General features: G+C 43.4%; 55 protein-coding genes, 1 rRNA gene, 1 pseudogene and 1 other annotated feature (1 of these 58 running past the window's edge). Of the genes and pseudogenes, 27 read left to right on the forward strand and 30 right to left on the reverse strand.

What is annotated here, in order from left to right; all coding sequences use genetic code 11:
• Positions 1–148: 148 nt before the first annotated feature.
• Positions 149–264, forward strand: a 5S ribosomal RNA gene (gene rrf, locus C7Y69_RS00005).
• A gap of 566 nt (positions 265–830) precedes the next feature.
• Here rrf and C7Y69_RS00010 read toward each other — a convergent pair.
• Positions 831–1,622, reverse strand: coding sequence for an EF-hand domain-containing protein (locus tag C7Y69_RS00010; RefSeq protein WP_013783391.1), 792 nt, complete (start codon positions 1,620–1,622; stop codon positions 831–833).
• Positions 1,623–2,114: 492 nt separating this feature from the next.
• Here C7Y69_RS00010 and C7Y69_RS00015 point away from each other — a divergent pair, with 492 nt between their 5' ends.
• Positions 2,115–3,071, forward strand: a complete 957-nt coding sequence (locus C7Y69_RS00015) for a sensor domain-containing diguanylate cyclase (RefSeq protein WP_232363183.1) — start codon at positions 2,115–2,117, stop codon at positions 3,069–3,071.
• A 35-nt stretch (positions 3,072–3,106) separates the two neighbouring features.
• On the opposite strand, the gene C7Y69_RS00020 is transcribed toward C7Y69_RS00015, so the two are convergent.
• From C7Y69_RS00020 to C7Y69_RS00030, 3 genes are all read right to left on the reverse strand, one after another.
• Positions 3,107–3,439, reverse strand: a complete 333-nt coding sequence (locus tag C7Y69_RS00020; RefSeq protein ID WP_013783393.1) for a hypothetical protein — start codon at positions 3,437–3,439, stop codon at positions 3,107–3,109.
• A gap of 339 nt (positions 3,440–3,778) precedes the next feature.
• Positions 3,779–4,144 (reverse strand): DP-EP family protein, encoded by a 366-nt coding sequence (locus C7Y69_RS00025; protein ID WP_013783395.1) that lies wholly within the window; start codon positions 4,142–4,144, stop codon positions 3,779–3,781.
• A gap of 12 nt (positions 4,145–4,156) precedes the next feature.
• Complete coding sequence (locus tag C7Y69_RS00030; RefSeq protein WP_126871407.1) at positions 4,157–7,426, reverse strand: winged helix-turn-helix domain-containing protein; 3,270 nt, start codon at positions 7,424–7,426, stop codon at positions 4,157–4,159.
• Between the two features lie 245 nt (positions 7,427–7,671).
• Between C7Y69_RS00030 and C7Y69_RS00035 the strand changes: the two genes are divergently transcribed.
• From C7Y69_RS00035 to C7Y69_RS00060, 6 genes are all read left to right on the forward strand, one after another.
• Entirely contained in the window at positions 7,672–8,208 is a 537-nt protein-coding gene (locus C7Y69_RS00035; protein WP_126871408.1) for a hypothetical protein, read from the forward strand.
• 70 nt (positions 8,209–8,278) lie between these two features.
• Positions 8,279–9,130 (forward strand): DUF692 domain-containing protein, encoded by an 852-nt coding sequence (locus tag C7Y69_RS00040; RefSeq protein ID WP_126871409.1) that lies wholly within the window; start codon positions 8,279–8,281, stop codon positions 9,128–9,130.
• Positions 9,127–9,876, forward strand: a complete 750-nt coding sequence (locus C7Y69_RS00045; RefSeq protein ID WP_126871410.1) for a DUF2063 domain-containing protein — start codon at positions 9,127–9,129, stop codon at positions 9,874–9,876. The genes C7Y69_RS00040 and C7Y69_RS00045 overlap by 4 nt, the downstream gene beginning before the upstream one ends.
• A gap of 345 nt (positions 9,877–10,221) precedes the next feature.
• Entirely contained in the window at positions 10,222–10,758 is a 537-nt protein-coding gene (apt, locus tag C7Y69_RS00050; protein ID WP_013783400.1) for an adenine phosphoribosyltransferase, read from the forward strand.
• 17 nt (positions 10,759–10,775) lie between these two features.
• Positions 10,776–13,715 carry a DNA polymerase III subunit gamma/tau gene (gene dnaX, locus C7Y69_RS00055; RefSeq protein ID WP_126871411.1) on the forward strand — a complete coding sequence of 980 codons (2,940 nt, stop codon included), beginning with the start codon at positions 10,776–10,778 and terminating at the stop codon, positions 13,713–13,715.
• A 38-nt stretch (positions 13,716–13,753) separates the two neighbouring features.
• The gene (locus C7Y69_RS00060) at positions 13,754–14,080 is read left to right on the forward strand and encodes a YbaB/EbfC family nucleoid-associated protein (protein ID WP_062087580.1); all 327 of its coding nucleotides are present in this window, start codon (positions 13,754–13,756) and stop codon (positions 14,078–14,080) included.
• Positions 14,081–14,348: 268 nt separating this feature from the next.
• On the opposite strand, the gene C7Y69_RS00065 is transcribed toward C7Y69_RS00060, so the two are convergent.
• The 3 genes from C7Y69_RS00065 to C7Y69_RS00075 all read right to left on the reverse strand — a co-directional run bounded on the left by C7Y69_RS00065 (position 14,349) and on the right by C7Y69_RS00075 (position 18,577).
• On the reverse strand, positions 14,349–16,115 hold the full coding sequence (locus C7Y69_RS00065; RefSeq protein ID WP_126871412.1) for a vanadium-dependent haloperoxidase: 1,767 nt from the start codon (positions 16,113–16,115) through the stop codon (positions 14,349–14,351).
• 343 nt (positions 16,116–16,458) lie between these two features.
• Positions 16,459–17,094 (reverse strand): peptidoglycan-binding domain-containing protein, encoded by a 636-nt coding sequence (locus C7Y69_RS00070; protein WP_049791746.1) that lies wholly within the window; start codon positions 17,092–17,094, stop codon positions 16,459–16,461.
• Between the two features lie 22 nt (positions 17,095–17,116).
• The gene (locus tag C7Y69_RS00075) at positions 17,117–18,577 is read right to left on the reverse strand and encodes a choice-of-anchor L family PEP-CTERM protein (RefSeq protein WP_126871413.1); all 1,461 of its coding nucleotides are present in this window, start codon (positions 18,575–18,577) and stop codon (positions 17,117–17,119) included.
• 473 nt (positions 18,578–19,050) lie between these two features.
• Here C7Y69_RS00075 and C7Y69_RS00080 point away from each other — a divergent pair, with 473 nt between their 5' ends.
• From C7Y69_RS00080 to C7Y69_RS00100, 5 genes are all read left to right on the forward strand, one after another.
• A complete protein-coding gene (locus C7Y69_RS00080) occupies positions 19,051–19,998 on the forward strand; it encodes a hypothetical protein (protein ID WP_013783406.1) in 948 nt (315 codons plus the stop codon).
• A 97-nt stretch (positions 19,999–20,095) separates the two neighbouring features.
• A complete protein-coding gene (gene recR / locus C7Y69_RS00085; RefSeq protein WP_013783407.1) occupies positions 20,096–20,695 on the forward strand; it encodes a recombination mediator RecR in 600 nt (199 codons plus the stop codon).
• A 109-nt stretch (positions 20,696–20,804) separates the two neighbouring features.
• Positions 20,805–22,727 carry a molecular chaperone HtpG gene (gene htpG / locus C7Y69_RS00090; protein ID WP_126871414.1) on the forward strand — a complete coding sequence of 641 codons (1,923 nt, stop codon included), beginning with the start codon at positions 20,805–20,807 and terminating at the stop codon, positions 22,725–22,727.
• 312 nt (positions 22,728–23,039) lie between these two features.
• Positions 23,040–23,684 (forward strand): adenylate kinase, encoded by a 645-nt coding sequence (gene adk / locus C7Y69_RS00095; protein ID WP_013783409.1) that lies wholly within the window; start codon positions 23,040–23,042, stop codon positions 23,682–23,684.
• 114 nt (positions 23,685–23,798) lie between these two features.
• Entirely contained in the window at positions 23,799–24,194 is a 396-nt protein-coding gene (locus C7Y69_RS00100) for an MAPEG family protein (protein WP_013783410.1), read from the forward strand.
• A 38-nt stretch (positions 24,195–24,232) separates the two neighbouring features.
• Here C7Y69_RS00100 and C7Y69_RS00105 read toward each other — a convergent pair whose 3' ends face one another.
• The 13 genes from C7Y69_RS00105 to hisG all read right to left on the reverse strand — a co-directional run bounded on the left by C7Y69_RS00105 (position 24,233) and on the right by hisG (position 36,960).
• Positions 24,233–26,821, reverse strand: coding sequence for a TonB-dependent receptor (locus C7Y69_RS00105; protein ID WP_126871415.1), 2,589 nt, complete (start codon positions 26,819–26,821; stop codon positions 24,233–24,235).
• A gap of 298 nt (positions 26,822–27,119) precedes the next feature.
• Complete coding sequence (gene lepB / locus C7Y69_RS00110) at positions 27,120–27,761, reverse strand: signal peptidase I (RefSeq protein ID WP_126871416.1); 642 nt, start codon at positions 27,759–27,761, stop codon at positions 27,120–27,122.
• Positions 27,762–28,166: 405 nt separating this feature from the next.
• On the reverse strand, positions 28,167–28,451 hold the full coding sequence (locus tag C7Y69_RS00115; RefSeq protein WP_013783416.1) for a helix-turn-helix domain-containing protein: 285 nt from the start codon (positions 28,449–28,451) through the stop codon (positions 28,167–28,169).
• Entirely contained in the window at positions 28,444–28,791 is a 348-nt protein-coding gene (locus C7Y69_RS00120; protein WP_013783417.1) for a type II toxin-antitoxin system RelE/ParE family toxin, read from the reverse strand. Before C7Y69_RS00120 ends, C7Y69_RS00115 begins: the two co-directional genes overlap by 8 nt.
• A 340-nt stretch (positions 28,792–29,131) precedes the next feature.
• The gene (locus C7Y69_RS00125; protein ID WP_013783418.1) at positions 29,132–29,581 is read right to left on the reverse strand and encodes a GNAT family N-acetyltransferase; all 450 of its coding nucleotides are present in this window, start codon (positions 29,579–29,581) and stop codon (positions 29,132–29,134) included.
• Between the two features lie 205 nt (positions 29,582–29,786).
• Entirely contained in the window at positions 29,787–30,404 is a 618-nt protein-coding gene (hisIE, locus tag C7Y69_RS00130; protein WP_013783419.1) for a bifunctional phosphoribosyl-AMP cyclohydrolase/phosphoribosyl-ATP diphosphatase HisIE, read from the reverse strand.
• Positions 30,401–31,210, reverse strand: coding sequence for an imidazole glycerol phosphate synthase subunit HisF (gene hisF, locus C7Y69_RS00135; protein ID WP_013783420.1), 810 nt, complete (start codon positions 31,208–31,210; stop codon positions 30,401–30,403). Before hisF ends, hisIE begins: the two co-directional genes overlap by 4 nt.
• Positions 31,192–31,929 carry a 1-(5-phosphoribosyl)-5-[(5-phosphoribosylamino)methylideneamino]imidazole-4-carboxamide isomerase gene (gene hisA, locus C7Y69_RS00140; protein WP_013783421.1) on the reverse strand — a complete coding sequence of 246 codons (738 nt, stop codon included), beginning with the start codon at positions 31,927–31,929 and terminating at the stop codon, positions 31,192–31,194. The genes hisF and hisA overlap by 19 nt, the downstream gene beginning before the upstream one ends.
• Complete coding sequence (gene hisH, locus C7Y69_RS00145) at positions 31,929–32,573, reverse strand: imidazole glycerol phosphate synthase subunit HisH (RefSeq protein WP_013783422.1); 645 nt, start codon at positions 32,571–32,573, stop codon at positions 31,929–31,931. The genes hisA and hisH overlap by 1 nt, the downstream gene beginning before the upstream one ends.
• Positions 32,573–33,643, reverse strand: coding sequence for a bifunctional histidinol-phosphatase/imidazoleglycerol-phosphate dehydratase HisB (gene hisB, locus C7Y69_RS00150; RefSeq protein WP_126871417.1), 1,071 nt, complete (start codon positions 33,641–33,643; stop codon positions 32,573–32,575). Before hisB ends, hisH begins: the two co-directional genes overlap by 1 nt.
• Complete coding sequence (gene hisC / locus C7Y69_RS00155; RefSeq protein WP_126871418.1) at positions 33,640–34,728, reverse strand: histidinol-phosphate transaminase; 1,089 nt, start codon at positions 34,726–34,728, stop codon at positions 33,640–33,642. Before hisC ends, hisB begins: the two co-directional genes overlap by 4 nt.
• Complete coding sequence (hisD, locus tag C7Y69_RS00160; protein WP_126871419.1) at positions 34,728–36,044, reverse strand: histidinol dehydrogenase; 1,317 nt, start codon at positions 36,042–36,044, stop codon at positions 34,728–34,730. Before hisD ends, hisC begins: the two co-directional genes overlap by 1 nt.
• Positions 36,045–36,057: 13 nt before the next feature.
• The gene (hisG, locus tag C7Y69_RS00165) at positions 36,058–36,960 is read right to left on the reverse strand and encodes an ATP phosphoribosyltransferase (protein ID WP_013783426.1); all 903 of its coding nucleotides are present in this window, start codon (positions 36,958–36,960) and stop codon (positions 36,058–36,060) included.
• 59 nt (positions 36,961–37,019) lie between these two features.
• Positions 37,020–37,138: a sequence feature (His leader region), on the reverse strand.
• 231 nt (positions 37,139–37,369) lie between these two features.
• Here hisG and C7Y69_RS00170 point away from each other — a divergent pair.
• The gene (locus C7Y69_RS00170) at positions 37,370–37,729 is read left to right on the forward strand and encodes a hypothetical protein (RefSeq protein WP_013783427.1); all 360 of its coding nucleotides are present in this window, start codon (positions 37,370–37,372) and stop codon (positions 37,727–37,729) included.
• Between the two features lie 94 nt (positions 37,730–37,823).
• Here the strand turns inward: C7Y69_RS00170 and C7Y69_RS21740 are convergent, their stop codons facing one another.
• The 7 genes from C7Y69_RS21740 to C7Y69_RS00200 all read right to left on the reverse strand — a co-directional run bounded on the left by C7Y69_RS21740 (position 37,824) and on the right by C7Y69_RS00200 (position 42,421).
• Positions 37,824–37,955 carry a hypothetical protein gene (locus tag C7Y69_RS21740; protein ID WP_013783428.1) on the reverse strand — a complete coding sequence of 44 codons (132 nt, stop codon included), beginning with the start codon at positions 37,953–37,955 and terminating at the stop codon, positions 37,824–37,826.
• Between the two features lie 163 nt (positions 37,956–38,118).
• Positions 38,119–38,718: a thiamine biosynthesis protein ThiC gene (locus C7Y69_RS00175; RefSeq protein ID WP_126871420.1), complete on the reverse strand. Its 600-nt coding sequence runs from the start codon at positions 38,716–38,718 to the stop codon at positions 38,119–38,121.
• A 151-nt stretch (positions 38,719–38,869) separates the two neighbouring features.
• On the reverse strand, positions 38,870–39,289 hold the full coding sequence (locus tag C7Y69_RS00180) for a GNAT family N-acetyltransferase (protein WP_013783430.1): 420 nt from the start codon (positions 39,287–39,289) through the stop codon (positions 38,870–38,872).
• A 423-nt stretch (positions 39,290–39,712) separates the two neighbouring features.
• Complete coding sequence (locus C7Y69_RS00185; protein ID WP_013783432.1) at positions 39,713–40,285, reverse strand: YSC84-related protein; 573 nt, start codon at positions 40,283–40,285, stop codon at positions 39,713–39,715.
• Positions 40,286–40,445: 160 nt separating this feature from the next.
• A complete protein-coding gene (locus C7Y69_RS00190; RefSeq protein WP_041452490.1) occupies positions 40,446–41,330 on the reverse strand; it encodes a TraB/GumN family protein in 885 nt (294 codons plus the stop codon).
• A gap of 215 nt (positions 41,331–41,545) precedes the next feature.
• Positions 41,546–41,797, reverse strand: coding sequence for a DUF6482 family protein (locus tag C7Y69_RS00195; protein ID WP_013783434.1), 252 nt, complete (start codon positions 41,795–41,797; stop codon positions 41,546–41,548).
• A gap of 138 nt (positions 41,798–41,935) precedes the next feature.
• A complete protein-coding gene (locus C7Y69_RS00200) occupies positions 41,936–42,421 on the reverse strand; it encodes a DUF2244 domain-containing protein (RefSeq protein WP_049791747.1) in 486 nt (161 codons plus the stop codon).
• 177 nt (positions 42,422–42,598) lie between these two features.
• On the opposite strand from C7Y69_RS00200, the gene C7Y69_RS00205 reads away from it, so the two are divergent.
• From C7Y69_RS00205 to C7Y69_RS00265, 13 genes are all read left to right on the forward strand, one after another.
• A complete protein-coding gene (locus C7Y69_RS00205; RefSeq protein ID WP_126871488.1) occupies positions 42,599–43,465 on the forward strand; it encodes a sulfite exporter TauE/SafE family protein in 867 nt (288 codons plus the stop codon).
• 45 nt (positions 43,466–43,510) lie between these two features.
• On the forward strand, positions 43,511–44,851 hold the full coding sequence (locus tag C7Y69_RS00210; protein ID WP_013783437.1) for an alpha-amylase family glycosyl hydrolase: 1,341 nt from the start codon (positions 43,511–43,513) through the stop codon (positions 44,849–44,851).
• A gap of 224 nt (positions 44,852–45,075) precedes the next feature.
• The gene (locus C7Y69_RS00215; RefSeq protein WP_126871421.1) at positions 45,076–46,995 is read left to right on the forward strand and encodes an ATP-dependent DNA helicase; all 1,920 of its coding nucleotides are present in this window, start codon (positions 45,076–45,078) and stop codon (positions 46,993–46,995) included.
• A 3-nt stretch (positions 46,996–46,998) separates the two neighbouring features.
• Positions 46,999–47,727, forward strand: coding sequence for a tRNA (adenosine(37)-N6)-threonylcarbamoyltransferase complex dimerization subunit type 1 TsaB (tsaB, locus tag C7Y69_RS00220; RefSeq protein ID WP_126871422.1), 729 nt, complete (start codon positions 46,999–47,001; stop codon positions 47,725–47,727).
• 353 nt (positions 47,728–48,080) lie between these two features.
• A complete protein-coding gene (locus C7Y69_RS00225; RefSeq protein WP_126871423.1) occupies positions 48,081–48,383 on the forward strand; it encodes a hypothetical protein in 303 nt (100 codons plus the stop codon).
• Between the two features lie 359 nt (positions 48,384–48,742).
• Positions 48,743–49,387, forward strand: a complete 645-nt coding sequence (locus C7Y69_RS00230; RefSeq protein WP_231882102.1) for a Slp family lipoprotein — start codon at positions 48,743–48,745, stop codon at positions 49,385–49,387.
• Between the two features lie 157 nt (positions 49,388–49,544).
• Positions 49,545–50,384, forward strand: a complete 840-nt coding sequence (locus C7Y69_RS00235; RefSeq protein WP_013783442.1) for an alpha/beta fold hydrolase — start codon at positions 49,545–49,547, stop codon at positions 50,382–50,384.
• A gap of 119 nt (positions 50,385–50,503) precedes the next feature.
• Positions 50,504–52,156, forward strand: coding sequence for a long-chain-fatty-acid--CoA ligase FadD (gene fadD / locus C7Y69_RS00240; protein ID WP_013783443.1), 1,653 nt, complete (start codon positions 50,504–50,506; stop codon positions 52,154–52,156).
• Between the two features lie 56 nt (positions 52,157–52,212).
• Positions 52,213–53,370 carry a ribonuclease D gene (gene rnd, locus C7Y69_RS00245; protein WP_013783444.1) on the forward strand — a complete coding sequence of 386 codons (1,158 nt, stop codon included), beginning with the start codon at positions 52,213–52,215 and terminating at the stop codon, positions 53,368–53,370.
• 21 nt (positions 53,371–53,391) lie between these two features.
• On the forward strand, positions 53,392–53,688 hold the full coding sequence (locus C7Y69_RS00250; RefSeq protein ID WP_126871489.1) for a YcgL domain-containing protein: 297 nt from the start codon (positions 53,392–53,394) through the stop codon (positions 53,686–53,688).
• 32 nt (positions 53,689–53,720) lie between these two features.
• On the forward strand, positions 53,721–54,680 hold the full coding sequence (locus C7Y69_RS00255; protein WP_409513408.1) for a lytic transglycosylase domain-containing protein: 960 nt from the start codon (positions 53,721–53,723) through the stop codon (positions 54,678–54,680).
• 1 nt (position 54,681) lies between these two features.
• Complete coding sequence (locus tag C7Y69_RS00260) at positions 54,682–55,344, forward strand: fumarylacetoacetate hydrolase family protein (protein ID WP_013783447.1); 663 nt, start codon at positions 54,682–54,684, stop codon at positions 55,342–55,344.
• Positions 55,344–55,838: a YcgN family cysteine cluster protein gene (locus C7Y69_RS00265; protein ID WP_013783448.1), complete on the forward strand. Its 495-nt coding sequence runs from the start codon at positions 55,344–55,346 to the stop codon at positions 55,836–55,838. The genes C7Y69_RS00260 and C7Y69_RS00265 overlap by 1 nt, the downstream gene beginning before the upstream one ends.
• A gap of 124 nt (positions 55,839–55,962) precedes the next feature.
• Here C7Y69_RS00265 and C7Y69_RS00270 read toward each other — a convergent pair.
• The 3 genes and pseudogenes from C7Y69_RS00270 to nhaB form a co-directional block, all read right to left on the reverse strand.
• A pseudogene (locus tag C7Y69_RS00270) lies at positions 55,963–56,322 on the reverse strand (GNAT family N-acetyltransferase); the annotation flags it as partial.
• A 56-nt stretch (positions 56,323–56,378) separates the two neighbouring features.
• Positions 56,379–56,906 (reverse strand): disulfide bond formation protein DsbB, encoded by a 528-nt coding sequence (dsbB, locus tag C7Y69_RS00275; protein ID WP_013783450.1) that lies wholly within the window; start codon positions 56,904–56,906, stop codon positions 56,379–56,381.
• Positions 56,907–56,915: 9 nt separating this feature from the next.
• Positions 56,916–57,671, reverse strand: the end of a protein-coding gene (gene nhaB, locus C7Y69_RS00280) for a sodium/proton antiporter NhaB (protein ID WP_013783451.1). It continues 828 nt past the right edge of the window; only the last 756 of its 1,584 coding nucleotides appear in the window; its start codon lies off the right edge, out of view; its stop codon occupies positions 56,916–56,918.

The raw sequence follows: 57,671 nt of genomic DNA on the forward strand, positions 1-57,671 counted from the left end.
GTGCTCAAAGATTGATTACGTAAATATCAGAATTCCTAAATTGTTAAGTTTTAAGCAACGATGATTAAATAGACTCATGAGAGTAATGTTGGTCCTCCTTGCGCAGAAGTCATGATAAAAAGCATCATGATTCTGCACTAAAGTTTTTCCTGGCAGCCATAGCGATACGGTACCACCTGATCCCATTCCGAACTCAGAAGTGAAACGTATTAGCGGCGATGGTAGTGTGGGGTTTCCCCATGTGAGAGTAGCACACTGCCAGGTCCCATTCGAAGAAAGCCCTTATCGTATGATAAGGGCTTTTTTTATGTCTAATAGAAAATAATATTAGCAGTTACGCCGTAGTAAAAAACTGAGCGTACTGCAGGTCCTCCTTGCGCGCTCATTCCAAAAAAGCATCATGATTCTGCACCCAGTGGTATATGAGCCACCGAACTCTGAAGTGAAACGTATTAGCGCATGCCGAGACTCGGCGGCCAGTAACTGGCGTGGGGATAGTGCGGGGTTCCGGTGACCGGCCCAGCCAGTGTGGCCCAGCTAGTGTGGCCCAGCCCCATGGGACAACGTGCAAGCCATGAAATGGTTGCCAGAGTTAGCACGGGGTGGCCCTCCACACTGCCATAGTTCGTTGTGAAGCAATCCCATTCGAAGAAATTGCTTCACAACGATTGCTTCACAACGATTGCTTCACAACGATTGCTTCACAACGATTGCTTCACAACGAAGCCTATCCTAACGGATAGCCTTTTTTTATGCTTGTAAGAAAGTGAACAGGCAATAAAAAGCCCCGCAGGGGCGGGGCTTAAACTAGGCGCTTATTAAGCTTAGTATTACTGGCCCATTGTCTTAATTTCTTCAAAATATCTACGGTATTCCATACGAGTAATAAGTTCGTTGCCATCTTTATCCATGGTCATGAAATCACCTTTAATACCTGCGTTTTCAATTTCACGTTTAGATAGTTCACCATCTTTATTAGCATCGGCTTCATCGAATCGCATATTCGCAGCATCCGTAACTTCTGTACGTAATGTGTTGTTCTTTTCACTGATCACAGCACCCGTTTCGTCGATGGCTTCACCATGTTTCATCGAGTGTTGTGTGTCGCTAGTTTTCATTTCAGAACGCATTTCTCTATTTTGTTCACTAATTACGTCGCCGTCTGCGCCCATGGATTCATGTTTAGCCATAGCGGATGTCTTGCTCATTGAATCATGGTTTGCATTGGTTTTCGTTTCAGAGCGGAGTTCTTTATTTGCTTCGCTAATTACATCGCCATCTGTGCCCATAGCCTCTTTCTTGTCCATGGGATGGTGTGCGCTATCGGCTTTACCATCGTGGTTTGTTTTTTCTTTAACCACTAATTCGTCAGTAAACCTTTCAGGTTTAGACTTTATGTAGGCAGTAAACTCAGAGTGGTTAATCATATCATCACTGTCTGAGTCTATTTTAGACATAGTCTCTTCAGTAATACTTCCCTTAACCTCTTCCTTGGAAAGCATGCCGTCGCCATTTGCATCTAGTGCCTCAAAGTCTGAGGTTATTCTAGATTCATGATGGGCAGCGAACGCGGAAGTAGACATTACTGCGCCAATAACCATTGCTAACGTTAGCTTTTTCATAATAAATTCCTTCTTTGCATGTGTAATGCTTTGGGTTAAATATGAGAAGTGAATGCCGAAACCGTTCACGGTATTGACGACAATCTAAAAGGCACGAAGGTATTTCCGTGCTTCTACTCCTACATATCTTTATTCCTGTTTAGTAAATCACACTGTTTCATTCCTGATTTATAATTCATACTTTGTGCCAAACGTTAATATATTGATTTAAATGCACTTTTATTTATTTGCCTGAACGACATAGGTAAATAAAGTGTTAAAAAGACACAAGCTGTGAAATATATGCACTGTGTTACATAGCCCAGATATTCCCGCTTAAAAGCTTCATGCCCTTCTTAATTGGTTCGAGATTTAACCTTCCTGACTCTGAAATTTGCAATTAAATCAGTGTGTTAATTCGTAAGGTAACCAGAAGGTTTAATTCGAAAATTTTCCGTAATCTTTGTTCCATCAATACAGCCCAAAGCTAGGGGATAAGGAATGTTTTCAACAATGCTTAGTAAAAATATTAGTAAAAAACCCACAGAAAAGCTTTTTAACTTTTACCAGGATTCTTCACTTTCGCGCATGATTAATTTTCTCAATGAAGCAGTTGTCGTTATAGATGTTAACGGCACTATTGAAATGCTTAACTCTACATCCGCCTCATTACTGGGAATAGAAAAAGACAAATTGCTAGGACATAATTTACTTGAGCTAGTTATAGATGATACGGGTAAGTCTCAAACTTATGTTATTGAGAGCTTAGATGCAGGCCAAAGAGGTTTAATTTCCGCCCCTCCTATGGAAGTTAACCTTCAAGCAGACAAAGACAACCAAACACATGTGTGTGTTGAAATGTCGATATCAACGTTACCAGAAGCATTCTCATCGGCTAATACACTGTATCTTTGTATACTCCGCGACCTTACGCTTCACAAGGCAGAGTATGGTTCGCTATTACACAAAGCTAATACCGACTATTTAACAGGGCTAGCTAACCGCCATAGGTTTGCCGAATACCTTGATAAACAGTGGGATGTTTGCGAGCAAGACGATGTACCTCTAAGTATTATATTTATTGATATCGACCACTTTAAAGACTTCAACGACCAATATGGCCATATAGCGGGGGATAGATGCTTAAAGAGAATAGGGGAAACTATTTCGTTAAGCCTTCCTAATCGCGATACCTTAGCCGCACGCTATGGCGGTGAGGAGTTTGCCTTGGTGTTGCCCCGATGTTCAGCACAGACCGCCCAATTATTAGCGATACGTATTAAGCGACATATATCGCAATTAAGTACCAGGCAGTTTGCGTTATCGCAAGAATCAGAGTTAACAGTAAGCATGGGTGTGGCAACGCAAATGGAGAATCGCTACAGTTCAAAAGAAGGTTTGTTGAACGCGGCTGATACATTGCTTTATCAGGCTAAGTCTCAGGGAAGAGATCAGATTTGTTTTTTGTGAAATAGAATGGGGCTTCCTCACGAAGCCCTAAATTTTTAAACTGGTTTTCTATTTATAATTTGTGGATCACACATGAACCGTTCGCCGGTTTGGGTATCAAGTACCCATACTTCTATGTAGATGTCGTCGGCAACATCGTCACCGTCATCAACACCAATGTGAATGCTGGCATCGGTTTTATCCTCTAAAGTTACATCACCAGGGCTGGTTGCGGTAACCCAACGAAAGGCGTAACGGTCATTTAAAGCGGGCGAAAATTCGATATTCAATTTACGATTGGTATTGCTATCAAATGCAATAGCTTCGGGTGTGTAGCGATAGTAGTAGCCTTCACCAATTTCCACATGTTTGGCATCGGAAGGCGGCACTTCATCTGGTGCCCAAAGCTGTAAGGTAAAGGTGGCCGTGTTAGTCGCTTCAGTTGAATTTATTGTTGATGTGGCTTCTTGTGCTAACGTTGAGAAAGAGAGTAGTACCGCTAAAAAAAAACAATGGTTTAAGCAATATTTTACTATTCTTATATATAGACTTCATTTTTATTCCCTTCAAAAATTGAATATTAAATACGCTACTTTTAGTAGCGCATAAAAACTATATCAGTATTGTTTGGTGTATAGAATAAAAACAGGGAGGCTTAAGTAAGTCCTCAGATATTAAAGCGCATTTTAAACCAGAATTGGCAGCTAACAGCCGCCAATTCTATAAAACTAATTTTTCTGTTTATTAATGATTTGTGGATCTTGACTGGTATAAACGCTCGACTTAGGTGCTGTAACTAGTTTCATGCAAATACTTTCTGTTGCTGAGTCTGAATCTACAAAGATAATGGTTTGCCCATCTTCAGTTATACTGTAAGTCAAGTCATTATCTAAATCACCAGATATGACTGGGCCCACGAATTGTAAATCGCTAGACTCTTTCTTCAAAGTATACATTATCATGCTACTGGACTCAGTTACTGTTACATTACCTGTTGCAGGGTTGCCTGAGGTATCATAAATAGCATATCGAGGTGGAGTTTCGTCCGTAAATACTGAAACCATAAACTGAAATATCGGTGTTGGATTAGACATATTTTATTCCTTTTATAAATAATCAAAGTAGAAAGGTTTGGTCAAAGTTTTTGCGTGAGCTTTCAAAGTACCATTTATTTTAGAAGTATTGTTAGTACATTGACTCGCAAAAAAATGCGGTAAAATTGCATCGGGGTGATAAGATTTTTCGACGATTTTCGATGTGGTAAGTTGAAGCTCATGACAAAGTAAACTTTTGCGCTCATCGGTAAAAATGTTTTCACTTCTAATAAATTGAGATAATATTTTTTTTGTTTTTAAACTATATTCTGTAAAGCTTGGCTCACGGGACTTTAATGAAGACTCAATAATTTCTGGGGTAATTGAGCGTATATATTTTTGAATTTGAGTAATAATTTCCCAGTGCGAATTCATTTGAAAGTATTCAATTAAGGGAAAAAGTATCCATTCTGCATTAGATGCAATTACCTTGGCTAATACCTGCTGAGCATCAATAGAGCTTTTAAAACTTGAATCACTTACTAGTAAAAGTGCTTCTATACGAAAAAAAGCCAATTGCCATTCACTGTTGTTAATATCTTGCGAGATCGCCTGTTTTACAATTATATAACTTTTCTCTAGTGTTGTGCCGTAGTTTTTTTTCAGCATTAACTTTTTAGCTAAGAGCGCTTTTTGAACAAGAACTGCAACATAAGGTTCAATGGCGGCAGCATTAGAACTATGAAGTATATATATATCTTCAAAAGCTTGTTCAGCATCCTCGTACAATCCATAAGCTTTTTCATATTCCCCAGTATGAACAGTAGCCGACGCTATCCACGACAGGGTATCGGCAGCATAAAGTTGAGCATCAAGATCATCAGGGTTTTGTTCAGCGATATATTGTTTGAGCTTTAGTGATGCACTGAAGTATTCAATCGACTTACTAAATTCGAAGTTTTCATATTCAAGAGAGCCCAAAGAGTTTTGTGCGTAGGCCACTTCTAGCATAGCGTCTGTATTGTCTGGGGCTATTGATAGCATACGTTCGCTATAAGCTAAGTAACGCTCGAATGCCGTTCTGGCTATGTCCATCAAGCCATCGTTATAAGCGATGTGGCCCAACCAAAATGCGTTTGCACCCGCGGCTTTAAGTAGCTCGAAGTGATTGGGTGCATCGCTCAACAGCGCCTTTATATGTACATCGGCTTCTTCGTAAGCTTCTTTCGCGGTGGCTACATCGTCTCTATAAAATCGTACTTCTGCCATAGCTTGCAGTGAAAGCGCATGTTGAAAACGCAGTTCGAAACTAGGTTTTGGCGGGCTAATGGTAAAAAATCCATATTCACTCGTTTGCTGAGCTTGTTCAACATAACTCAGTGCTTGTTCGCTGATACCTTCCAATAAGTCCATACGTTTTACGCTACGTAGTTTATTGGCAAAGTCACCTATCATATAGCCCATTAAATTTTCAGCTTCTAATCGCTTCCTTTCGGCCAGTTGTTGCGATTGCTGACTTTGTAGCATGGCACCAAATGAAACTACGGTTAAACAAGCAAGGGCTGCAAAGGTAACCCCGCGAATAACCCGTTTGCGTTGCACCGTTTTCTGTGACGCCCGAATGAGCGCTAATTCGTCATTCGTCAGTGTTAAGCTAGTGTCGGCTTTTAACGCCAAAGCATCAGTTAAGGGCTTACCTTGTGTAAGTAAAAACGCCTTACTTTTGTTATCTTGCAGCCATTGTTTGGTTTGTTGTTCTAATCTGCCTTTGCTTACCAGCGCGCTTTGGTGTTGTTGAATCCAACCTTGTACTCGCTGCCAGCGCCTAAGGACGGCTTCATGCGCCACTTTAAAGCAGGCTTTGTCTTGATAAAGGTGCGATACAAATAACCGATGCTCTACCATTAGCTCGACAAAGTTTTTCTCGTTATCGTTACTAAGCTCACTCCACAATGCGGTGCGGCTGGTTAAGTTACTGCCATCTTGGGTAAGCGTTACAATTAGAGGAAGCACGCGGTCGAGTGCCGTTTTCACTAACACCGGCATCTGTTGGTAAAGCTGTTCAGCTTTGTGGCCAATTGCGCCTTCTATACCGCCCAACTGTTTGTAGGTACTAACTTGCAGCAAGTTGGCTGTTCGCTGCAAGTACAGTTCTTGTAAGGTGTATTGTAATAATGGAAGACAGTTGGGTTCTGCCGCGGCATCGGTAAGTATAATGTCGTCTAACGTAACATCGGTATGGTTATCTTCTTCCCACTCTAGCCCTGCGGCAATAGCTGGAAGGCGTATCATTTGGCTTAATTCACTGGCCGAAGGGGGCGTAAGGTCGAAATGTGCTCCACGCTCTTTATTTTTCATTAGGGTGGGGTAGGCAGCTAAGTGATGGTAAAAATCATTCCGACATACTAAAAGCATTAAAATGAAGCCACTTTCTGCTAATGCTTCAAGCAGCGTAAACACCGCTTCCTTTTGGGTACTATCAACATGGTTAGTGGCCAAATAGGCTTCAAGGCGATCGAGTACTATTACATAGCAAGGGAAAGCGACGTTATTGTACTGGCTTGCAGTTGTAAGTTTAGTTTTCGCTAAATGAATAACCGGCTTAGGGTCGCGTTTCAGTTTTGCCGCTAATGAATCGGCACTTTCCCCTTCAAACAACGGGGCATCGTTGATATCCCAATCTAACATACAGGCGGCAAGTTCTTCCACAATCTGTGCCGTCTGAATATCTGCAATATCAATACTGGCGTAATCGATGGCATGAACACCATTGGCGCCCTTGTTGTTTAATAACCTAGGTAATAAACCTGCGTGCACTAACGAGCTTTTACCTGAACCGCTAGGGCCGATAATAAGGGTAAAAGGACGTTTTTTGGTAAATTGATCCGAAAGCCTCGCCAGTAAATTTTTTACTGCCGCATTTCTACCGTAATACACTTGGCTTTCTTGTTGCGTAAACGCGGTTAAACCAGGGAACGGTGATTGACCTTGCCAATCGGTTTCTGCAGCACGTGTTTGTTCATCTTCTAAAAACTGAACATCGGCAATAACCCGATATCCCCGCTTTCGAATGGTCTCTATAAATGAAGGGGTACTGGCTTTATCACCTAATGCTTTACGTAATTGGGTGATGGTTTTATGAATAGGGTTATCGCCAACGGGCGCGTCTGGCCAGCACTGGGTAATAATGTCGTCGGCGCTAACCACTTCACCCGCTTGCTGACACAATAGCAATAGAACGTCCATTGCTTTGGGTTCAATAGCGCGTTTGGTTTTGCCTAATATAAGGGTGTTTGAGGCTGGTTCAACTTGCCAGTCGCCCAAATAAAATTGCTTCAACATGTATTAAATTTGCTCAAAAGAAACCAATCAGAACAAACCTAACCTACTTTAGTTGTAAGGTAAACGAGTTACGCTGAGTTAACACTACATTGGAACTATAAAAGTTAACTAAAAATACCTTTAAATTTTAATAATATAAAAAATATTAACAAAAAGTGAAATTTGATCCTCACCCCCTAGGTCTATACTACTACACGTGCTTACCGCACGTTAAAACCAGACTTATACTTTTGAGGGTAGATAAAATGAAACAAATTAAAAAATCTTCTGTTGCTACGGCACTCGGTGCGGTTGTTATTGGCTCGTTAGCATCTACGGTTGCTATGGCTGAAGTTAACCCATTTTCAATGCAGTCATTAGAATCTGGCTATAGCCAATTCGCTGCTGAAGGTAAATGCGGCGAAGGCAAGTGCGGTGGTGATAAAGCTGCCAAATCTGCAGATGGCAAAGCAGCTGAAGGTAAGTGCGGCGAAGGTAAGTGTGGTGGCGACAAAGCGGCGAAAGCAACCGAAGGTAAATGTGGTGAAGGCAAGTGCGGCGGCGATAAAGCAGCTAGCATGGCTGAAGGTAAAATGGAAAAAGCCAAAGAAGGCAAGTGTGGTGAAGGCAAGTGTGGTGGCGATAAAGCAGCTAGTATGGCTGAAGGTAAAATGGAAAAAGCCAAAGAAGGCAAGTGTGGTGAAGGCAAGTGCGGTGGCGATAAAGCAACTAGCATGGCTGAAGGTAAAATGGAAAAAGCTAAAGAAGGAAAATGTGGTGAAGGTAAATGCGGTAGCATGTAACGCTATGGCAAGTGCAGTATAAAAAGGCCGTCATTCGATGGCCTTTTTAGTGTGAAATTGGGGTGGAATAATGAAGCATATTCAAGGTGCAGGTTTAGGTTTTCGTCGCGAGATGTTAGATGAAGTGTTACCAACACTGCCTAGCGAGGTCGACTTTTGGGAAGTTGCGCCCGAAAACTGGATCCCTTTAGGGGGAACATACGAACGCCAGTTTGCCCAAAGTATTCAACAAGCGCCTTTCACCACTCACGGGTTGTCCCTTTCTATTGGTAGTAGTGATAAGCTTGATGTCGAATTCGTTAAAACCGTAAAGCACTTTTTAGACACCCACAATATCGATTTATACAGCGAGCACTTAAGTTACTGTTCTGGTAACGGGCATATGTACGATCTCATGCCAATACCGTTCACAGAAGATGCAGTTAAACATGTGGTAGGCCGCATAAAGCAGGTTCAAGACATTATCGAGCGGCCATTGGTGCTAGAAAATGTGTCTTATTACTTGGCGCCTGGGCAAGAAATGTCTGAACTAGATTTTACCAATGCGGTACTAGCGGAGTCAGGTTGCTTGTTACTGCTTGATGTAAACAACGTTTATGTAAATAGCATTAATCACAAGTATGATGCTTACGATTTTATAAACCGCTTACCTAGCGATAAAATTGTGTATGGTCATATTGCAGGGCACTTTGATGAAGCCCCAGATTTAAAAGTAGATACCCATGGGGCTGATGTTATTGAACCAGTGTGGGATTTACTAAAGCACGCTTATGAAACTCATGGCGTATTCCCTACATTATTAGAACGTGATTTTAATATTCCCGCGATGGAAGTATTAGTAGAAGAAGTGCAGCGTATTAAAGCAATACAAGCCCAGTGTATTGCAAATCACCAAACCGTTTTCGCAGGGCAGTCTGCATGAGCGAGAATTTTAAAACCGTCCAGCAACAGTTTGTTAACGCAATTAAAGATCCAGATTCGTTTGAAACAAACAATGCTGACATTAAACGCCGCATGGATATTTATCAGTCCCTTTTTTTTAATAACATTATGGGTTTTATAAGCACAGGTTTTCCGGTGTTAAAGTCATTGCTAAGTGAAGAAAATTGGAATGATTTGGTGCGCGCCTTTTTTATTCATCACGAAAGCCGTTCACCGTATTTTTCAGACATTAGCAAAGAATTCGTAGAGTATTTGTCAGCAAACCCAGAACTCGCATTTCAATTACCTGAGTTCGCCGCTGAACTTGCCCACTATGAATGGCTAGAATTAGATGTCAGTATTCGAAAAACTCCTCATAAGGTGGTGTATTTTAAAGCTTACGAACAGGTAACAAAGGTGAGCGTTTCCCCGCTGGCCACCATTGCATCATATGCATACCCAGTTCACTTAATTGGTATGGACTATATTCCCGATACCCCCGCACCCGAGCAACAGTTCTACGTGGTGTATAGAAATGAAGAACAGCACGTAGAATTTGTGCATTTAAATCCGCTTACTGCAGTTTTATTGCATACCATTGAACAGCACGAACAAGGCATAGAAATAGAGGCCTTATGCGAGCAGCTTTGTAAGCAATTAAACCACCTACCAGAACACACTGTGCTTCAAGGTATGCAGCAAATAGTAAGCGATATGCTGCAAAAAGGTATTTTGATACCTAGCTGAGCAGTTTGCTGAACACTAAATCACCAGTTTTTAACTGGCACTCAAGTGCAGAAAGGCTAAAGTTGTACGCGAGTGTATAGCTTTGGCTGTTAAATGTTGGGAAAGTAGGCAATTGACTACAATAGCGCTGTCAATCCGGTCTGCTTTCGATTAACATTTACGACCATTTTTTTGTTAGTTAAATTGTTTAGGTAGTGCATATGGCAGACAATTCAGATTTCAAAGAAGTCTACAATAAGTGGTACTTTCTAGCTTCTATCGTAACTTTACTCGCGTTTCCGCTGATGCATATCATCTGCGGCTGGTTTACCTTCTGGTTATAACGCAGACATTCAAGGCATAATTGTGACTGCACAGTATATAAAATCAGTTGTTAAAACCGTTCCTGACTATCCAAAGCCAGGTATTTTATTTAGAGATGTTACTAGCGTACTAGAAGACCATAAGGCTTTCAGTAGTTGTATCGCATTGTTGCTTGAAGAATTCCAAGATATGGGATTCAACAAAGTAGCAGGAACCGAAGCGCGCGGATTTTTATTCGGCGCACCATTGGCCATCGAGATGGGCATTGGTTTTGTTCCAGTAAGAAAACCCAACAAATTACCCCGTGAAGTGGTGAGTGAAACCTACGACCTTGAATACGGTACTGATACGTTGGAAATCCACAAAGATGCTATCCAGCCTGGCGATAAAGTTTTACTTATCGACGACTTGTTAGCAACTGGCGGTACCATCGAAGCATCAGCAAAGCTAATCCGAACATTAGGCGGCACCATTGAGCATGCTGGCTTTGTTATCGGCTTACCTGAACTAGGTGGTCGTGAAAAGCTAACCGCGATGGGTATCAAAAGCTTCACGCTTTGTGAGTTCGACGGCGAATAAGGATAAAAATACAAGCAATGAGTTATCAGGTATTAGCACGTAAATGGCGCCCGGGTAAGTTTAGTGAACTCGTAGGGCAGGAACATGTTGTTTCAGCTATTTCGAATGCGTTAGATAACGACCGCTTGCACCACGCGTACCTATTTACCGGTACGCGAGGGGTAGGTAAAACCACCATTGCTCGTATATTTTCCAAGAGTTTAAACTGCGAAGAAGGGCAGGGGTCTAACCCTTGTGGTCAATGTAATACCTGTAAAGAAATAGAGCAGGGTAATTATGTTGATTTGCTTGAAATTGATGCGGCATCACGCACAAAGGTAGAAGATACCCGAGAGCTACTTGATAACGTACAATACAAGCCTACCCGCGGCCGGTATAAAGTGTATCTTATTGATGAAGTACACATGCTGTCTAAGCATAGCTTTAATGCGTTGTTAAAAACGTTAGAAGAGCCACCACCTCACGTTAAGTTTTTACTGGCCACGACCGATCCACAAAAGCTTCCTATTACTATTTTATCTCGTTGCTTGCAGTTCAATTTAAAAGCATTGTCGCGAGAGCAAATAGTTGGGCAGCTTAATCATATTCTAGAGCAAGAAACCTTACCCTTTGAGCCGCAAGCGCTAGCGTTGTTAGCCCGCGCTGCACAGGGGAGTATGCGTGATGCCTTAAGCTTAACCGACCAAGCTATTGCACAAGGTGGTAATGCGGTTAACGCCTCAGTCGTTACCGACATGCTAGGCTTGATGGATAAAAATCAGCTTGTGAAGTTATTGCATGCGGTGGTGAGTAAAACGCCAGCCGATGTTATGCAATTGGTTCAGGATATGTCGGAACAAGCACCAGATTACGATCATGTGCTTGCCGAATTAGGCAGTACGCTACATCAAATAGCGTTAACCCAATGGGTGCCTGAAGCCTGTAAATTAGAAACAACTTCAGCCAAAGCTATTTACCAACTTGCTAAATCAATTTCTGCTGAACAAGTGCAGTTGTTGTATCAAATTGCGCTGCAAGGAAGGAAGGACTTACCATTCTCATCAGACGGCAGGAGCGCATTAGAAATGACGTTAATGCGTATGATGACATTTGCACCCAGTACGCCTTTAGCTGATGCGCCATCTGAGATAGCCAGCGGAACGGTTGATAGTTCGTTGCCTATTGCATCGGCGGAAAAAAAAACACTAATTTCTGAGCAAGACGCGCAAAGCACGACTTCTACCGCCAACTCTCTTAGTGCTAAAAGCACAGACGCTGGGTCATCGTCAGCCGGTGAAGAGGCTTTCAGCAATGAACAAGATGCTCACAGTGCAAATGTTCAAGATGCAGAAACTGCTACTGATGAAACCGACAGCGCACGAACTCACGAGATTTCATCTTCTTCTGACATAGCAGATTTAGCCACTTCACAGAATACCGCCCCTGAACCAGGAGCTTCGGCTCATGAAAAAGAGTCGTATGGCGAAGCCGCTTCGCAACAGGTAGCGTCTTTTGAACAGGCAGAGCCTTCGCAACAGGTAAAGCCTTCCCAGCCGGTAGCGCAATCAAAAGATGGCCAGCCTTCAGATGCCAATCAGTCTGTAATAAATAATCAGCCTACAGATAGTGATCATTCTACAGGTAGTGATCATTTTACAGGCAACGATCAGCCTACGGGTAGCAATCAACATGCAGGTGAGTATGGCAAGCCAGTCAGAAGTTTGGCGTCAGAGCATACTCCTTCAGATTCGGCCCCGTTTAATGATATGCCGCCAGCAGATGCATACATGGACGATATGCCACCGCCTTACGATGATGATGAGTCGTCATTTATGCCGCCTGATTTCGCCGATGCTCAGCGGACAAATGCACCGCTATCTGATGAAGGCCCTGACACGCAATCTACACATTTTGCTTCGCAGCAAGCTGTTGATTCTGTGCCAGCCGCTACACCCACACCCACACCAGAGGCACAGCTAACATCCACTGCTGATATGCTCGCGCTACGACAGCGATTAAAGCAAAAACGTGATGAAAGCGCAGAACAAGCGGCGAAAAAGCCTGAAGCGACGAACGAAACTACTAGCTTTGTAGATAGAATGAGTAAGGCTTCAAGCCAAAGCTCTCTTGACCCTTCTAGTGAAGGCCGAGATAATAGGCAATCTAAAGGCACGGCTGACGACAGCAGTGCTCAACAAGAATCAACTACTGCACCGGCAACTGCGTCATCAAGCTCTGATACTTTTAATGCAAATTTAGATGTTGGCTCTAACACGCCTTCTAACGCTAGCATGCAAAACCAAACCGATATGCCCCCGTGGGATACTGGTATGCAGCATAATGACGAGCCGTTTACTGCCAACGAGCAAGATACCCACTTTGATTCACCAATGCCTGGCGCGGCGCAGTATGGCGGCAATAGCGAAACAGCTCGTAATGAGCCTCAGACTTTAGAATCAGAGCCTTTAGAACCTCAACCTTTAGAATCAGAGCCAAGCGATACCCGTAATGAATTTAGTGCTGAGCCAGTAAATCAGTTCAAAAGTCAGTATCAAGGTAAGCTAGCTGCGTATTTGGATGATGGTAGTAAGCTTGTTCATGCGAGCCAAATTGATAAGTGGAGCAATGACGTAGAGCAAATGCCTATTGCAGGTTTGCTTAAACAATTGGTGCTTCATGCCTCTTTTTTGCGAAATGATCAGGGTATAACGCTTGAAATTGATAACAGTCAGGCGCATCTACTAAAAGACAGTGCAAAACAACAGTTGCTTGATGTATTGCATCATAGTTTTGGCGAAGGGGAGAATATTACCATCACCCTTGGCTCGCCAAAACAAACGCCCTATGCGTTGCAACAAGACATTATTGCTATGCGCCAAGCGCATGCACAATCGGTAGTACATACCGACGAAACAATACAAGCGTTGTTATCAGCGTTCGACGCATCAATAGTGACCGACTCGGTTAAAGCGCGATAGCAATATTAACTAACACTAAGACAAAGTGAGAAAAGAATATGTTTAAAGGTGGAATGGGCAACATGATGAAGCAGGCTCAGCAAATGCAAGATCGTATGCAGAAAGTGCAAGACGATTTGGCTAAGCTGGAAGTCACAGGTGAAGCCGGTGCAGGCATGGTTAAGGTAACCATGACATGTAATCATAACGTTCGCCGCGTAGACATTGACGACTCGTTAATGGAAGACGATAAAGACATGATTGAAGACTTGGTTGCCGCTGCATTTAACGATGCCGTTCGCCGCGTTCAAGAAACCAGTAAAGAAAAAATGGGTGACGTTACTGGCGGAATGTCACTTCCACCAGGCTTCAAAATGCCGTTTTAATGTGAATGTTTTAGTAACGCTTACCGTAAGTTAAGCATTACGTTGTAATAAAAAGCCCCGGTGAAACCGGGGCTTTTTGTTCGTCAGTATTCAAATAATACTAAGGGCGTCCGTATTACCACTGGTGTGATTAGACAGTGATTTACGTATAAGGTTAATGCCAAGTATTCGAATATATAGTTATTGCAACTTCGTTTTCGCCATCGCTACAAAACGAAACAGTAAATCAAAAACGCCTTTCATGTTTGCTTATACATGTCTCAACTGTTTAAGAGCGTGTAATTAATTTTTCATCGCCATCAAACGTTTTAACCGATAAGGTAAATGCATCGTAAGGGTAACTTTCAGCTTGGTCTTTAAGTATTCCCAACGCAATTTCTTCGCCCATTCTCAAACTATCGTAGTAGTCACTGAAAAAATGCACTCCACCCATATTTCTTCCAATCGATATATTAGCGGCGAGTTTGTTAAGCTCAGCTTCTAAGGTAATCACTTCATCAGAATCTTCAATAGTTAAGGTATCGTCGTTGTCAGTTGCTACAATCTTAACGGGTTGCCAATTATCCCGTTCAGCAATTTCTGGTTTTACGAAGCAAACAGATTCTCCTTTTCGGGCTAACTGCGCATTAGTATCGAAAAATGCTTTAAGTACGGTCACGCACGCTCCTGCAACAGTTGCGTGCCCTGCACCGTAAGAAGGGTGCATGGGGGACCCTTCAGCAAAGGCCATCGGTAGTAAATCTTCCGTGTGAAAAAGTTCATTGATCTTAGCCAATGTGTCCGATAAATCGGCTTTCATGTTCTCGAAGTTTGTACTGGCCGCGCCTCCCACAGCGGCTTTGAACGCCTCATTTTTAGATTTGGCTATTCTTGCTGCTAGCACTTCAGGGCGCAGGCGTCTATGCACTTGAAATTTTTGATACCTGACCGCTTTCAGCGCTCGAGTTGCCACTTCTGTTACCAACGATAGAATATGTGGCCCACCAAACAAAGCAAAACCTCCCGCTCGCGAGTTAGGAAATTCCCCAGAAAGGTTTACGAAGTTACTATCAAAAGGAGCAAAGTCTTGGCTCTCTTTTTGGCTTAGTAGTATTAGGCAGGCATTTAAATAGGCTTGATAGAGGGCGTCGAAATGAACGTATGTCGCTAAATCTCTTGGGGTTTTAATAAAAGTGAGTTTTAACTCTCCACTGTTTTCTTCATAGTTCCCCGTTCCTGTCTTTGGAGTGTTATTCCGGCTGTAACCGTTTTGAACCGCTACCCACTCGTCAAATTCCAACATGAAATTCTTATCACTTGCTTTTGGTACTTTTTGATTGATGGTTTGCGCGCCGTAATTAATAAGGCCGGATTCAACACTACTTTTGGTATTCCCTCCCCCCATCAACATGAAGCAAGAGAGGTAGGGACCGATACCTACGCCTGGCGAGGACCCCCTGAAAACTGTTCCGGGCGTAAGCACTTTGTCACCACAGGCGTTTTTTGCAGTGAGTCTGGGGCGTCCACAGAAGCCGCGCATTGCATAACTTAGCTTATTTAGTCTTTCGCATGGGCCTGCAATCTCATCTGACAATTCGCTGAACTTATTGAGAGCGGTGTCTCGTAAAACCGCTAGTTCATAAACTTCGGCCATTTCAAAGGTTAGCTCACTTGAGCCAAGCCCTGGCGGTGGCGCCATTGTCACTTCTTGTGCATCAGGGCCTTGAACATCAAATACAAAGCCCGCAGTTGGCGCTTCCCAAAGCCGGCGTTTGCCCTCGGCTGTAGGTACATCTATCGCGTGGAAAGGCGATATTTCCCCTCCATTAATTGCATCTATTAATGCCTCACAGGTTTCTGCATTTTGAACAAGGCCAGTTTCGGGATTGTGTTCTAATCCTTTGGTAAAGCTCATGGCGTAGTTGATACTCGACTTTTCATCGCCATTATTTATATGCATCACTTGAGAATGGATGGACTGATGCCTATTTAGCGAAGCGATACGAATACGGTAGTCTAGTGAGTCTTTTGAACGTTGATTTTGAGTTTCATTCATTGAAGTATTCCTTTTCGTTGAATAGTAGTGGTTATTCACTACTCCAGTTGTAGCTAACTGATGACGGGGATACATCATTGAACAACAACTGCCAGCCCTCCCTGTCTAGCGGCCTAGAATTAAACACTATTGGTTAAAATTTGTACACTGCGTTATTCTGTTAAATTGAGTTTTAAGTCTTGTTAAAGTTTAAGTCTCAGATTTGTAGTTAAAAAAATTTGCAGTTTTTTTAGATTAAAAGTGGAAGATGGGTATTAATTGAAGCGAAATAGAGGGGGGAGCAGAGTACTTCGCTTAATAAGGAAAGTGGTTGTAAAGCATTTCTGCAATACAACCAAACTAATTAGCGTTTTATTTGGGGCTTTATCAACAGCAAATTTACTAGCGTTTGCTGGTCGGGGAAGCCTGTAACTGCAATACCTTTTGCCCGTTGATATTGGGTAATAGCCTCCACGTATGACTTGTTAAAAGCGATGTCAGACGATTCGGTATCAATGTTATACCCACTTGATTCTAACGCCTCAACAGTCATATCAAGCACCGTTTGATAAATATAAATAGTACTGTCGTTAATCGACATCTCGATAATATCGGAACGTGTAGACATGCGTGTTGGCAAAAACGCTTGCAGCATAATATTAGTGGCATCTAGAAATTTTTGATCTGGATTATCGGTGCAATGCTTATTTAGCATCAATAACATCAGTTCAGTAGTCTGCCATGGCGTTATATCAAACGTTTTTTGCTGCAACGCATTGAACGCCGTGATGTAACCTTCTAGCCAGCCGCCGTATAAATATGTTTTTGAACCTTGCTCAGAATACGTACTTGCAAATTCAGAGCAGCTGCGTTTCGCTGCCCCTTTTGTGTTGAACGCGCCTTCTTCATCTGCCGCTACGGCACAAAATGAGAATAAAATAACTACTAAGGTTACGACATACTTCTTCATCTTTACTAAATACGGGGGCGGGTTTAGCACCCCCTCTCCATTACTTTTACGTTTACTTGCGTTTGCGAACTAGCGAAATGCCAACAAGTGAAAGTAAGAATATTGCAATCGTTGAAGGTGCTGGCACGCTGGTGGTAGATGTCACAATAGCAGCTTGGGTTATTGTATACGAACCTGGGTCAGCAAAAGAAACACCGGTAACGAATGCTGTTGGATCTGTAGGGTCTAACATAAGGTCTTCATTAATACCTGTCAGGGTGAACGTTGAGACAGGAAAAGGGAAGTCGAAGGTTTGTCCCGCCATTAAAGCTTCTGTGTACTCATCTCCTAACGAATTGCTAAAGGTGATTAGGTACCCATCGTCATCATTTACGCTGAGTAAAGTCGGTGCGGTAACACTGGCAAATTGACCACTGTTCCCAGCGGTGTACGTGTAGCCGGTCGATACATCTGGATCGAACCAAATGGTTTCGCCTGCATCAACCTCCGGTAGCGTGAATACAAATTCGCTCTCTTCACCTACTTCAACATCTTCATCCGGCATTAACGGTGTAAATTCCGACTCACCATTTTCTACGGCAAAATTACCAAAGCTGCTTAAATATACTGTTGTGTCTAATGCATCGTCTGATGCATCAGCTAGCAACATAGTAAACGTATTTCCAGTACTGCCTGGCTCTACGGGAATATCGAATTGTAAAAGCGGAATGCCATTTGGTGCTAATAAACCGTTCAATTCTGTGCCTTCAATGGCCTCGAAGTCAGGGTGGTCGATTGAGATAGGGGCAAATACACCGTCTACGGCAAGCTCAGCCACAGGTGCAAAAGCTACATTAGCACCGTTAAATAATAGGGCAAAGCCGTCGGTATATTCACTATCAACATAGCCTGGAAATTCTTCTGAGCCGAACGCCGCAATAAATGACACAGTACTCACATCATCAGATACATCAAAAGTAATATCTAATTGCACAGCATCGAAATGTTCAGCTTGCCCGGTAATTGGGGTTAAAATTGTGTTTTGTGCCGCTGAGGCTGGGTTTTGAGACACATATTCCTCGCCGCCACCATCTTCTAGCCCAGGCTGCTCATTTCCACCTTCATTCGTTTCACTTTGCTCAAAAATCTCTACAGGGTTGTTAGAAAACTCTGCTTCTGCCAGGTTGCCGTCATTGGCCGAGGGAAGAGGGTTTTCGACTACTTCAGAACCAGTATCGATATATTCATTCGGCCCATCGACATAATCGCTTACTTGACCTGTACTAAAGACAATACCGCCAGCACTTGGAAGACCGTAGGTTACTGAGTTATTAGTATAAAAGCCAGCTTGACCAAATTGGCCCGACAGCGATTGCTCGGTAATTGTTAAGCCCGAATTATTAATAAATAGCGCATCGGTTAAAAATTCGGCTGAGTCACTGCTTTGAATAACAATTGCATTGGCATATTGAGCAGAAAATAAAAGGCTAAAGGAGAAAGTACTAATTTTTATGATTTTTTTAAAGGTAGGCATTTACTACATCCCTGATGTTCTAAAATTTTTATTTTTTTGAGTGATCAATTTATGAAGTTCGAAAATGCCTCAGCAAGAAATTGGCCAGTTTTTAATTTATTGAATTTATTGGTTATTTTTAATTTCTAATCTTGCTGTGTAAAAATTATTGACGGTTTAGGGCTGTTTGGAAAGTGTGTTATTTCTATCACTTAAATTTATATCTATCTATAAATGGTTGAAAATGAAGTTTATGTTAACTAAGTCTATGTATTTTAGTGGGTTCTATTTTATTGATAGCACGTTAGTGCTGTGTATGTGGAGTCTTTACATAGCCTAGTTTCAGCTTTTTATTAAACGAAGGCTTTACCTATAATTTCGGATTGGTTTGCTTCAACTGATTGGTCAGTAAGTTCGGCATAAAACGCTTTAGTTATGGTAGACCATCAGTAATAATACGTTCCATCTTAATCTTCAGAAATATCAACATTTTCATGCTGAAAAAAAGTATTATCCTGTCGGTGACAGTAGTCGCTGTTGTAGCCATTACCTTATTTGGCATTTCAACTCACAGGCTATATAGCAAAAAACAGTTATCCGTAGACCCTAAGTTGAATGAAATTTCTGGTATCGAATACGATAAAAAAGGGTTTCTTTGGGCTATTAATGACAGTGGGGATGATCCCAAATTATATCGTTTAGATGATAACGGCGACATTACCAAAGAAGTCATGGTAGCCAATGCTAAAAACATTGATTGGGAAGATATTACCCAAAACGACTTCGGGCACTTTTTCCTAGGCGATTTTGGTAATAATGATAACGACAGAAAATGGCTGACTATTTACAAGATAGAAAACCCTATCGATATTAAAACCGAGTCGACGAACGCCGAAATTATTAAGTTTACCTACCCTGAAATGGACGGGAAAACACCGGTTAAACCGAATGATCGTAACTTTGATTTAGAAGCCTTTGTTGCGCTAGGGCGCCACCTTTATTTATTCACCAAAAATAGAACTGAGCCCTTTGATGGTATTACTAATGTATATAAAGTGGGTGATCATGCGGCTAACTTTGATGCCGAATTAATCGACTCTTTTAAAACCTGTACTACCATGGAGAAACTGTGCTGGATAACGTCGGCGGCATTAAGCCCCGACAGAACTAAGCTAGCGCTATTGGATTCCACTAGTATTTGGTTATTCGAAAACTTCAAAGGGGATAAGTTTTTCTCCGGCGATGTTTACCGCATTGATTTAGGGTTGATTACGCAAAAAGAGGCGGTCACTTTTAAAGACGACAACACCATTATATTTACCGACGAGAAATTTAAAGGTATTTTCGGCGGAAATGCGTATGTGATTAAACTCGATGAAGTGCATAAAAAATTGATTCGAAAGGCAGCAAAGCCAAAAGAAAAAATAATTGAGCCAAACTAGCCTATAGCAAACTTTTATTGAGAGTGTGCAACAAGCACTTTTAGTGAGTAACATGCGTAGTTGTTTCGTAACCGATTTAACATGATAAGTAGTTTGTATGAAGTTTAGCCCGTTACTGAATGAATTAATTCAAGCGTTAACTTGCCTTCCTGGGGTAGGTAATAAGAGTGCCCAGCGAATGGCGTTTCATCTTTTGGAACGTAATCGCAAAGGGGCAATAGATTTAAGTAATGTGCTGCACAACGCCATGGAGCATATTCACCACTGTCAGCGCTGCAGAACGTTTACAGAAGATGAGCTGTGCGAGATTTGCCGACATCCCGAGCGCGAGGCCAGTGGCTTATTATGCATTGTTGAAAGCCCGCAAGATGTATTGGCAATCGAGCAAACGCTTAGTTATAAAGGCCAGTACTTTGTATTGATGGGGCATTTGTCGCCTATCGACGGAGTAGGGCCTGAAGAAATTGGCCTCAATGAATTAGAAACCCGTTTTAGTGCAGGTGGCATTAACGAAGTTATTCTAGCCACCAACCCCACGGTGGAAGGTGAAGCCACTGCGCATTACATAGCCCAGCTTTGCGCGGCACATAATGTTGAAGCGTCTCGTATTGCTCACGGTGTGCCCGTTGGTGGCGAGCTTGAATATATAGACGGAAATACCCTTACTCACGCCTTTTCTGGTCGCCGCAAACTCTAAATTGCGGCGCTTCCCCAATAATATTTTTTCGCTTTGCTGTTGAAAACTGCGAGTTCGGCCTTACCTGTTTGAAAGTAACGTGATCCATTCAACGAGGAGATATTGGATTATGGCTGAAGCAGCCCATAAAGAAACCCACGGTTTTCAGACGGAAGTAAAACAACTTCTACATCTGATGATTCATTCTTTGTATTCAAATAAAGAAATCTTCCTACGTGAGCTTGTATCTAACGCTGCCGATGCAGCAGACAAGCTACGTTTCCGCGCACTAGAAAACGACAGCCTTTATGAAAATGATGGCGACCTAAACGTAAAAATTAGTGTTGATAAAGAAGCGGGCACGGTAACTATTGCTGATAACGGCATTGGTATGAACCGCGATGAAGTGATAGCCAACTTAGGTACTATCGCAAAGTCGGGTACAAAAGATTTCTTCAGTAAGCTTTCTGGCGACAATGCAAAAGACTCACAACTGATTGGTCAGTTCGGTGTTGGCTTTTACTCAGCATTTATCGTTGCTGACAAAGTGACTGTTCGCACTCGTGCCGCTGGCGCAGATGCTTCACAAGGCGTTGAGTGGATTTCTGAAGGCGAGGGTGAATTCACCTTAGCAGAAATCAACAAACCAACTCGCGGTACTGAAATTGTATTGCACCTTCGTGAAGACGAAAAAGAATTCGCTGATGATTGGCGTTTACGTTCAATTGTTAGCAAATACTCAGACCACATTAGTATTCCGGTTAAAATGTGGAAAGAAGAAGTGCCTGAAAGCGAAGGCCCTGATGGCGAGAAGACCCCAGCACAGCCAGGTGAGTGGGAACTTGTCAATAAAGCTACTGCTTTGTGGACGCGTGAAAAGTCAGACATTTCTGATGAAGAATATAAAGAATTCTATAAGCACATTTCTCACGATTTTGCCGACCCATTTGCATGGGCGCATAACAAAGTTGAAGGTAAGACAGAATATACAAGTTTGTTGTACATTCCTTCTAAAGCCCCGTTTGATATGTGGAACCGCGACCAAGCGCACGGTTTAAAACTGTATGTTCAGCGCGTTTTCATCATGGATGACGCCGAGCAGTTTATGCCTAATTACTTGCGCTTCGTTAAAGGTCTTCTAGACAGCAACGACTTGCCACTTAATGTGTCTCGTGAAATTCTACAAGACAACAAGGTAACCCAAGCATTGCGTCAAGGTTGTACTAAACGCGTACTTCAAATGCTTGAGAAAATGGCCAAGAACGACGCCGATAAGTACCAGTCATTCTGGAACGAATTTGGTAACGTGCTGAAAGAAGGTCCTTCTGAAGACCATAACAATCGTGAAAAAATTGCTGGTTTACTTCGCTTCTCATCAACCAACGGTAACTCTGATGCACAAACCGTTTCGTTGGCAGACTACATTGAGCGCATGAAAGAAGGCCAAGATAAGATTTACTACGTAACGGCAGACAGCCTACAAGCTGCTAAATCTAGCCCGCACCTAGAAATCTTCCGTAAGAAAGGCATTGAGGTATTGCTAATGGGTGAGCGCATTGACGAATGGTTAATGTCGCATCTAAGTGATTTCAACGAAAAGCCGTTTGAATCTATTGCGAAAGCAAACTTAGATTTAGGCGACCTTGAAGATGAAGATACTAAGAAAGCCCAAGAAGAAGCAGAAAAAGAAGTAGAAGGTATTGTTGAGCGTGCTAAAGCAGCCCTTGGCGATAAAGTCGTAGACGTTAAGTTTACCCACCGTCTAACTGATTCTCCGGCGTGCATTGTTGCTGATGACAACGGCATGACTACACAGATGATGAAGTTGATGCAAGCTGCAGGTCAGCCTGTGCCTGACGTTAAGTACCTATTCGAACTTAACCCAGAACATGCTTTGGTTAAAACCTTAGCAGAAACGCAAGACGAAGATTTGTTTAAGCAATGGGTTGGTGTATTGTTTGACCAAGCGGCATTGTCTGAACAAGGTAGCTTAAAAGACCCTTCAGCATTTGTGCAAAACTTAAACACTTTATTAATGAAGTTAGCGAAATAAGCTTCATTATTAAAAGTTAATTAATATAAAACGGGCGTAATGCCCGTTTTTTGTTTCTAGGGTCTTTAAATCTATTTTGCACGTTAATTTATGCTATATTTTCCTCCTTTAGCTAACTTCATTCGGTACGTTTGAAAGTAAGCAGTGAGTTAAGACCAAAGTCGGATTTTATAACGGGCCATAAGTAGTATATATATTCATCATAAGTGTTTAGTTTCCCTCTACAGTAGGGCTTAGACTTGTCACTGTGGTGCTGAATGTGTAAAGTGCCCCAAGTAAAAAAGTTCAAAATCATAAGCGGAGAACGCACTCATGCGAATTATTCTTCTCGGCGCTCCTGGCGCGGGTAAGGGCACACAAGCTCAGTTTTTAATGGGCAAATATGGGATCCCCCAAATTTCTACCGGAGACATGCTTCGTGCTGCTATAAAAGCAGGTACGGAAATGGGCCTTGCAGCCAAGCGTGTAATGGATGAAGGTAAGTTGGTATCTGACGAAATCATTATCGGGCTGGTTAAAGAGCGTATTGCGCAAGACGATTGTAAAGATGGTTTCTTGTTAGATGGCTTCCCACGTACAATTCCTCAAGCTGATGCAATGAAAGAAGCGGGTGTTTCTGTCGACCATTGTATTGAGTTTGACGTACCGGATGATGTAATTGTTGAGCGTATGGGTGGCCGTCGTGTTCATCCTGCTTCAGGTCGTGTTTACCATGTTGTTTACAACCCACCTAAAGAGGAAGGGAAAGACAACGATACTGGTGAAGACCTTATTATCCGTGATGATGATAAAGAAGAAACAGTACGTAAACGTCTTGCGATTTACCATGAGCAAACTAAGCCGTTAGTTAATTACTATAGTGCTGAAGCTGATGCTGGCAACTGCGAATACCACAAGTTAGACGGCACACGCCCAGTAGATGAAGTAAGTGCAGAGCTTGCTGAACTTCTAGGTTAATTAAGCTTGTTGATTTGTAAAGGCCGCTACTGCGGCCTTTTTTGTTACTTGTATGTTATAAGCGAATAGCGTTTAATAATTGCAGAATAACTAATATAAACGTGGAGCTAACTCATGGTATTACCTATAACGGCGTTTTATGCCAGTCTGTTGGGGATTTGCTACCTATACTTGTCTTTTTTAGTAATAGGGGTTCGTAGAAAAAATCAAATTAGCTTGGGTGACGGTGGTAATGAAGACCTGAAAAGGCTCAGTCGCGCTCATGGAAATTTTAGTGAATATGTTCCTATTACCCTCATTATGGTCGCTTGCTTTGAAGCGAATACTGGGCAAGGTTGGGCGGTACATGCACTTGCATGTGCACTTTTATTCGGACGCATTTTCCATGCTTATGGATTAAGACATCATAGTGGAGCAAGCTGGCAGCGTATTGCAGGTATGATGCTGACATTTTTGGCCATGTTAGTCGCGGCCATTGCTAACTTAATGCTTATTCATTTTGGATTGTGATTGCCTGACATTCAGGCAATCACAGTGAGTGCTAACGTTTAGAACCTAAACGTTGCTTTGGTATATACGAAGCGGCCGCGTGGATTGTGGATACTACCCACATACCCATAAAGGTCGCTATCGCCATCGCCAATAGCAAAAGGTGGTTCTTCATCAAGTACGTTGTTTACGCCAAGTACAAGTCGGATAGTATCAGTCACGTTGTAGCCACCTTGAATATCCACTAGCACTTGTGAATCGACCATTCGGGATGTGTTTTCTTCAAAATCTAACACGCCGTCGAAGTCGATATCCGGTGTATCTTCAAATTCACCCACAAAACTAATATTCAAGTTAGCGTCAAACGCACCTTTGCTCCACGTTGTGCCAAACAACCAGCGGTGCTCAGGATACCCATACTCACCAGTGTAATCTAAACCATCCTTTTCAAACTCGGTAAGATAAGACCAATCAAGATTGAACTTCACGTCACCGTAGTCGTTTAGGGTAAGCATGTAGTTTGCACTTAAATCGATACCTGCAGCTTCTTGTGAAGACACGTTTTGGTAGGTATTAAATATCTTTTGGATAACCCCTAAGCTAGCGCTGCCTTGTGGATCTAAGCGTACGCAAATTTCGCTATCTTGGTTATTACACTCAGTGTCGTATACCAAACCAAATTGCTGCTCATCAATTTTGTTGTCTTGGGTGATACTCCAAATATCAACGCTTAGACCAAGTTCTTGTGTAGGTGCCCAAATAGCGCCCACATTCCACGATTCAGACTCTTCCGCTTCCAAATCTGGGTTACCCGCAAACTCAATATTATAATCTAATGATTCGCAGTCTAAACCTGTTGCTTCACAGCGGTATCTATCTACAAAGAACACACTCTTCTGCGAAGGGCCTAAACCTACTTGTGCCAATGATGGTGCTCTGAACCCTTGCGCCCACGAAGCACGAAGGGTAACTTCGTCGCTTGGCGCCCAGCGTAGCGCAACTTTCGGGTTGGTCGTGTTACCAAAGTCGCTGTAGTCGTCGTAACGACCCGCCAATTGAAGCTCTAGTTGATCAGAGAGCGGAATTGATAATTCTAAATAGGCGGCGTATTGGTCGCGCTCTGCGTTAGCAGAAACAGATTCAGTACCAAAAATGAGCCCTTGCTGGAATTGAATGTCTGGAATGTCTGATACTTGCTCTTCACGGTACTCTATACCCGCTGCCATCATGACCATTTCATCACCTAACGCAAACGCTTCGCCAGTAATGTGAGCATCGAAGCTAGTCATGCGTGATTCACCTCGGCGAACCAAGCTGGTGGTAATGGCATCAATAACCTCAGGTGAGTTAGTTACACCACCGAAAGGATTGTAGTTACCTAGGTCAATCTGTTCCTGTAGCCAATCTACGCGAACCCAACCTTGCGATTGATCGCCGCTTTGTTCAGAACTACTTCTGCCTTTTTGGACAGATGCTTCCCAATCGTAGTCAAAAATTTGGCCTCGTAAGCCTGCTACAAACCTAAGTGTATCGGTTTCAATATCCCAGCGTCTGGCGCCCGCATCCACAGGGCGGTAACGGCCAATATCAATATCTTGCCCGAAAGGGTTATCAGGATGGGTGCCAGGTACGGTTAAGCCCGCATCTTCATCAAGGGGCGTGGCTGCACCGCCAGCTTCAGAGGTATTGTGCTGTACGGCGACTTCCATAAACGCGGTAACATCTGACGAAATTTTATAATCGAATTGACCAATAAAGCCGACGCGCTCCGATGCAGGAATAGTGAGGCCGTATGGGCCATAGTCGAACAAACAACTACCAGATGCAGTGGCGCTATCGGCTGGGCAATCGGGATCGATAGTTTTAACGCCGTCAACATAGAAATAACCTGGATACCCGCGAGAAGAACGAAAATCCATACCGCCATAAGGCGATTGATTGGCAGTACCAAACCGGCCCATTTCGTCAGCGCCTAGCTGGCTGTTGTTAAAGTAATCGAGAATGACAGTAGCGCTGCTTTTTTCACTTTGGCTGCCCCACAGCATATTAGCCGTGGTTTCGCCGTAGCTTGGCCCTGTGGTACCGCCATAGCCTACGTTTACTTCTAAACCATCATAGTCTTTCTTCAAAATAACGTTTACTACACCGGCCACGGCATCTGAACCGTAAATAGCTGATGCACCGTCTTTTAAAATATCGATGCGTTCAATGGCCGATACGGGAATAGCATTAATATCAACAAATGAATTGGTAATGCTTTCTGCAAATGCACTGATGGCAACACGTCGGCCATTAATAAGTACTAAGGTGGCATCTGGACCCATACCTCTAAGGGACACAGAGGCCGCACCATTTGCGGTTGAGTCTTGGCTATTGTTACGGGTTGAGAAAGTACCCGCACCGGTGGCCGGCATGCGTTCTAGTAATTGTTGTAAGTTCTCATACCCCATGCCTTTTATCATGGTGGCATCTATCGATTGAATAGGAGAGGGGCCTTCAATATCGGTTCGTTTGATACGAGAGCCTGTTACTGCTATACGTTCTACTCCCTCAGCTTGTTCTTCTGCTTGTTGCGCTTGCGAGGAAGAGATTGAGGAGAGTCCAGCCAGTGCGAGTGTGAGCGCACTAAATTTAACACCATGTTTCATTGTGATTTCCTTATGGTTCCATTTAACTTGTTATTTTTTATCTCAGTAACGCGAATGGTTACTAATTAATCAATAGCATTAACGTGGGTAAAGTAGCAAGCTGGCAAGCTATTGTTTTTGAATAGACTTAGTTACAAATTGTGTACAAATGGAAAATGAGCAGAGACCAGAAGCGCTGAGGCTCATCGTTGACATAGAGTAACTGGCAAATGTAGGCAAATTTGTGGGAAGTTGGGTAAGGCAGTAATAAAAGAGAGGGAGGGCATACCCGTTTGAGGGCATGCCTGTAGAACTGATATTATTGAAGCGCTAGCAAAGAACGCTCTCCTCTTGGTAAGTAGTAATTTTCTTTGTCTAATGAAAAAGCCACACGGGTAGCACGTCCTTGGACCTCTTCAACAGGAATAAAGCCGTAATAACGTGAATCTACGCTGTTATTTCGGTTATCACCCATCACCAACACATGTTTATCAGGTACAACAACTTCATTAAATGACGAGCGCGCCCCTTGTACAGGTAATAGCTGAATACTGCGCTGACTATCGCCTATATTTTCTTGGAAAACATAGTGGTCGCGCCTCTGTATTACGGCGTGCTCATCATTTACGGTTAGCGTGTTGTTACTCAAGCTAACCGTGTCGCCAGCAATAGCGACAACGCGCTTAACTAACCGCGTATCGGCCGCGCTACTTTGAATAACCACAATGTCACCACGGGCGATATCTCCCGTTTGGCTAAGCACCACATTGGTAAAAGGCAGTTCAAGAGTGTATGCACTTTTATTTACCACAATGCGATCTCCCACCTGAATGGTGGGCTCCATAGAACCCGTAGGTACATGATAGTAATCTGCCACACTGCTTCTGAATGAAAACATCAGTACAACAAATAGTATGAAAGGTAAGTTTCTTTTAATAAACGAGCCAGTTTGTTGCTTCATTTTAATTCCTAACAATAGGTGGTTAATACGGCGTAATTGTAGTTCGTTGCCACGTACTAAATAGGTTATGGCGCTAATAGCCGTAAAGGAGCTAGAAGTATAGAGGGTTTAGATTGGGAACAGTTCATACTGAAAGTGTTTCAAGATGTGTGTTCTTTATTTCACGCTAGCCTTCAGTTTTCATGCTAGTGCTTGGTCGATTCTGACAGGCGGTTGAGTGTTATAAGCTTTACTATTGAAGTACTGCAATGTACGTTTTGCGGCCCCTGATGCCAAAATAAGCATGACGCTGTTTGAAGAAAAAATTCCTGAATTCAAATTTTAGTCGTGAATACGAACTTCAGCGCAATACCAGACGCTCGTGGTTACTGAATACCGCATACATTCCAACGCTTGATTAGCGTTTTACCCAAGCGCCCTCATAACAGCTTTAGGCTCTTTAGCTACGACATTTAATAAAGCAAGTGCTGGTCCTTGTGGATTGCGATCACCTCGTTCCCAGTGACGTAAAGTTGAAACGCTGATGCAAAGCTTTGAAGCGAACTCCATTTGGGTTAGACCAAGATTACGGCGTATTTCTACAACGTTGACTTCTGGTGCTCTATGGATTTTAGCTTCGACTTTTTTTCCTTCAGTAAAATCGATGGCTTCTTGCAAACCTTGAGCGATACTATTGAATGCATTAGTCATTATATTTCTCCAACGCTTTTGTAGTTAGCAGCTTGACTAGTTTAGATAAAGTATTTCTGTCTGCTTTGACTAAATTAGCTTTTTCGTTTTTGCCAAATATTGTTAATAGAAAAAGTGGAATACGTTCATCATGATAATAATAAATAACACGTACACCCCCACTCTTACCCTTATTACCTTTGCTCCAACGCAACTTTCTAATCCCACCAGTACCTTCCATAACATCGCCTGCTTTCGGATGTTCAGATAAGTAATCAATGACACCTTTTCGTTCAGATTCACTTAATAGCGCATCTGCTCGCTTTATAAATTCTGGTAGTTCGGCTATTGTCGTTCTCATAGCACCATAGTAATCCAATGGATTACTGTATTCAACTTAAAAAACTTAAACTGCACGTCTAACTATCAATTCCTTCAGATATCTCAAGGGCGTCCTCTACTTCGATGCTTTGTTAGTATTTATAAACCCTCAGCGCGAACAGCCCTTTATGGCACAACTCGGAAATTTAAAACCTAAACCCTGAGGGTCTACTGTTTGTTTATTTCCGACTGTCAGCAATACCGAGACTTTACATAACACCGGTTAGCACATAAAGAATACATCATAGGATGAGAATCAGCTTACACGATGCTTTGCTAAGCTAAACCTTAGCGAAAAAACTGTCCTAAGGCAGATTGCATTATTTAACTTCAAGCTCCATCACAACACCGTCTTCGTCATCTTCCTCGGTTACAACAAAGCCGAACTGTGAATAGAACTTTCGCATTGCATGGTGCCCTGGCATATAGAGTATTGTTATCTTTTTACAGGCAGGGATTACGCTCATTTCTTTAATAACTTGTTCGGTCGCAATTTTTCCAATGCCTTGCCCCTGATGTTTGACGTCAACCATAAATTGCGCAATATAAAACTCGTCGGGTAGGTTTTCTTCTAACTCCTGATAATATTGAATAAAACCTACAGCTTCATCACCTTGATAAATAGCTCTGTTAACATAATGAGGGTAGAAGCTTGATTCGGCGATAGATTCCGAATTTAACGCCACATAGTTTTCTTGCTCTTTTGTAATTTCTAGATGAATAATATCTAGCCAATTGTCTTTGGTGACTTCTCGTAAACTAATATCCATATAAATCCTCAATGCTTCCCAAAAGAGATAAAAATATTTAGGCATAGTGATAAAAAACAATGCTACAAGGAGAAATAAATAGAAAATCAGTGAGGCAATAAGATGAGAGGTTCATGAAAATAAAAAGGGAGCAAGTTACGCTAGTAACTTGCTCCCTACATGTTATGTGTTGTAATTTCGCTCAATGAACTTGGGCGATGAACACTTACTTTTGACGTTCACGCAATACAGATAGTGCATCATCAAGCGACATGTCGCTTGCTTGCAGCAATACGGTTAGGTGATACAGCAAATCAGCGGCTTCGTTTTTAAGCTCTTCTTTGTCGTGTACCGTAGCAGCAAGTGCGGTTTCAACACCTTCTTCACCCACTTTCTGTGCAATACGCTTAATGCCTTTATTGTACAAGCTAGCGGTGTAGCTGCTTTTCGGATCTGCGCCTTTACGGGCAGCCAATAAGCGCTCTAAATCAGCCAGAAAGGTAAAGCTAGGCGTATTGCCTTCAAACCAGCAGCTTTCAACGCCTGTATGGCACGTAGGGCCGTTAGGGTTGGCTAACACTAATAGCGAGTCGAAATCGCAATCGGCGGCTACGCTGACTAAATCTAAGGTATTGCCTGAGGTTTCGCCTTTTTGCCACAAACGCAGTTTTGAGCGACTAAAAAAAGTGACTTTACCGCTATCTAGTGTAGTGGCTAGTGCATCTTGGTTCATGTAACCCTGCATTAGTACTTTGCCTGAAAGGGCGTCTTGTACTATGGCTGGAAGCAGGTTGTCCATTTTTTCCCATGCTAGGGTATTACTGTTTTCGGAAGTTACAATCACGGCTTTATTCCTTGTGCGTTTGGTAGGGCGTGACGCTTACGCATAGGTACGCCATTAGCGGTTAAATCGGCCTTTAGGTCATCAATGTTAATAATGCCTTTATGGAATACGGAAGCGGCTAGCGCGCCATCAACATCGGCTTGTTGAAATACATCGTTGAAGTGAGAGATCTCACCGGCACCGCCAGAAGCAATAAGGGGTACTTCGCACACTTCACGTACTGCGCTAAGCTGGGCTATATCATAACCTTTGCGTACACCGTCTTGGTTCATGCAGTTAAGCACAATTTCACCGGCACCGCGTGACTGCACTTCTTTTATCCAGTCTAGGGTTTGCCATTGGCTCTTTTGAGTGCGGTTCTCATCGCCAGTAAACTTATACACTTCGTATTGCCCGGTGGCGTCGTTGTAAAAGCTGTCTACCCCAATGACTACACACTGCTGGCCGTAAACGTCATGCATGGCATTAATTAATGCAGGGTTGTTTAGGGCAGGGGAGTTAATTGAAATTTTATCTGCGCCCATTTCTAAAATGCGCCCAGCATCTTCAATGCTTTTGATGCCGCCGGCTACACAAAATGGAATGTCGATAACCTGTGCAATACGGCTTACCCAGCTTTTATCTACCACGCGCTCATCTGAGCTTGCAGTAATATCGTAAAACACCAGTTCGTCAGCACCCGCTTTTGCGTATTGCTCTGCTAAGGGTACGATGTCGCCAATAATTTCGTGATTTCTAAATTGAACGCCTTTAACGACTTTGCCGTCGCGAACATCCAAACAAGGAATTATGCGTTTTGCCAACATGCGATAGCCTCCTTCACGGTAAATTTACCTTCAAGTAAGGCACGGCCCAAAATCACACCGCCAACGTTGGTTGGTTTCAACGCCGAAATGTCGTTTAAGCTACCTATGCCGCCAGATGCTTGCCAGCTAACATTAGGGAAGCGTGCACTTATCTCTTCGTAAAGTTCTACATTAGCGCCTTGTAGTGTGCCGTCACGGCTAATGTCAGTGCAAAGCACATGTGTAGCACCAACTGATGCAAAGTCGTTTAGCAAGTCTTCCAAGGCTACCCCTGAATTCTCCTGCCATCCGTGAGTGGCAATCAGCTTTTCGCCGTTCTCACTAATGTTAATATCTAAGGCTAATACGATATGTTCAGCACCGTATTTGGTTACCCACGATTTCACCAGTTCAGGCTGTTTAACCGCGAGTGATCCAATCACCACGCGGCTTACGCCAATATCGAGTAACTGGGCTACTTCTTCTTCACTACGAATACCGCCGCCGGCTTGAAACTGCATGCGCTTGGTATCTACCATTGATTTAATCAAGGTAAGCTGGCGCTTGCTGGTGTCTTTCGCGCCAGTTAAATCAACAATGTGCAACCACGTAGCGCCTTGGTCGGCATAGTCGTTTACCACGTCTACTGGGTCGAATTCGTATTTTGTTTTTTGCTCGTAGTCGCCCTGATACAAACGCACTACGCTGCCATCGATAAGATCAATTGCTGGAATAATCATTATAGGTTCACAAAGTTAGTCAGTAGTTGCGCACCAGCATCGCTGGAGCGTTCAGGGTGAAATTGTACGCCAAAGAAGTTGTCTTTATTAATGGCCGCTGAAAACGGGTTACCATAGTTACAGCTGGCTAGGGTATGGGCGTACTCTGGTACCGCAAAGCTGTGCACAAAATAGAAATAGGTATCTTGTGGGATGCCTTTAAACAAGGTGTCGTCGCTATGAGAAACCGTATTCCAACCCATGTGCGGCAAACGCAAGCCATTCGCTTCCATACGAGCAACACGACCAGGCATTAGCGACAAACAAGGAATGTCATCCTGCGTATCTCCTAAGCGGTTCTCTAAGCTACCTTCAGCGCTGCTTTCTACCATTAACTGCATACCTAAACACACGCCTAGTACTGGCTGGGTTAGGCTTTGCAATGTGCTTGATAAGTCTTTTTGCGTAACGCTTGCCATGGCAGCAGCTGCAGTACCCACACCGGGTAAAAATACTTTGTCGGCGCGGGTGATCACATCTTTGTCGTCAGATACTTCAACGGTTACACCTAAACGCTCTAGCGCAAAGCGAACCGATGAAATATTTGCGCAGCCTGTGTTCACAATGACAATCTTTTGTCGTTGTGATTTTTGTATTTCAGGCATTAAAGCGCTCCTTTACTGCTAGGCAGTGCATCACCTTGTCGCGTAATGGCTTGACGTAACGCACGGCCAAATACTTTGAATAAACTTTCTACCTGGTGGTGAGCATTCCCTTCGCTGGTGGAAAGGTGAAGCGACAGCCCCATGCTTTGCGCCAATGAATAGAAAAAGTGCGGCACCATTTCAGTGGCCATTTCGCCCACTTGGTCGCGGCTGAAATCAGCTTCAAACTTAAGGTGAGGGCGGTTTGAGATATCCATAATACATTCTGCGCGGCACTCATCCATAGGCAGGGCAAAACCAAAACGGCCAATACCACGTTTATCACCGAGGGCTTTCTTAAGGGCTTCACCCAATGCTAATGCAGTGTCTTCCACACTGTGGTGATCATCTATGTGCAAATCGCCATCTACGGTCACGTTTAACTCAAACCCACCGTGGGTCGCAATTTGGTCGAGCATGTGGTCGAAGAAACCCAACCCAGTGTGGATGTGCGACTTCTCGGTAGAGTCTAAATCTACGCGTACTTTAATGTCGGTTTCTGAGGTAGTGCGGATAACTTCGGCAATACGTGAAGACGACAACAAGGTTTTCTGGATGTGATCCCAGTTCAAGGTGTCAGGGTTATATTGCAAACCTTTAATACCCATGTTCTCGGCAAGTTGCATGTCGGTCATGCGATCGCCAATCACGTATGAACGGGTGAAATCCACCTTTCCTTGCTGAAGGTAATCTTTCACTAACCCCAGTTTAGGCTTACGGCAAGTACAGTTGTCTTCTTCAAAGTGCGGGCAAATAAGCACGTCGTCAAATGTAATGCCTTGGCTTTTAAAAATAGCCATCATGGCATTATGAGGCGCGTCAAAATCAGCTTGTGGAAAGCTGTCCGTGCCTAAACCATCTTGGTTAGTGACCATGACAAACTTAAAGCCTGCGGCTTTTAGCTTTAATAACACAGGAATAACGTTTGGCTCGAAAACCAGCTTTTCTAAACTGTCTAGCTGTTTATCTACCGGTGGTTCTTCTACAAGTGTACCGTCGCGGTCGATAAATAAAATGGCTTGCTGACTCATGCCGCTAGCTCCTTTTTAAATTCGTTGATCAGTTGCAATAAACGCTGGTTTTGTTCTTCAGTACCAATGCTTACTCGCAAGCAATTTGTAAGGTTAAGCTGTTTAGATTGGTCGCGTATTAATAACCCTTTGCTCACCAAATATTGCATGAGTTCGCTAGCACGCTCGTAGCGAAATAGCACAAAGTTTGCTTTTCTATCGCCAACCAATTCAAAGCCGTCAATATCGGCAAGCGCGGTTGCCAGTAGGTCTTTTTCTCTATTGATGGTATCTACCTGCAACTGAATTAATGTCAGTGAGTCAGTAGATAACGCCTGTGCAGCAATTTGTGCCACAGGCTCTGCAATAGGGTAGGGTGCAATAACTTTTAGCAACGCTTGAATAACCGGCGCTTGGGCTAGAGTAAAGCCGCAGCGTAAACCCGCTAACGCAAAGGCTTTTGAAAGCGTGCGTAGTACTACTAGGTTAGGGTAATTCGCTATTTCATTTGCCCAAGTATTTTCGGCATCAAACTCGATATAAGCTTCATCAACCACCACTAGTGCACTATCAGAAAAGTGGTTGAGTACTGTCCGAATATCTTCCCTGGCAACCTGTGTACCTGTTGGGTTGTTTGGTGCACAAATAAAAATAACATTAGCGTTATCGATTGCACACACGCCTTCAACGTCTAAGCTGAAATCGCCTTTTAGTGGCACTGTCGTAATACCCACATCACAGGTTTCTGCGCTAATCGCGTACATGCCGTAAGTAGGCGGGCAAATAACAATATTATCTTTGCCTGGGGTGCAAAAGGTACGAATCAGTAATTCAATGCCTTCGTCTGCACCACGGGTAACAATCAATTGTGAAGTATCAATGCCTGCATAAGCCGCATAGCTTTCAACTACTGATGATGGCTGGCACGACGGGTAACGATTAAAGTTACTCGCATCTATGTCATACTCATTCGCATAGGGCGACTCGTTAGCATTTAGCCAATCTTGGCCGCCTGAATATAAACGCCTTGCCGACTCATAAGGCTTAAGCGGCACCAAATTAGCATTAATCAGGTTATCAATAAGCGTATCAACAAGAGCAGGCATTAAGCATCTCCCTTATTGGTAACGTTTGCTAGCTTTTGCATACGCAGCGCTACCGCTTGTTCGTGAGCATCAAGGCCTTCAGCGCTGGCTAAGGCCATAATAGCGGGGCCTAAGTTACGCATGCCGTCTGCTGATAACTCTTGAATAGTGTAGCGACGCATAAAGTCGAGCAAACCTAAGCTAGAGTAGTTCTTCGCATAACCGTAGGTAGGTAATACGTGGTTTGTACCCGAGGCATAATCACCGGCAGATTCTGGAGACCAAGGGCCTAAGAATATCGAACCTGCATATTTGATTTTCGGCAGTAGGCTGCGAGCATCTTCTATTTGCACAATTAAGTGTTCAGGCGCATAAGCATTGCTTACTAAAATGGCGTCATCTACTGAATCTGCCAAAATATAGCGGGCATTCTCCATTGCAGGGCGAGCAATGTCGGCACGTGAAAGGGTAGACAATTGACGTTCAACCGCTGCCTTCGCACTTTCAATCAGTGTTTCGCTGTTAGACACTAAAATGGCTTGAGAATCTGGGCCATGCTCTGCTTGAGAAAGTAAGTCTGAGGCAACAAATTCAGCATCGGCAAATTCATCGGCTAACACCAATACTTCAGACGGGCCTGCTGGCATATCAATAGCCGCACCATCAGCACGCAAACTTACTTGCTGTTTGGCTTCAGTCACAAAACTATTGCCTGGGCCGAATATTTTATCAACCTGCGGGATCGTATCTGTGCCTAATGCCATTGCTGCAATGGCCTGCGCGCCGCCACAAAGATATATGGCTTCAATGCCACATTTTCTTGCGGCATAGGCAATTTCAGGGGCAATTAAGCCTTGCTTGTTGGGTGGCGTACAAAGCAGTTTGTTTTCACAACCGGCTACCAGTGCAGGCACACCCAACATCAATACCGTAGAGGGCAAAGGAGCGCTACCACCTGGAATATACAAACCTACCGCATCAAGAGCTGTGAAGCGTAATTCGCAGTTCACACCAGGTGTAGTGGTTAGGGCAATATCACTTGGCAACTGCGCATCGTGAAACGCTTTAATATTGTTAAATGCAATATCAATCGCACTTGCTACTTCAGCGGTAACCGAACTTGCTAATGTGTCGATGCTTTCTTGCGATAACACTAACGATTGCAAATCAGGGCAATCAAACTTACGAGTGAAGTCGATAACAGCTGCATCGCCTTTACTTTCAACGCTAGCGATAATGTCGCCCACGGTTTGTTTTAACTGTTGGCTATTGGCCATAGCCGGGCGCGAAAGCGCTGTTTTTTTCTCAAGCTTTGATAGAGATGACCAGATAATCATAATCTTTTGCCTTTTAGCCCATCATTTTTTCGATAGGCATAACTAATATTGAAGAGCAGCCTAGGGCTTTTAGTTTTTCCATGGTTTCCCAAAATAGGGTTTCAGTAGAAACAACATGAATAGCCACATGCTCTTCATTGCCAGACAAAGGCAATACGGTTGGGTTTTCAGCGCCAGGTAACAAGCTTTTCACTTGTTCTAGATAAGCTTTTGGTGCGTGAAGCATGATGTACTTGCTTTCTTTCGCCAGCAACACACCATCAACACGCGGCATAAGACGATTAATAAGCGTTTGCTTTTCATCACTCATGTTGCCGTCGGCACGTTGAATTAATACTGCTTTTGAGCGGAAGATGACATCCTCTTCAACCAGACCGTTCGCTTCAAGGGTAGCGCCCGTTGATACCAAGTCACAGATAGCGTCGGCAACGCCAGCGCGTGGTGCAACTTCAACTGAACCGGTAAGCATGACTGCTTTAGCATTAATTTTTTGCTCTGCAAAATAACGCTCTAATAGGAATGGGTAAGTGGTAGCCACTTTCTTGCCTTCTAAAGACTGAATGTTGGTGTAGTCCATTTCAGTAGGCACGGCGATAGACAAGCGACAGCCGCCGTAGTCTAAACGACGTAATACTTCATAATCAGAAGGCTTGTTAGATGCTTTGCGTTCTAACATTTTTTCTTCAAGTTCGTTTTCGCCAATGAAACCAAGGTCGGCTACGCCGTCCATTACTAACCCTGGAATATCGTCGTCGCGAACACGTAATAAATCGATAGGCTCGTTGGTAGAATGCGCAATCAGCAGGCGATCACGAATGTTTAATTTAATGCCAATAGCCTTAAGTAGCGCGATGCTGTCATCGCTTAAACGGCCTGATTTCTGTATGGCAATTCGAAGTCTTTTGCTGTTACTCATTGAAACGTTCCTTTCACGTTGTACTACTTTTTACTGTCTTAACGATTACGCCTAAAACGAAAAACCCCCGGAAGTTTCCTTCCGAGGGTCGAGAATTTTTTCTATCTGCGCCACTGGAAGGAATAATAGACCTTCCAGCACGAACCTGAAAGGCTATGCTTTATGATGGTGGTGATGTTTTACAGCGCAGTTATTCATTTGATTTCTTAATACCTATTTCCGAACGGCTGAAACATTAGCGGTTTGCCCCCTATTTTGCAAGGCGAAAGTGAACTCTTTTTGCAGTTTCAGTCTAAATTAATATGTATATAGTAAAACTTTTTGATCTGAGCCAATGTGATCGTTTTCCCTATTAAGTAAAGTAGATGATGAAATATCACAAAATTGACCTTAGCGGGTTGGGGTAGCCATGAGTAATGACTTAATTTTTTCCATTTTACCGCGCAACACCAAAGTGCCCATCGAATCTGATAATAGGGTTAAAAAAGTGGTGCGCAGCGAAAAGTCAGAGGCGCTCAATCAAGATGAAAAAGAGCAACATGATGAAGTGCATATTGTTGATGAAATGGCGCAGCGGGAACGGCACGAGGAAAACAACGAAAAGAAAGAACACCCGAGCAACCAAGTAAATCGCCAACAAGAAGACAGCCAAGACGATAATTCAATAGGACAGCAATTGAGCGAAACTGAAAGCAGTGAATTAGATACCGCAGATGCAACAGGTACTAAAATACCGCGGGGCATCAAGCATGTGGATATTACCATTTGATTACAGCAGGCTGCTTTCGGCTTCCTTACCATCATCTCTTAAATGTTGCCCCTCAGTATCTCTGCAGTAACAAAGACACATCAGCGAGTTTATATTATTTACTGCCCCGTTGTTTAATTGCACGCTTTAGTTCAGTAGGCAGTAAAAACGCATAGCTGATAAACATAAGCGCGATGCCAGTCACAATAAACAAATCATCTGCATTTAAAGAAAGTAGCGCTGTCATAATAATACCTCTAGGCGTTGAGAAGGAATGTAATAAACTACAACCCAATATTACCACTTCAGTGTCTATAAAATAGGGGGAGGCTACCCAACTTTAGTTTAAAAATCAGGCGTTTTTAGACTAATTGACTAATCACAGGTTATTGGTGGTAAGCGCATATCGCCTAATCTTCACTGGCAACACGGATCAGACAGAAAGCCAGAAGCAGGGTTGCGAGCACACCAAACCCTCCAGCCACCGCTGATGGTAAGAAAGCGTTACGGCCAAATACAATCAAAATTCCATTGGCGAGTATAGCAACAACACCCACTAGCGCAGTTAGTCCACCTAAGGGCTTAGCGCCATCTTTCATTTTTGCAATGCCAAAAATAAGCGCCGCAAAACCCAGCAGTAGCTTGGCAGCGTAATAAATCATGAAAGACAAAGCCACTACTGCGCCGGCTAATGGCCCTATGCTCTCGTTTTGACCAGCAGCCTCACGAAAGGGGGTAAACAGAGTAAGGCCAACACTCACTTGCACTAAATTAAGGGCTGCACTGAACGCAATGGCAGACCATCCTACATGGTAATGTTTAGCGCGCACCATTGCAGCGCCGGCAAAGGCCATAAGGAAGGTGAAAAGAATACTTTCCGTTCCCCAAAATAGCTGCCGTGGAAAATCGATGCCAGCCATGCGAAGCAGGGTATAAAGTGCTTGTGTAGCTGCCAGCAAAAAGAGTAAATACGATGTCACCCTAACTGTGTGTTTATTCGTAAAATCCATGGTTTTCCTTTGTTTTTTGTCTAACGTCTCTCTATTTAGTTTGTAGAGACATTTAAAATATCTACCCTAACACTTCAGATAAGGCTTCTTGTGCGCGCTAGCCGCCGCAGTCTAACCTAGACCCAATAACAAGCCTTGTTACAGCAAATTGCTAAATAAACTTGCACATGCCTAGGCCTAGTGTTTGACCGTCACGGGATGTGAACCCGAATTTTTCATAGAATTTCTCTTTACCATACGCTGAAAGTAATCCAACGGTTGAACCAACAGGGCAATGCAAAGTGAGATAGCGGTTGATGGATTGCATGATTTGAAAACCCAAGCCACGTTTTTGGTGTTCGGGGTTAACAATAATGTCTTGAACATAGAAGTACATAGCGTCATCACCTATTACCCGTCCACAGCCAATAAGTTGATTTTCTAAATAAAGTGAAACCCAGAATAAAGAGGAATCTATACTACTTTGAATGATTGAAAGTTCTGGGTTTTCCCAACCTACGATGCTTCGAAGTGATGCGAAGTCGACAACTTTCGGGGGCTCTTCTTTCAAAATAATCTGGGATGCTGACATTCTATTGCCCCATTAATTTGCTCTTCAGTTAAATGGTGGTAAACAACCTAAGCCAAATCCTTTTTTTATTGCTAACGCTTAGTCTTTCTCGAGAATTCTATACTGCATCAATATGTTATATTTTGGTAGTGAAATCAATGTCATAATTTATAGCCGAATAACAAAAACAAAAACAAAAACGAAAACAAAAGTCAAAACCATATATATAATTTAATAAAGCAATATCCCAGATGTGTTGTCGGCGGTTACAGCTGGAAAGGAGGTAGGAGAGGGCGCAAGGCTGCGGGAATGGAATTCACTGAAGTTGAGGCTATTTACCGGTGTGCAAGTCGCTTTCTTAAAAGAAAAACTGGCACTGGCCTTTTTAATAAAAATTAAAAAGGCCAGTGCCAGATTGTTATTTTTAGCGAAATCTAGCTTTTATTAGTTAAGTTCTTTATCTACCCAGAACTTGGTACCTTTCACCGTGGCTTGCAACGCTAAGCCGCTTTCGGTCATGGTATAAACCGTCACATTGCCTAAATAGCCTTCGCCTTCCGCTGACATTCCTTTGTTACCGGCTTTAGCCGCGGCATCAGCGTTACCGCCTACAGTCCAACCATTCTCGATAAAGTAGCTCATGGCTTTTTGCGTGTGGAAAACCATCACTACGCGGTAGTCTTTCGCACCTAGTCCAAGACCAACACCGCCTTCGGCCATATTCATGTAAGTTTTCGTACCAGTAATTTGGTTGTTCACTACGCCGTAACCCGTACCTGCAGCGAAGAAAATAACGTTAATGTTCGCGTTGGTGAATACTGCATAACCCGCTGCATCACGCACTTGAGAGCGAGTATCAGGCTTTTCTGTATATAGCCTAGCCAATGCATTTTGCTGCATATCTAAAATAGCTTGTCGCTTTTCAGCAACACTACCGTCACCCATAGAGGCACAGCCCGTTACTGCAAGTAAAACTAAACCTACCAACGAAAGTGAAGTTAAGCTTTTGAAATTCATATTTTTTCCTTCGATTCAATTTTAAAACGTACTGTCTAAACTTTGGGCTTAGGTATTAAATAAACCTAAACGGGTCGGTTTAATCGTTTATTGCATGTCGCTACAATTCTAGTACGCAAAAAATGTGCTCAAAGGTTAGTTTTGAATGTAAATGTTATTGCTACTTTACCTTCTCAACCTTGAAACCTTGCTGTTCTAGCATGTTCAATACGCCCAGTTCGCCTGGCAAATGCAATGCGCCTACCAGCACAAATTCAGTGGGTTTAGTTGCCAATGCTTTCACTAAAAATTGCATCCATGCTTTGTTTCTAGACGATAGAAGCGTATCGAATATATCAGGGTATTCGGATTTGAAATCAGCCATGCTTTCTTCGTACATTGTGTCGAGGTCGCCTGCTTTCCAACTCGATTTTAACTTAGGTAAAACCTCGGGGAGGGTTTCAACATCTTCAAGGGTGTATTGAATAAACGCATCTTCATCGCCGTTACCCATTTGCTGAATAAATGAAAGTTGTTGCTCTGGGCTTTCTAGCCAAAGAATGGTTTTATCGTCGTTTTTGCCGCGATTAAAGAAATATTTATCTACGCCCTCACTGGTTAGCCCCATGATTTGTAGTTCAATCATGCTCAAAGTAATGCTTAAAAATGCAGGCTTATACATCATAAAATTAGAAAGTGATAAACCACGGGCTTCCATATGTGCTGATAAATTCGCTATGGTTTTTTCTGAAAGCTCATCAGCAAGGCTGTTACCCGAGGTGTAAGTCAGCTTGTCCATCATAGACTGTGCAAATGCTTGTGTTTCTAAGGCATCTAGGTCTGTTTCAAACACTAAGGTTTCTGACTGTTGGTAAGCGGTGTTGTAAGCGTCAGGAAGGGGATAGTCGCTTTCGCTGAGTAAGTGGAGCGTACCGCCAATGTAAAGGGTGTTTTCGCCGTTACTAACTTTAAAAACTGAGGCAGAAAAGGCTGGCGTGGTTAGCGCTACTACATAAGTTGTAAGTAAAAGCGCTAAGCTAAAAGCACGTGGGCTGAATTTCATCATATTGTCCTATTAGATGATAATCAGCCACTTTACCGAGTAAGTTATCTCTATTCAACCAAGGTCTATTTAACCAGCATTCAACGACTTTCTTACCAACTAGCCACAGGACAGCAAATGTCAGGGCCGCTCACACCTAGGTAGCTCACACCTAAGTAGCTAACACAAAGGAAGCTCACGCAAACCTGGTAATAGAAGGGCAGTTAAGAAAAGAGCTACTAGCGATGCCAATCAATTTCGAGTTCCAGCGCATCTGGAATCTGTGACTGCCCTACCATTTCCTCGTAAGGGGTGGTTTGACGCAGCCAAACATGTTCAAACTCCTTGGAATTAAAGTGGTCTTTAATTTCATTTAGACAATGAAATGTCTTTGGTCGAGACGTTTTGTCTCTTACTAACGTGCGGGATGCACCTAGCCCTGTTGCCGCTAAATAGCTACCGCCTTCAATTGACTCTATGTACAGATTCATAATTGTTCTCCGAGATAACACGACTAGACACTACTATTTGTAGTTCATAGGCGGAAAAACGGATATTAAATTTAATTTAAACTTCGCGTCGCCTCACTAAAACCAAAGCGGCGCTTACACGTATTGCTAGATGCTAAGCTAGGTTTTCCACCAATGATTACGGCATACCATGATGCCTTCGTTACCTAGTGTTTCTTTTAGTAATGCGCGATCTTCAAGATTGAGGAACTCCCCTAAGACAATACGTTGTTCGCCATCCACTAGGCTGACAGTGGGAAGGCGCCAGTCGTTTTCATCTTCGGTAAATTCAATATGCGCGGACGGACGAGTAAAAGTGAGTGTGCGGTGACGTGTGCAAAAATGAATAGTGTGTGGGGCAATATCAATGGTTTCCCACCGGTAAGTGCTGCGGGACACTTGGTACATGATAAAAATAAGCAATACAACTTCTACACCAGCAAAGGGTAATATTACCCAAACGCCTACCAACGCCCAGCCAATAGCGATAGTGAATACAGCAACGGCAAAAATTAACATCAGCCATTTAGTATCTTGCCAGCTTGCTGAACGGTTAGGCGTGAGCCGCAACCTTTTCTTACCTTGGAGCGAGATTGTTTCTAACATAAAGTTCAAAGGATAAAACGGGAGCTACCTAGTAATATTAGTAGGCATTGGGTATTTTGCCGTCGTGATTTGTTTAAATAAAAACACTAGCCGTACACGAGAGTTCCATCTCCATGCGCCGTTTAGGAGAATGTGTTGAATCGTTTATTTCAATGGGTAATACAAAGCCCTTTAAAAATGCTTTTGGTTGTACTGTGGGTAGTGGTGATTTTTTCTCAATCCGCGCCGCTAGTGCTTATTGCCGAAAATAGCCTTTTTAGTTTGCTTGGCATTATTGGCGCTATTTTCGCCAACGCGACTGGTGCGGGTGGGGGCGTGGTATTTGTTCCTTTCTTTAACCACTTAGCGTTTTCCTCTCAGAGTGTGGTAGCCACCAGTTTTGCTATTCAATGCTGCGGCATGACTGCTGGCGCTATCACGTGGTGGCGTTATAAACGTTGTCATCATCAAACCGACAGTCAATGGCGCGCGTTACCTACAAGCTTAATGCTAAGCGTACCTGCCTCACTGTGTGGTGTGTGGTTCGCTCAGTTTGGCCCAGAGAAGTTTAGTGTGCTTTCACCCTTAAAAGGAGGAATAGAACAGATTCACTTAGGGTTTGGCGCATTTTCTATATTGCTTGCTGTGGCTATTTTTGCCTCTATTCCTTTTTTAAAACGGGTTGCCTTAAAACAAGATGCTGAGCAATTCGATATTGTCGCGCTGCCAGTTATTTCTTTTTTCGGGGGAATTGTTACCGCTTGGCTTTCTGTAGGGGTAGGCGAGCTGGTGGCTGTTTACCTTATCATTAGAGGGTTCAATGTGACGATGGCGATTGCTGTTGCAGTCATCTTGTCAGCCTTTACCGTTTGGGGCGCTGTGATTTACCACGTGTTAGTAACCCAAGCCGTAGTTTGGGACGTAGTGATATTTGCAGGTGCAGGAGCGATTATTGGTGGCATGTTAGCAAAGTATGTTGTGCTGGCTTTTTCACCCCAAAAACTTAAACTTTTCTTTGGCACTTGGGTTCTTTTGCTCGGCGTATCTGGTTTACCTATTTTCTAAGTGCATATTTTGTAGAGGAATAGTTTGGCAAAAAAGGATGCATGGATGACAATTCAGACAACTCCCAAGAAAATTTACCGTGTAACGCAGCCTGAATGGTCGAAACAAGCCGTTATCTATCAGGTGAATACTCGCCAGTTTTCTGTATCTGGTACATTCAAAGAGGTGACGAAACGCTTAAATCATATTTGTGATTTAGGTGCTGATATTCTTTGGCTTATGCCTATTCACCCAATAGGTGAAAAAAATCGAAAAGGTGAACTTGGTAGCCCGTACGCGGTTAAAGACTATTTGGATATTAACCCTGAGTTTGGCAATGCAGACGACTTTCAAGAGTTGGTGCAAGAAGCGCACAACCGGAATTTAAAAGTTATCCTAGACTGGGTGCCTAATCATAGCGCCTGGGACAACCCTCTAGTGGATACTCATCCTCATTGGTATGCCAGAGATCACCACGGTGAGTTTCGCCCGTCTCCTTGGTGGGATTGGTCAGATATTATCGAGTTTGATTACGACGAACCTGCGCTACGTGAGTATATGATTAATGCCATGCGCTATTGGGTAGAACGCTTTGACATTGATGGTTTTCGATGTGATGTAGCGGGGTATGTGCCGAACGATTTTTGGCATCAAGCGCGTGTTGCCTTAGATGCTATAAAACCCGTATTTATGTTGGCAGAGTGGGAAAATCGCGATTTACACGAAACCGCTTTTAACATGACTTATGCATGGAGCTGGAATGAAACCATGCATGAGCTCGCTCATGGGCGATGTTCTCTTGATAGACTGAGAAAATATTATTCATGGAATGAACGGGCGTGGCCGCACAGTGCTTATCGAATGACGTTCGTGAGTAACCACGATAAAAATGCGTGGGATGGTACTCAGGCAGAGCAATTTGGCGATGCGTTGGAAGGCGCCATTGTATTGTCGGTGTTAGGCGAAGGTATGCCGCTCATTCATAATGGCCAAGAAGCCGGGGAAACAAAGCGGTTAGCGTTTTTCGAACGTGATCCCATTGAATGGCAACCTCATCGCATTGGTGATTTGTATAAAGCGCTCATTAAGATAAAAAAATCTATTCCTGCCTTGGGCAATGGTGAATTTGGTTCACGTATGATTCAGGTGCCAAGTAACGCTATGTCACAGGTATTCAGCTTTGTGAGAATGGATGAACACAATAAAGTGTTAGTGATCATCAATTTTTCAGACACTTTAGGCAAGGTCACGTTTAATGACCCTATTCTTAATGGTCATTATTATAAGTGCACGCTCGATTCAAGCTCTTCCCACCACGAGAGTAAAAGCGAAACCGAACACTTGCATATTGATAAGGCCGTTCAAATTGACCCGTGGGGCTATCAGGTATGGATTAGCTCTCATTAAATGGTAAGTATGGCTGAGCTTATATGGGGGAGGTTGCATGGCTGAGCTCATATGGTAGAGCTCGCATACATCCGAAACTAGGGGGGAGTAAACGCTAGTGGTAAGTGAAATCTGTCATTCGGGATGGAATTTTTATGAATACTAACCATTTTTCGAAAAACTTTGGCATAATGCACCGCTTTGTGGCCTAGCGGCCAAATCTTCACTTTTACGTTAAGTACACTATGCCAACTATCGATGACATCTTTTCTTCCACGGGTTTACTTGCTAAGACTATCAATGGCTTTGTTCCCCGTGAAGCGCAAACAGAAATGGCGCAGGCGGTAAAAGAAGCCATTGATGAAACCGGCAGCCTAGTGGTTGAAGCCGGGACAGGTACGGGAAAAACTTTCGCGTATCTTGCACCAGCACTGCTGGCAGAGGGCAAAGCGATAGTGTCTACAGGAACGAAAAACCTGCAAGAGCAGTTATTTCATCGCGATTTACCTTTAGTGAAAAAAGCCCTTAGCAGCAGGCGTAAAACGGCGTTGTTAAAAGGCCGTGCGAATTACCTTTGCCTGCACCGACTAGAACAACATGGCGGTAACTCCACGTTAGTGGAAAAAGAGGTGTTAGGCCAGCTATCTGAAGTGAAACTATGGTCTACCACTACCAAAACCGGCGATATGGGCGAGCTGAAAAGCTTACCTGAAGATGCTCGGGTGCTGCCATTAGTGACGTCTACCGTTGATAATTGCCTTGGTCGGGACTGCCCTGATTATGAAGAGTGTTATTTGGTTAAGGCACGGCGTAAGGCGTTAGATGCCGACATTATTGTGGTCAATCACCACTTATTTTTCGCTGACATGGCATTAAAAGATACGGGTTTCGGTGAGCTTATCCCAGAAGCCGACGCCATTATATTTGATGAAGCCCATCAAATACCCGATATTGCCGCAGACTACTTTGGTGAGTCGCTTTCTACCCGCCAAATTCAAGATTTAGCCAAAGATATTACCCTTATTTTTAGAACCGTGTTGAAAGACGCGGCTCAGTTAGACAAAGCAGCCGACAAATGCCGCATGATTGCTGCAGATTTGCGCTTGTTATTCCCCGATACTACCCAACGGGGAAACTGGGCCGAAGCCTTGATGCGTGACGATGTGCGCTTAGAAGTGGGTAAACTAGCAGAAGCGCTAGGGGTTTTACATGAAGTGTGTAAGCTGCATATTGGTCGCGACAAAGATTTAGATAATCTTTATGAAAGAATAGTGTCCGTTAGGGAGCAACTTGACTCGTTAAGCGATGAGAAACAAGAAAATGTGAGCTTGTGGTATGAAACCACAACGCGCCATTTAATTATGCATTTAACGCCGTTGTCTATTGCAGCTAAGTTCCGCCGTTTTGTGGCATCGCCGCCTCGCGGGTGGGTATTTACCTCGGCGACCTTAATGGTTAACGGCGGCTTTGAACATTTTCAGCGCAGAATGGGGTTAGAAGACTCAAGAACGTTAGGCTTAGATAGCCCCTTTAACTACCCTGAACAAGCCATGTTGTGTGTACCGCGGTATTTGCCCGAGCCAAATAGTTTTTCAATGCGTGAAACCTTGCTGAATACGGCAAAAAGGTTAATTAAAGCCAGTAAAGGCCGATGCTTTTTGTTATTTACCAGTCATGCCATGCTGCGTGAAATAGCCGGTAAGCTAGAAGATGAAATTGATAACCCGCTGTTAGTACAAGGCACAACAACAAAGCAGGCGTTATTAGATGCGTACTTGGCCGACGAAAAAGCCGTGTTAATGGGCACGGGCGCTTTTTGGGAAGGGGTAGATGTACGAGGGAATGATTTGGTGTGCGTCATGATAGATAAACTGCCATTCGCATCACCAGACGACCCGTTATTGCAAGCACGAATGGACGATGTTAAAAAGCGCGGCGCTAATCCATTTGGCGTTATTCAAATACCCCAAGCCGTCATTGCGTTAAAGCAAGGTGCAGGGCGCTTAATTCGCGACCCTACCGATAAAGGTGTATTGGTAATTTGCGATAATCGCTTAGTCACCAAACCCTATGCGAAAACTTTTATAGGTAGCTTGCCGAATATGCGCAGAACCCGCAGTCTAGACGAAGTAGAGTCTTTTCTTGCAAGAATTGATGAAGAGTAAAAAATGAAGATTTTAGCCATCGACACGGCAACAGAAGCCTGTTCAGTAGCACTAAATACCGGCGACGCTGTCGTTTCACGTTTTGAAATTTGCCCTCAGCAACATAGTCAGCGTCTATTGCCTATGTTGGACGAAGTGTTAAAAGATGCAGGGCTTGTTCTGGGCGATTTAGACCTATTAGCGTTTGGGCGAGGCCCAGGTAGCTTCACCGGCGTGCGTATTGCCACAGGAATGATTCAAGGTTTAGCGCTTGGCACTGGTTTGAAGGTAGCTGGCGTAAGCACGCTTGCGGCTATGGCGCAGCAAGCGTTAGTCAATAACAAGGTGACAGCTAAGCAGGTTTCTTGGGTAGTGTGCGTTACCGATGCCCGGATGGGCGAAGTTTACTTTGCCATCTACAAATCTGAAAATGGTTTATTGAAAGAAGTGGTTGCAGAGCAAGTGTGCCCGCCTGAAGCTGCTGTGGAACTTATCAATGATGCTATAGCGGCCAACCAAGGTGAGAACGTGAGTGAGTTTGAGCCTGTTGGTACAGGTTGGCAGGCCTATCCTGCGCTTGCAGCATTGTTGCCTGAAGGCCATGAAGTGTCTATTGAATTTCCTGATGCGGTTTACATGCTTCCACTTGCTGAGCAACTCGCGAACAAAGGCGATGTACACGTGGCCAGTGATGTAAAACCTGTTTATCTACGAGACAAAGTAACGTGGAAAAAGTTACCGGGCCGCGAATAAGCGGGTAAACCTCAGGCCTGATAACTTTTTGAGGAACTTCATTCAAGAGCCTCTTCAAGAGCTTTTTCAAATGTTTCTTCAAGAACATTCTTCGAGCGCCTTATTCAAGAGCATTTAGTCTACGTTAAACCGAACTCTCAGCCACTAACGGCACCGTATACTACGAGCCTCTAAAACAAGGCTCTCAGGTGAGCGGGGAAAAGTCATAGTGTTCAGGCGCGATTCTTGCAAGTAACACCTTTATATTGGGCGGTGTATTGTTCAGGAGATGGCTTTTACAACTTAACATACGTTGTATTCATCCCATTACTTCACCTACTTGATTTCATTTAAAAGACTGACACGTTTTTGGTATGCATATAACTAACAATTTTTCGATACCTTCACCGCATCAATCAGAGCCCTCACAAGGGCGCGTTGCTAAAGTTAATAAAGATGCGCAACAGCAAAGCAATAATGAAGGCAAGCAGCAGAATAACCATATTGTCGTGGCCCCAGATGCACAAGGCACCGACAATGCACAGGCTTATCAACGTTTCGTTCGAGAAGATAGTGCCGGCTATTCTCAGCAGGCTATTGCTTCGTATACCAGTTTTGAAAAGCAGCAAGAGCGTGAGTCGGTACAAAGCATGTTCGGTGTAGATATATACGCTTAGCATTTACATTAAATCAGTGCATCCTTGCGCGTTAGTGCCTTAATTTAATGCCCTCCAACTCAGTGTTATAAAACCCAACTAAACTTTTTGCCAAAAAGCCCGTCTAAAGATTAACAGTCGTTTAAATCAATGTTCTTTATGGCATTTGTTAAGTATCAATGCTAACTTTTAAGCCAAAGTACCCTACTGGTAAGGTCATTTTTTAATGATAGTCTCTGGTGAAAATGTGGGTTAACAGGGTGACACCGTTACTCAGCGCATTAGGGTTCGATTCATTACTATTTGTAGTACTATATATTTTCTCGGCGCTTAGTATCAGTTACAAGTTAAAAGTGCTTAGGCGGCCAAAAGGAGGCTTCATGCTGGTTAGAATGTTAGTGATAGTAAGTGTGGTACTTTTCGCAGGTTGTGCGATTGTGCCAGAAAGCGTAGAGGTGCCAAAAGGTACTGAGCTAGTTTCTTATTCCAAGGCCGTTACCTCTGGCGCTAATGCTCAAGGTAAAATGGCGCGGTGGGGCGGTGTTATTGTTGGGGTTGAAAATAAGCCAAACAAAACCTTCATCGAACTTGTTCATTTTCCACTGAATAATTATGGCAAGCCTAATAGTAGCGGTGAAACTGTCGGACGCTTTAAAGTGCAAATCGACGGTTTTGTTGATCCTATCGTTTTTGAAGAAGGACGTTCGGCCACGTTTGTTGGCAAATTGGTACCACCCACATCAGGCATGGTAGGTGAACAACCCTACATGTACCCTACAATATTGGCTGATGACTACCACATGTGGCGTAAACAAGAGGTTTACGACGTGAACATGTATTATTTTGATTATGGTACGGGTTGGTATTCACCGTTTATGCGGCACAGACCTTGGGGCTACCCAAGCTATAGAAGGGTGCGGGTAACACGCTACGATAATTCGCCTTCTAGCCCTAAACCTTCAAAAAGTCGGTCTAATGCTATTTCAGCCTCGCATGAAAAAATGCGCAAGGATAAAGAGAAATAAGTAGTCTACCAGATGAAAACTTTCGTAAAGATAATCGTATTTGAATAAAAATATGTATTTACTAGGGAGGCAAGATATTGCCTCCCTATTTTTTATCTGGCAATATTTTGCGCTTTATAGGCAAAGTATTGCCGCACATATTGTGTGAGGGAGCAACATGATAGAAACTGAATTCACATCAGGAAATTTACACTTAGCTGCACTAGAAAACCAAGGTGCTGGCACCGTAGTGATAGGGCTACATGGGTATTTAGATAATGCAGAAAGCCTTAGGTTGCTGGCGCCATATCTGCAATCTCAACGCTTTATCGCCCTTGATCTTGCTGGGCATGGCCGTTCATCGCATAGGCCAATAGGCATGCACTATAATCAAGCTGATTATTTACAAGACTTGCATGCATTGATAGAAGATCAACAGTGGGAACAGGTTATACTGCTTGGGCATTCTATGGGCGGTATTTTAGCATCGTTGTATGCTGGGTTATTTCCTGAAAAAGTGAAGGGGGTAATAAGCCTTGATGCGTGTGGCCCACTAACGTTAGAGGCGAACACCAGCCAAGCGCAAATGCGGGAAGCTATTCTTAGCAGGAAGAAGAAACAGCGCAATAAGTTAACCTTGGTTAACTTAGATGATGCAGTTAAAGCCCGCTGTAAGGTCTCTGATATTCCAGCTGAGCATGCACGCGCAATTCTAGAAAGGAATCTTACGCAAGATGCCGGTGGCCATTGTTTTTGGTCGAGCGACCCGCGTCTTCGCACCAAATCTGTACTTCGCTTAACCGAAGATCAAGCAGAAAACATCATGAGTGCGATAGTTTGTCCTATACTTTTTATAGGCGCGTCAAGTAGCTTTAAAACCTTGGACAGTGTTTATGAGAAAAGGCAATCCTGGTTTAAAAATGCTCGGTTTGAGCAATTAACAGGCGGCCATCATATTCACATGGAAAAAACTGACGACGTTGGCATGTTAATCCGTCAGTTTGTTGAGCAAATGTAAACTGTATAGTTTATTTTTTTTTACACTTCCTATACTATTCGCAAGTTATTAGACCAGTTGCTCAAACGCGCGTGAGACTTCACGCGCCTTTGTGTTAAAAATAAGTGAAGGAGGTTTTGGTGGAAAAAACCTGGCTCAAGTTTTACGACCCTCGTGTATCTGCAGATATTGATGCAGATCGTTACGCATCCGTTGTCGATATATTCGAACAATCAGTAAAAAAGTTTAAAGACAAAGTTGCGTTTATCAACATGGGTCAGTCGATGACCTTTGGCGAACTCGACAAATTATCTGCACAATATGCTGCTTACCTACAAAATAGTGGGTTAAAACGCGGTGATGCCGTGGCGATAATGATGCCGAACTTGCTTCAGTACCCTGTTGCCATGTTCGGTGTACTTCGTGCTGGTATGGTTGTGGTTAATGTAAACCCACTGTACACCGCAAGAGAGTTGAAGCATCAGTTGAACGATGCGAATGCTAAGGCAATTGTTATTGTTGAAAACTTTGCGTGTACGCTTGAAGAAGTGATCAGCGAAACAAACATTCAAGAAGTGTTTCTTACTTCGTTAGGCGATATGTTGCCTGTACCAAAACGTTGGGTAGTGAATGCGGTAGTGAAGTACGTGAAGAAAATGGTGCCGGCTTTTAATTTGCCTGCTACCACGTCGTTCACCAGCGCAATAAAGAAAGGGCAATCGTTAACCTACACACGCCCCAATTTAACCAACGATGAACTGGCTTTCCTGCAGTACACCGGCGGAACCACGGGTGTATCTAAAGGCGCCATGCTGACACATCGCAATATGATTGCGAATCTTGAGCAGGTTTCCGGCATTTTAGAAACTGTAATAGATGAAGGCGAAGACTTCGTGGTAACGGCGTTGCCGCTTTATCATATATTCGCATTGCTTGCGAACTGCCTGATGTTCCTTAAATACGGTTGCCAAAACTTACTGATTACTAACCCACGTGATATGCCAGGGTTTGTAAATGAATTGAGTAAATACCCTTTCACTATTCTTCCGGGTGTAAATACCTTGTTTAATGGTTTATTAAACACACCAGGGTTTAGCGAACTTGATTTTAAGAACTTCAAGTTTGGCTTAGGCGGCGGCATGGCCGTTCAGCGTCCTGTTGCTGAAAAGTGGGAAAAGGTTACCGGTACTGTACTTCTTGAAGGTTATGGCTTAACGGAGTGCTCACCAGTTGTAACGGTAAACCCACCACAAATTGACGCTTACAAAGGCGCCATCGGTATGCCAGTACCTTCTACCGACATCAAACTTCTTGATGATGATGGTAACGAGGTAGAAAAAGGCGAACCAGGTGAGCTTTGGGTGAAAGGCCCGCAGGTGATGAAAGGATATTTAAACCGCCCAGAAGCCACTGACGAAATTCTTAAAGATGGCTGGCTTGCCACTGGAGACATCGCTACGGTAGACGATGAAGGTTATTTCTATATTGTTGACCGTAAAAAGGATATGATCCTCGTTTCTGGATTCAATGTGTTTCCAAACGAAATTGAAGAAGTGGCTGCTATGCATGACAACATTGTTGAGTCAGCAGCGGTTGGTGTGCCAAATGAAGCGAGTGGTGAAGTGGTTAAGTTGTTTGTTGTTCGCAACAACGACTCGCTTACTGCTGAAGCGGTTATTGCGCACTGTAGAGAACACTTAACGGGCTATAAAGTGCCCAAGCAGGTAGTCTTCAAAGAAGATCTACCTAAAACCAATGTAGGTAAAATTCTGCGTCGGGAACTACGAGATTAATTCGGTAAGTGAATTAGGAAAACTGTAGAGCCGGCGTAAGCCGGCTTTTTATTATTATGCAATATGAATTAGTAACCACCTTTGAAAAACTCGATAGCGTGTGCAATCTTGCCCAGCAACAAAAAGCGGTAGCGCTAGACACTGAGTTTGTTCGTACGAGAACACTGTCACCGCATCTTGGTTTAATCCAGTTATATGATGGGCATCAGTTAGTACTTATCGATCCGCTTGCGATTGATGATCTCTCGCCATTTATTGCCTTAATGGAAAATACCCGTGTGGTAAAAGTGCTGCACTCGTGCTCAGAAGATCTTGAAACTTTCCTGACCGCTTTTAACACCGTACCAACACCCGTATTCGACAGTCAATTTGCGGCGAGTATTTTAGGCTTGGGTGCATCGCTAGGATACGCAAAGCTGGTGGAGTTATTGTGCGATGTTAGCCTAGATAAAGGCGAGTCTCGTACTGACTGGATAGCACGCCCTTTAAGGGAAGCACAGCTTAGCTATGCGGCCAACGATGTACTGTATTTATTGCCTTGCTACGAACATTTAGTAGAAAAAATAAATGAAGCCGGGAAGTTAGAGTGGGTATATCAAGAAATAGCCCAGTTAGCAGATAAAAAGCGCAGTCAAATGCCGGAAGAATTTGCGTATATGCAAATTAAAAACAACTGGCGTTTATCAAAAGAGCAACTTACCGTACTACAAGCTCTTGCTGCATGGCGACTCGCCACTGCCCGTAAAAAAGACATGGCATTAAATTTTGTATTTAAAGAAATACATCTTTATGAAGCTGCGCGTCTAATGCCTTCAAGCAAATCGGGTTTGTCTCAACTACACGGGGTGAACCCACAGTCGATTAGGCGCTACGGTGAGACCATCATTACGCTAATAAGCGAAGCCCGAGATAAATATGCCGCTACTTCTGAGTCACAGAGGTTACCTAAAGTCAGTCGTTTGATTGACGTTGCAAGCTATAAGCAAACACTAGCATCGCTAAAAGCGGTCAGCGATAAAATTGCCAACGAAAATAATGTATCGCCTGAAGTCATTGCCTCTAAAAAACAATTAAACCAAGTGCTAAAATGGTACTGGTTCGACAATGACGAAACCCGAGTGCTAGGCCTTAAGCCAGATGTATTATCTGGTTGGAGAGCGCCACTATTTGAACCCCATTTAGAAAAGTTACTAGGTAATAAACCTAGTCTCTAACGTTGAAGAGTTTACGAAATGATGTTGTGCGCGATTTATAAATCACGAAAACACCTAGGCATGTACTTATACGTGCCTAATAAAGACCAATTTGAAGATGTGCCTGAAATACTTAAAGAGAAGTTTGGCAAGCCCGAGTTAGTCACGGTGTTATCATTAGATAAGCACGAGAAACTAGCTGGAGTCGACAAACTAAAGCTGGTTGCTGAACTTGAAGAGAAAGGCTTTTACCTTCAGTTGCCACCTAAAGAAGACGACTTATTGATGGCGCATCGAAAGTCTTTGGGTTTACAAGCCACACCAGATAAAAAGTTTTAGAAATGGGTAAATGGTTAAAAGCATCGCTGCTTATGGTCGCGGGTGTTTTGGCAAGCATTGGGTTTGCCCAAGCCGAAGACAAAACAGCAAAAGGGTTTGCCGAGTACGTAACAGCGTTAAAAGCCGAAGCCCAGCAAAAGGGCTTTGATGAATCATTACTTAACGACGCCTTTAGTGATATTAGTTTCCGCCCAACAGTCATTAAATCTGATAAAAATCAACCTGAAAAGAAAATTACCCTTGATAGTTACTTAGCCAGTCGTGTGCCTGATTGGAAAGTGCAGCAAGCGGTTGAAATGTACAATAAGCACAAGTCACTGCTTGAAGAGATAGGGAAGAAGTTTCAGGTACAACCCCGATTTATTGTTGCGCTGTGGGGGAATGAATCAAATTTTGGACGTATTCAAGGTAATTACAGTGTGCTGTCTGCCTTGGCGTCACTGGCGTATGAAGGCCGCCGAGAAAAACTGTTTAAAGACAACCTTTTTGCCGCGTTAACTATTCTTGATGAAGGGCATACCAGCGTTGATGCGTTTAAAGGTTCTTGGGCTGGTGCCATGGGGCAAAGCCAATTTATGCCAATCTCCTTTTTAAACTACGCGGTAGATTACGATGGTGATGGCAGAAAAGATATATGGCAAACCGAAGCCGATGTTTTTGCTTCTATTGCAAACTACCTTTCATCAGAAGGGTGGGATAATAACGGCACGTGGGGTAGGCAGGTATCTGTAACCCAGCCTATAGAAGAGTTCGGCCTTTCAAAAAGCCTGTATAGGCCTTTAGCCGATTGGCAACAAGCCGGCGTTAGACGTTTCGACGGTAGCGATTTGCCTAATGTTGATATTCAAGCTTCTCTCATTATGCCTGATGGCAGTGAAGGACGTGTTTATCTTGTCTATAATAACTTTCATACTTTGATGAAATGGAACCGCTCTAGTTACTTCGGTGTGTCGGTAGGTTACCTTTCTGAACGTATAAAACGAGGGTACTAATATGTATCAACATTTAGATGTTCAGGGCAATCCCATTGCCTTGCCAGTAGGAAAAGTGGCGTGCATCGGTCGCAACTATCTTGATCATATTGAAGAAATGAAATCCGTGGTTTCAGCATCCCCTTTGTTGTTTTTAAAACCCAAAGCGGCGTTGTGCGACATGGGCAAACCGCTCAGTATTCCTACCGACCAAGGTGAATGCCATAACGAACTGGAAGTTGCTGTGCTGCTAAAGCACGCGGTGTCTAAAGCAACAGAAGATGAAGTGTTAGCGGCCATTTGGGGTATTGGGCTTGGTTTAGATTTAACCTTGCGTGATGTTCAGCGCGAGCTTAAGGCGCAAGGGCAACCCTGGGAACGCGCAAAGTCCTTCGATTTAAGTTGTCCAGTGTCAGGCTTCGTTCCAATCGATAGCATCACTGACTTACAAGATTTACGTTTTACGTTAAGTATAAACGGTGAAGTGCGTCAATCTGGGCATACCGCAATGATGCTACATAAAATAGTGCCCTTAATTGCTCACATGTCGCAGACTTTTACTCTTGATGCGGGTGATATAGTGTTAACTGGCACCCCTAAAGGGGTAGGGCCATTGCTTGTGGGTGACACTATCGAAGCCACCTTACACGATAAAATTACTGTTAATACAAAGGTTGTACGCTAATGACTGCCCCTTTTTGGGAAACCAAAACCCTTGAAGAAATGACCCAAAAGGAATGGGAGTCATTATGCGATGGCTGTGCAAAATGTTGCTTACATAAGTTTATTGACGATGAAAACGAGGAAGCGCAAGCGCCTACAGATTACATCAATGCCAATGAGCAAATTCATTACACTAATATTGTTTGTTCTCTGCTAAATACAAAAAGTTGTGAATGTACCCAATATGCGAAGCGAACTGAGCTTGTTCCTGATTGTGTTCAGCTAACTAAAGCAAACCTAAAAGATATCTTCTTTATGCCTACAAGTTGCGCTTATCGCCGTCTGCATGAAGGGCGAGGTTTGCCGTCTTGGCATCCACTGTTGAATAAGGGCAAAAAGCACGTGATGCACAAAAATGGCATGTCTGTGCGAAACAAAACGGTGTTTGAAACCGATGTGAATTTAGATGCCTTCGAAGATTATATTGCCATTTGGCCGTTGGAAGATTTAGATTAAGCGGTAATACTGTAAAGCAGCGCATCTCGCCCAAAATGCGCTTGCGGCACAGTCCTTCCTTTTCAGCACCAATTCTCTCGGCTACACGCAAACTGGCTTTATTGTTGGGCTCGATAAGGCATTCTAATCGGTGTAAATTCATTTGTGTAAAGGCTAATTTTTTTAACGCCTCACAAATGGCTGTTGCTAGGCCTTTTCCACATGAGTCGGAACGAAGCCAATAACCCAAATTCGCGGTTAGATGAGTGTGGTGAATATAGTTGATAATCCCCATGCCCAAACAGCGCTCATCGTGCATAAGCAAGTAGGTTAACCCATAGCCTGACTCTCGTGCGGCTTCCATAGATTGAATACATTGTTTCGCCAATGCAGGGGTAACTGGGCACAGCGTGGCACCAAGCCAGGGTTTTACATGATGAATAGATTGCTGTGAAGCCTCACACAAGGCTTCAACATGTTTAGGGGCTATGCGCTGTATTGTCACCGGTCCCTGTTCTGTGTGGATAGGAGGGAGCCTAGACGGCAAAATAGAAAGGTCTATCAAAAGGGTTTCTTATCCAGCAATCTACATGCAAACACAATAGCAAATACCACAAAGTAAGCGGCAAATAGAATTTGCATCCACTCAGCCATTCCCATTGAAAGAAACTGCCAACTGTCTTCTAAGCAATCACCCTCGGCGGCAAAAATGGCAGGTATCCACTCATGCAATTGCAGCCATGATGGGAAGTTAGGCACGATTTCACAGCTGGCGAAAAAAGGGTTCGGCGCATTTAAAATACCAATATGTTCTTTAGCGATTAAAAAGCCCCAACCAGCAGATACTGCCCAACCGGCAAAACCGACCATGCGGGTAAGGCCGTTATTTTTAATCAAAACAAAAAGTGCTGACAACACAATGCCGTACATGGCAGTTCGTTGGTAAATGCACATAATGCAGGGTTTCAAGCCCATACCATATTGAAAATAAAGTGCAGCTAGTTCTAGCCCCAGAGATGTGGCAAAAAGCACAAGCCATGAAGACTTGTGCTCTGCCCAGCGACTAATGCGATGTACTACTGAACGCATGTCTATTTCCTAGTGTGAAACCACACCGCTAACAGCTTCTGTCGCGGTATGATGTTCGATTAAGTGCATGTCGTACAGCCATTGGGTTGCATCGGCTAAGCCTACATAGGTAGCTACCAAGCCCACAATGGTTAGCACAATGGTGTATGGCAATGCCATCATCACCATGCGGCCGTAAGACAAGCGTAGTAAAGGTGCAATCGCAGAGGTTAGCATGAACAAGAATGCAGCTTGACCGTTAGGTGTAGCAACACTCGGCAAGTTAGTACCCGTGTTAATCGCAACCGCTAGCATATCGTACTGGTCACGAGTAATTTGGCCAGCTTGCAGGGCTGCGGTAACTTCTGTGATATACACAGAGCCTACAAACACGTTATCACTCACCATAGATAACACACCGTTGGCGAGGTAAAACATCACCATCTGGGTTTCACCTTCAAAGCTTAGTACCCAATGAATAACAGGTTGGAATAAGCCTTGGTCGATAATCACAGCCACAACACCAAAGAATACGCAAAGCAATGCGGTAAACGGTAGGGCTTCTTCAAACGCTTTACCTAAAGCGTGCTCTTCAATAATACCGCTCATCGACGTTGCTAGTACAATAACAGAAAGGCCGATTAACCCTACTGACGCCATGTGCGTAGCCAAGCCCACTACTAACCATACGCCAATTAGTGCCTGAACCACGAGCTTAGCTGTTTCACGTTTGCTGCGGCTTTTATCCATATGTTCGCTGTAATCGGTAAGAATTTTTCTTACTGA

The organism is Alteromonas sp. KS69, from assembly GCF_003989595.1.
GTDB classification, from domain to species: Bacteria; Pseudomonadota; Gammaproteobacteria; order Enterobacterales; family Alteromonadaceae; genus Alteromonas; species Alteromonas naphthalenivorans.

Coding starts and splice junctions, on each gene's coding strand:
- C7Y69_RS00060 (WP_062087580.1), top strand. CDS start 13,754: ATGTTTAAAGGTGGAATGGGCAACATGATGAAGCAGGCTCAGCAAATG.
- rnd (WP_013783444.1), top strand. CDS start 52,213: ATGCAATATGAATTAGTAACCACCTTTGAAAAACTCGATAGCGTGTGC.
- C7Y69_RS00265 (WP_013783448.1), top strand. CDS start 55,344: ATGACTGCCCCTTTTTGGGAAACCAAAACCCTTGAAGAAATGACCCAA.
- C7Y69_RS00105 (WP_126871415.1), bottom strand. CDS start 26,821: ATGAAACATGGTGTTAAATTTAGTGCGCTCACACTCGCACTGGCTGGA.
- lepB (WP_126871416.1), bottom strand. CDS start 27,761: ATGAAGCAACAAACTGGCTCGTTTATTAAAAGAAACTTACCTTTCATA.
- C7Y69_RS00190 (WP_041452490.1), bottom strand. CDS start 41,330: ATGATGAAATTCAGCCCACGTGCTTTTAGCTTAGCGCTTTTACTTACA.
- C7Y69_RS00215 (WP_126871421.1), top strand. CDS start 45,076: ATGCCAACTATCGATGACATCTTTTCTTCCACGGGTTTACTTGCTAAG.
- C7Y69_RS00115 (WP_013783416.1), bottom strand. CDS start 28,451: ATGACTAATGCATTCAATAGTATCGCTCAAGGTTTGCAAGAAGCCATC.
- C7Y69_RS00225 (WP_126871423.1), top strand. CDS start 48,081: ATGCATATAACTAACAATTTTTCGATACCTTCACCGCATCAATCAGAG.
- C7Y69_RS00125 (WP_013783418.1), bottom strand. CDS start 29,581: ATGGATATTAGTTTACGAGAAGTCACCAAAGACAATTGGCTAGATATT.
- C7Y69_RS00260 (WP_013783447.1), top strand. CDS start 54,682: ATGTATCAACATTTAGATGTTCAGGGCAATCCCATTGCCTTGCCAGTA.
- C7Y69_RS00065 (WP_126871412.1), bottom strand. CDS start 16,115: ATGAATGAAACTCAAAATCAACGTTCAAAAGACTCACTAGACTACCGT.
- htpG (WP_126871414.1), top strand. CDS start 20,805: ATGGCTGAAGCAGCCCATAAAGAAACCCACGGTTTTCAGACGGAAGTA.
- C7Y69_RS00035 (WP_126871408.1), top strand. CDS start 7,672: ATGAAACAAATTAAAAAATCTTCTGTTGCTACGGCACTCGGTGCGGTT.
- C7Y69_RS00075 (WP_126871413.1), bottom strand. CDS start 18,577: ATGCCTACCTTTAAAAAAATCATAAAAATTAGTACTTTCTCCTTTAGC.
- hisA (WP_013783421.1), bottom strand. CDS start 31,929: ATGATTATTCCAGCAATTGATCTTATCGATGGCAGCGTAGTGCGTTTG.
- C7Y69_RS00100 (WP_013783410.1), top strand. CDS start 23,799: ATGGTATTACCTATAACGGCGTTTTATGCCAGTCTGTTGGGGATTTGC.
- C7Y69_RS21740 (WP_013783428.1), bottom strand. CDS start 37,955: ATGACAGCGCTACTTTCTTTAAATGCAGATGATTTGTTTATTGTGACT.
- tsaB (WP_126871422.1), top strand. CDS start 46,999: ATGAAGATTTTAGCCATCGACACGGCAACAGAAGCCTGTTCAGTAGCA.
- C7Y69_RS00205 (WP_126871488.1), top strand. CDS start 42,599: ATGCTTTTGGTTGTACTGTGGGTAGTGGTGATTTTTTCTCAATCCGCG.
- dnaX (WP_126871411.1), top strand. CDS start 10,776: ATGAGTTATCAGGTATTAGCACGTAAATGGCGCCCGGGTAAGTTTAGT.
- C7Y69_RS00175 (WP_126871420.1), bottom strand. CDS start 38,718: ATGGATTTTACGAATAAACACACAGTTAGGGTGACATCGTATTTACTC.
- recR (WP_013783407.1), top strand. CDS start 20,096: ATGAAGTTTAGCCCGTTACTGAATGAATTAATTCAAGCGTTAACTTGC.
- adk (WP_013783409.1), top strand. CDS start 23,040: ATGCGAATTATTCTTCTCGGCGCTCCTGGCGCGGGTAAGGGCACACAA.
- hisH (WP_013783422.1), bottom strand. CDS start 32,573: ATGCCTGAAATACAAAAATCACAACGACAAAAGATTGTCATTGTGAAC.
- C7Y69_RS00250 (WP_126871489.1), top strand. CDS start 53,392: ATGTTGTGCGCGATTTATAAATCACGAAAACACCTAGGCATGTACTTA.
- C7Y69_RS00045 (WP_126871410.1), top strand. CDS start 9,127: ATGAGCGAGAATTTTAAAACCGTCCAGCAACAGTTTGTTAACGCAATT.
- C7Y69_RS00180 (WP_013783430.1), bottom strand. CDS start 39,289: ATGTCAGCATCCCAGATTATTTTGAAAGAAGAGCCCCCGAAAGTTGTC.
- C7Y69_RS00080 (WP_013783406.1), top strand. CDS start 19,051: ATGCTGAAAAAAAGTATTATCCTGTCGGTGACAGTAGTCGCTGTTGTA.
- C7Y69_RS00040 (WP_126871409.1), top strand. CDS start 8,279: ATGAAGCATATTCAAGGTGCAGGTTTAGGTTTTCGTCGCGAGATGTTA.
- C7Y69_RS00025 (WP_013783395.1), bottom strand. CDS start 4,144: ATGTCTAATCCAACACCGATATTTCAGTTTATGGTTTCAGTATTTACG.
- C7Y69_RS00010 (WP_013783391.1), bottom strand. CDS start 1,622: ATGAAAAAGCTAACGTTAGCAATGGTTATTGGCGCAGTAATGTCTACT.
- hisG (WP_013783426.1), bottom strand. CDS start 36,960: ATGAGTAACAGCAAAAGACTTCGAATTGCCATACAGAAATCAGGCCGT.
- C7Y69_RS00255 (WP_409513408.1), top strand. CDS start 53,721: ATGGTCGCGGGTGTTTTGGCAAGCATTGGGTTTGCCCAAGCCGAAGAC.
- C7Y69_RS00230 (WP_231882102.1), top strand. CDS start 48,743: ATGCTGGTTAGAATGTTAGTGATAGTAAGTGTGGTACTTTTCGCAGGT.
- C7Y69_RS00120 (WP_013783417.1), bottom strand. CDS start 28,791: ATGAGAACGACAATAGCCGAACTACCAGAATTTATAAAGCGAGCAGAT.
- hisF (WP_013783420.1), bottom strand. CDS start 31,210: ATGTTGGCAAAACGCATAATTCCTTGTTTGGATGTTCGCGACGGCAAA.
- C7Y69_RS00235 (WP_013783442.1), top strand. CDS start 49,545: ATGATAGAAACTGAATTCACATCAGGAAATTTACACTTAGCTGCACTA.
- hisB (WP_126871417.1), bottom strand. CDS start 33,643: ATGAGTCAGCAAGCCATTTTATTTATCGACCGCGACGGTACACTTGTA.
- C7Y69_RS00210 (WP_013783437.1), top strand. CDS start 43,511: ATGACAATTCAGACAACTCCCAAGAAAATTTACCGTGTAACGCAGCCT.
- C7Y69_RS00185 (WP_013783432.1), bottom strand. CDS start 40,285: ATGAATTTCAAAAGCTTAACTTCACTTTCGTTGGTAGGTTTAGTTTTA.
- C7Y69_RS00015 (WP_232363183.1), top strand. CDS start 2,115: ATGCTTAGTAAAAATATTAGTAAAAAACCCACAGAAAAGCTTTTTAAC.
- dsbB (WP_013783450.1), bottom strand. CDS start 56,906: ATGCGTTCAGTAGTACATCGCATTAGTCGCTGGGCAGAGCACAAGTCT.
- hisC (WP_126871418.1), bottom strand. CDS start 34,728: ATGCCTGCTCTTGTTGATACGCTTATTGATAACCTGATTAATGCTAAT.
- hisD (WP_126871419.1), bottom strand. CDS start 36,044: ATGATTATCTGGTCATCTCTATCAAAGCTTGAGAAAAAAACAGCGCTT.
- C7Y69_RS00200 (WP_049791747.1), bottom strand. CDS start 42,421: ATGTTAGAAACAATCTCGCTCCAAGGTAAGAAAAGGTTGCGGCTCACG.
- C7Y69_RS00170 (WP_013783427.1), top strand. CDS start 37,370: ATGAGTAATGACTTAATTTTTTCCATTTTACCGCGCAACACCAAAGTG.
- C7Y69_RS00195 (WP_013783434.1), bottom strand. CDS start 41,797: ATGAATCTGTACATAGAGTCAATTGAAGGCGGTAGCTATTTAGCGGCA.
- C7Y69_RS00030 (WP_126871407.1), bottom strand. CDS start 7,426: ATGTTGAAGCAATTTTATTTGGGCGACTGGCAAGTTGAACCAGCCTCA.